The 56,946-nt window shown below is 73.8% G+C and carries 49 protein-coding genes, 1 tRNA gene and 1 riboswitch (1 of these 51 only partly in view); of the genes, 20 read left to right on the top strand and 30 right to left on the bottom strand.

The features are described from left to right. The 6 genes from UK12_RS09850 to UK12_RS09825 form a co-directional block, all read right to left on the bottom strand. Positions 1–3,131 carry the 5' portion of an FAD/NAD(P)-binding protein gene (locus UK12_RS09850; RefSeq protein WP_045301850.1) on the bottom strand. Its footprint begins 196 nt before the window's first position, so the window shows 3,131 of its 3,327 coding nt (coding positions 1–3,131); it begins with the start codon at positions 3,129–3,131; its stop codon lies off the left edge, out of view. After that, on the bottom strand, positions 3,128–3,643 hold the full coding sequence (locus UK12_RS09845) for a cobalamin B12-binding domain-containing protein (protein WP_052681770.1): 516 nt from the start codon (positions 3,641–3,643) through the stop codon (positions 3,128–3,130). The genes UK12_RS09850 and UK12_RS09845 overlap by 4 nt, the downstream gene beginning before the upstream one ends. A 180-nt stretch (positions 3,644–3,823) precedes the next feature. Beyond that, on the bottom strand, positions 3,824–4,249 hold the full coding sequence (locus UK12_RS09840) for a cupin domain-containing protein (RefSeq protein ID WP_052681769.1): 426 nt from the start codon (positions 4,247–4,249) through the stop codon (positions 3,824–3,826). Further along, positions 4,242–5,111 carry a sulfurtransferase gene (locus tag UK12_RS09835; RefSeq protein WP_045301848.1) on the bottom strand — a complete coding sequence of 290 codons (870 nt, stop codon included), beginning with the start codon at positions 5,109–5,111 and terminating at the stop codon, positions 4,242–4,244. Before UK12_RS09835 ends, UK12_RS09840 begins: the two co-directional genes overlap by 8 nt. A gap of 130 nt (positions 5,112–5,241) precedes the next feature. Next, the gene (locus UK12_RS09830) at positions 5,242–5,769 is read right to left on the bottom strand and encodes an HPP family protein (RefSeq protein WP_045301846.1); all 528 of its coding nucleotides are present in this window, start codon (positions 5,767–5,769) and stop codon (positions 5,242–5,244) included. A 25-nt stretch (positions 5,770–5,794) separates the two neighbouring features. Next, positions 5,795–7,300, bottom strand: a complete 1,506-nt coding sequence (locus tag UK12_RS09825) for a vanadium-dependent haloperoxidase (protein WP_052681768.1) — start codon at positions 7,298–7,300, stop codon at positions 5,795–5,797. A gap of 306 nt (positions 7,301–7,606) precedes the next feature. Here UK12_RS09825 and UK12_RS09820 point away from each other — a divergent pair, with 306 nt between their 5' ends. The 6 genes from UK12_RS09820 to UK12_RS09790 all read left to right on the top strand — a co-directional run bounded on the left by UK12_RS09820 (position 7,607) and on the right by UK12_RS09790 (position 16,235). Beyond that, the gene (locus UK12_RS09820; RefSeq protein WP_045301843.1) at positions 7,607–8,320 is read left to right on the top strand and encodes an AfsR/SARP family transcriptional regulator; all 714 of its coding nucleotides are present in this window, start codon (positions 7,607–7,609) and stop codon (positions 8,318–8,320) included. Between the two features lie 111 nt (positions 8,321–8,431). After that, positions 8,432–9,217: a VOC family protein gene (locus UK12_RS09815; RefSeq protein ID WP_045301841.1), complete on the top strand. Its 786-nt coding sequence runs from the start codon at positions 8,432–8,434 to the stop codon at positions 9,215–9,217. Between the two features lie 105 nt (positions 9,218–9,322). Then, positions 9,323–10,093 (top strand): HAD family hydrolase, encoded by a 771-nt coding sequence (locus UK12_RS09810; protein ID WP_045301839.1) that lies wholly within the window; start codon positions 9,323–9,325, stop codon positions 10,091–10,093. Further along, positions 10,090–12,486 (top strand): glycoside hydrolase family 65 protein, encoded by a 2,397-nt coding sequence (locus UK12_RS09805; protein WP_045301837.1) that lies wholly within the window; start codon positions 10,090–10,092, stop codon positions 12,484–12,486. The genes UK12_RS09810 and UK12_RS09805 overlap by 4 nt, the downstream gene beginning before the upstream one ends. Before the next feature lie 302 nt (positions 12,487–12,788). Next, positions 12,789–14,039, top strand: a complete 1,251-nt coding sequence (locus UK12_RS09800) for a S53 family peptidase (RefSeq protein ID WP_231591121.1) — start codon at positions 12,789–12,791, stop codon at positions 14,037–14,039. A 462-nt stretch (positions 14,040–14,501) separates the two neighbouring features. Beyond that, on the top strand, positions 14,502–16,235 hold the full coding sequence (locus UK12_RS09790) for a pyruvate dehydrogenase (protein WP_045301831.1): 1,734 nt from the start codon (positions 14,502–14,504) through the stop codon (positions 16,233–16,235). A 262-nt stretch (positions 16,236–16,497) separates the two neighbouring features. Here the strand turns inward: UK12_RS09790 and UK12_RS43140 are convergent, their stop codons facing one another. Then, the gene (locus tag UK12_RS43140; protein WP_045301829.1) at positions 16,498–17,274 is read right to left on the bottom strand and encodes a helix-turn-helix transcriptional regulator; all 777 of its coding nucleotides are present in this window, start codon (positions 17,272–17,274) and stop codon (positions 16,498–16,500) included. A gap of 158 nt (positions 17,275–17,432) precedes the next feature. Here UK12_RS43140 and UK12_RS09780 point away from each other — a divergent pair, with 158 nt between their 5' ends. Then, a complete protein-coding gene (locus tag UK12_RS09780) occupies positions 17,433–18,017 on the top strand; it encodes a helix-turn-helix domain-containing protein (RefSeq protein ID WP_045301827.1) in 585 nt (194 codons plus the stop codon). A gap of 225 nt (positions 18,018–18,242) precedes the next feature. Then, entirely contained in the window at positions 18,243–18,380 is a 138-nt protein-coding gene (locus tag UK12_RS41100) for a DUF6126 family protein (RefSeq protein WP_197084711.1), read from the top strand. A gap of 27 nt (positions 18,381–18,407) precedes the next feature. On the opposite strand, the gene pdxR is transcribed toward UK12_RS41100, so the two are convergent. After that, the gene (pdxR, locus tag UK12_RS09775; RefSeq protein ID WP_045301825.1) at positions 18,408–19,829 is read right to left on the bottom strand and encodes a MocR-like pyridoxine biosynthesis transcription factor PdxR; all 1,422 of its coding nucleotides are present in this window, start codon (positions 19,827–19,829) and stop codon (positions 18,408–18,410) included. Positions 19,830–19,878: 49 nt separating this feature from the next. Between pdxR and UK12_RS09770 the strand changes: the two genes are divergently transcribed. From UK12_RS09770 to UK12_RS09760, 3 genes are all read left to right on the top strand, one after another. Further along, complete coding sequence (locus tag UK12_RS09770) at positions 19,879–20,358, top strand: carboxymuconolactone decarboxylase family protein (protein WP_045301823.1); 480 nt, start codon at positions 19,879–19,881, stop codon at positions 20,356–20,358. A 68-nt stretch (positions 20,359–20,426) separates the two neighbouring features. Beyond that, positions 20,427–21,257 carry an isocitrate lyase/PEP mutase family protein gene (locus UK12_RS09765; protein ID WP_045301821.1) on the top strand — a complete coding sequence of 277 codons (831 nt, stop codon included), beginning with the start codon at positions 20,427–20,429 and terminating at the stop codon, positions 21,255–21,257. 281 nt (positions 21,258–21,538) lie between these two features. Further along, positions 21,539–22,447, top strand: a complete 909-nt coding sequence (locus tag UK12_RS09760) for a hypothetical protein (RefSeq protein WP_045301819.1) — start codon at positions 21,539–21,541, stop codon at positions 22,445–22,447. Between the two features lie 107 nt (positions 22,448–22,554). Here the strand turns inward: UK12_RS09760 and UK12_RS09755 are convergent, their stop codons facing one another. From UK12_RS09755 to UK12_RS09710, 10 genes are all read right to left on the bottom strand, one after another. After that, a complete protein-coding gene (locus UK12_RS09755) occupies positions 22,555–23,673 on the bottom strand; it encodes a cytochrome P450 family protein (protein WP_231591120.1) in 1,119 nt (372 codons plus the stop codon). After that, positions 23,637–25,088, bottom strand: a complete 1,452-nt coding sequence (locus UK12_RS43135; protein ID WP_231591119.1) for a cytochrome P450 — start codon at positions 25,086–25,088, stop codon at positions 23,637–23,639. Before UK12_RS43135 ends, UK12_RS09755 begins: the two co-directional genes overlap by 37 nt. After that, a complete protein-coding gene (locus UK12_RS09745; protein ID WP_045301815.1) occupies positions 25,085–25,687 on the bottom strand; it encodes a GTP-binding protein in 603 nt (200 codons plus the stop codon). Before UK12_RS09745 ends, UK12_RS43135 begins: the two co-directional genes overlap by 4 nt. After that, complete coding sequence (locus UK12_RS09740) at positions 25,665–26,048, bottom strand: DUF742 domain-containing protein (RefSeq protein ID WP_045301814.1); 384 nt, start codon at positions 26,046–26,048, stop codon at positions 25,665–25,667. Before UK12_RS09740 ends, UK12_RS09745 begins: the two co-directional genes overlap by 23 nt. Then, positions 26,045–26,458 (bottom strand): roadblock/LC7 domain-containing protein, encoded by a 414-nt coding sequence (locus UK12_RS09735; protein ID WP_045301813.1) that lies wholly within the window; start codon positions 26,456–26,458, stop codon positions 26,045–26,047. Before UK12_RS09735 ends, UK12_RS09740 begins: the two co-directional genes overlap by 4 nt. Next, complete coding sequence (locus UK12_RS09730; RefSeq protein WP_231591126.1) at positions 26,442–27,785, bottom strand: sensor histidine kinase; 1,344 nt, start codon at positions 27,783–27,785, stop codon at positions 26,442–26,444. The genes UK12_RS09735 and UK12_RS09730 overlap by 17 nt, the downstream gene beginning before the upstream one ends. A gap of 340 nt (positions 27,786–28,125) precedes the next feature. Then, positions 28,126–29,259, bottom strand: coding sequence for a PP2C family protein-serine/threonine phosphatase (locus UK12_RS09725; protein ID WP_156178632.1), 1,134 nt, complete (start codon positions 29,257–29,259; stop codon positions 28,126–28,128). A 137-nt stretch (positions 29,260–29,396) separates the two neighbouring features. Then, positions 29,397–29,612 carry a hypothetical protein gene (locus UK12_RS09720; RefSeq protein WP_045301812.1) on the bottom strand — a complete coding sequence of 72 codons (216 nt, stop codon included), beginning with the start codon at positions 29,610–29,612 and terminating at the stop codon, positions 29,397–29,399. Positions 29,613–30,001: 389 nt separating this feature from the next. Next, positions 30,002–30,571: a TetR/AcrR family transcriptional regulator gene (locus UK12_RS09715; RefSeq protein ID WP_052681765.1), complete on the bottom strand. Its 570-nt coding sequence runs from the start codon at positions 30,569–30,571 to the stop codon at positions 30,002–30,004. Continuing rightward, the gene (locus UK12_RS09710; protein WP_052681764.1) at positions 30,571–31,380 is read right to left on the bottom strand and encodes an alpha/beta fold hydrolase; all 810 of its coding nucleotides are present in this window, start codon (positions 31,378–31,380) and stop codon (positions 30,571–30,573) included. The genes UK12_RS09715 and UK12_RS09710 overlap by 1 nt, the downstream gene beginning before the upstream one ends. Before the next feature lie 132 nt (positions 31,381–31,512). On the opposite strand from UK12_RS09710, the gene UK12_RS09705 reads away from it, so the two are divergent. Further along, positions 31,513–31,716 carry a 2-hydroxymuconate tautomerase gene (locus tag UK12_RS09705; RefSeq protein WP_045301809.1) on the top strand — a complete coding sequence of 68 codons (204 nt, stop codon included), beginning with the start codon at positions 31,513–31,515 and terminating at the stop codon, positions 31,714–31,716. Positions 31,717–31,886: 170 nt separating this feature from the next. Beyond that, positions 31,887–32,045: riboswitch (cyclic di-AMP (ydaO/yuaA leader) on the top strand. A gap of 12 nt (positions 32,046–32,057) precedes the next feature. Further along, positions 32,058–32,930 carry a M23 family metallopeptidase gene (locus tag UK12_RS09700; protein WP_052681763.1) on the top strand — a complete coding sequence of 291 codons (873 nt, stop codon included), beginning with the start codon at positions 32,058–32,060 and terminating at the stop codon, positions 32,928–32,930. A gap of 97 nt (positions 32,931–33,027) precedes the next feature. Here the strand turns inward: UK12_RS09700 and UK12_RS09695 are convergent, their stop codons facing one another. Continuing rightward, positions 33,028–33,891, bottom strand: coding sequence for a hypothetical protein (locus tag UK12_RS09695; RefSeq protein ID WP_156178631.1), 864 nt, complete (start codon positions 33,889–33,891; stop codon positions 33,028–33,030). 96 nt (positions 33,892–33,987) lie between these two features. On the opposite strand from UK12_RS09695, the gene UK12_RS09690 reads away from it, so the two are divergent. Both UK12_RS09690 and UK12_RS09685 read left to right on the top strand, forming a co-directional pair. Next, entirely contained in the window at positions 33,988–34,596 is a 609-nt protein-coding gene (locus UK12_RS09690) for a GNAT family N-acetyltransferase (RefSeq protein WP_045301807.1), read from the top strand. Between the two features lie 71 nt (positions 34,597–34,667). Further along, positions 34,668–35,426, top strand: a complete 759-nt coding sequence (locus tag UK12_RS09685; protein WP_156178630.1) for a sensor domain-containing protein — start codon at positions 34,668–34,670, stop codon at positions 35,424–35,426. A gap of 216 nt (positions 35,427–35,642) precedes the next feature. On the opposite strand, the gene UK12_RS09680 is transcribed toward UK12_RS09685, so the two are convergent. The 8 genes from UK12_RS09680 to UK12_RS09645 form a co-directional block, all read right to left on the bottom strand. Continuing rightward, complete coding sequence (locus UK12_RS09680; protein WP_045301805.1) at positions 35,643–36,638, bottom strand: hypothetical protein; 996 nt, start codon at positions 36,636–36,638, stop codon at positions 35,643–35,645. 82 nt (positions 36,639–36,720) lie between these two features. Next, on the bottom strand, positions 36,721–36,960 hold the full coding sequence (locus UK12_RS09675) for a hypothetical protein (RefSeq protein ID WP_045301804.1): 240 nt from the start codon (positions 36,958–36,960) through the stop codon (positions 36,721–36,723). Between the two features lie 404 nt (positions 36,961–37,364). Then, positions 37,365–37,438: transfer RNA gene (locus tag UK12_RS09670), tRNA-Met, on the bottom strand. 76 nt (positions 37,439–37,514) lie between these two features. Beyond that, on the bottom strand, positions 37,515–38,867 hold the full coding sequence (locus tag UK12_RS09665; RefSeq protein ID WP_045301802.1) for a PrsW family intramembrane metalloprotease: 1,353 nt from the start codon (positions 38,865–38,867) through the stop codon (positions 37,515–37,517). Between the two features lie 125 nt (positions 38,868–38,992). Then, positions 38,993–39,745 carry a tRNA (guanosine(46)-N7)-methyltransferase TrmB gene (gene trmB, locus UK12_RS09660; RefSeq protein ID WP_082119473.1) on the bottom strand — a complete coding sequence of 251 codons (753 nt, stop codon included), beginning with the start codon at positions 39,743–39,745 and terminating at the stop codon, positions 38,993–38,995. A 174-nt stretch (positions 39,746–39,919) separates the two neighbouring features. Beyond that, positions 39,920–41,161 carry an L-2-hydroxyglutarate oxidase gene (gene lhgO / locus UK12_RS09655; RefSeq protein WP_045301892.1) on the bottom strand — a complete coding sequence of 414 codons (1,242 nt, stop codon included), beginning with the start codon at positions 41,159–41,161 and terminating at the stop codon, positions 39,920–39,922. Positions 41,162–41,262: 101 nt separating this feature from the next. Next, positions 41,263–42,834 carry a TROVE domain-containing protein gene (locus tag UK12_RS09650; protein ID WP_045301798.1) on the bottom strand — a complete coding sequence of 524 codons (1,572 nt, stop codon included), beginning with the start codon at positions 42,832–42,834 and terminating at the stop codon, positions 41,263–41,265. Positions 42,835–43,234: 400 nt separating this feature from the next. Next, positions 43,235–44,656: a hypothetical protein gene (locus UK12_RS09645; protein WP_045301796.1), complete on the bottom strand. Its 1,422-nt coding sequence runs from the start codon at positions 44,654–44,656 to the stop codon at positions 43,235–43,237. 806 nt (positions 44,657–45,462) lie between these two features. Between UK12_RS09645 and UK12_RS44340 the strand changes: the two genes are divergently transcribed. From UK12_RS44340 to UK12_RS09630, 3 genes are all read left to right on the top strand, one after another. Continuing rightward, positions 45,463–47,982 (top strand): asparagine synthase-related protein, encoded by a 2,520-nt coding sequence (locus UK12_RS44340; protein ID WP_156178629.1) that lies wholly within the window; start codon positions 45,463–45,465, stop codon positions 47,980–47,982. Positions 47,983–48,202: 220 nt separating this feature from the next. Beyond that, entirely contained in the window at positions 48,203–48,697 is a 495-nt protein-coding gene (locus UK12_RS09635) for a universal stress protein (RefSeq protein ID WP_052681756.1), read from the top strand. 101 nt (positions 48,698–48,798) lie between these two features. Beyond that, positions 48,799–49,518, top strand: coding sequence for a DsbA family oxidoreductase (locus UK12_RS09630; protein WP_045301794.1), 720 nt, complete (start codon positions 48,799–48,801; stop codon positions 49,516–49,518). Positions 49,519–49,540: 22 nt separating this feature from the next. Here UK12_RS09630 and UK12_RS09625 read toward each other — a convergent pair whose 3' ends face one another. Continuing rightward, positions 49,541–51,736, bottom strand: a complete 2,196-nt coding sequence (locus tag UK12_RS09625) for a sigma-70 family RNA polymerase sigma factor (protein ID WP_052681754.1) — start codon at positions 51,734–51,736, stop codon at positions 49,541–49,543. Positions 51,737–52,005: 269 nt separating this feature from the next. Beyond that, positions 52,006–53,184: a TetR/AcrR family transcriptional regulator gene (locus UK12_RS41095; protein ID WP_082119468.1), complete on the bottom strand. Its 1,179-nt coding sequence runs from the start codon at positions 53,182–53,184 to the stop codon at positions 52,006–52,008. Positions 53,185–53,518: 334 nt separating this feature from the next. On the opposite strand from UK12_RS41095, the gene UK12_RS09615 reads away from it, so the two are divergent. Further along, entirely contained in the window at positions 53,519–54,988 is a 1,470-nt protein-coding gene (locus tag UK12_RS09615) for an NAD(P)/FAD-dependent oxidoreductase (RefSeq protein ID WP_269432004.1), read from the top strand. 241 nt (positions 54,989–55,229) lie between these two features. Beyond that, the gene (locus UK12_RS09610; protein ID WP_052681750.1) at positions 55,230–56,513 is read left to right on the top strand and encodes a PP2C family protein-serine/threonine phosphatase; all 1,284 of its coding nucleotides are present in this window, start codon (positions 55,230–55,232) and stop codon (positions 56,511–56,513) included. 217 nt (positions 56,514–56,730) lie between these two features. On the opposite strand, the gene UK12_RS43125 is transcribed toward UK12_RS09610, so the two are convergent. Further along, positions 56,731–56,946 (bottom strand): hypothetical protein (locus tag UK12_RS43125; RefSeq protein ID WP_231591118.1); only part of this gene is annotated, 216 nt, incomplete at its 5' end.

Here is a 56,946-nt window from a genome sequence, read left to right as displayed (position 1 = left end):
GCCCGGATCGGGTGGAACGGCGAATCGGTGGAGGCCAGCCCGCCGGTGTCATAGGCATGCCCCTCCCAGGAGTTGACGAAGGTGCGGATGGTGCCGTCCGCGAGCAGGCCGCGGATCAGCGGGTTGCGGTCGGTGCGCAGGTCGGTGCCGGGCACCCGGGCGTCCACCAGGGCGTCCAGGCCGACCCGGGAGCTGTCCACCTGGAGGGACTCCACGGTGAACCGTCCGGCGGTGCCGTCGCTGCGGAACACCGCCTGCGGGCCCACGGGTTCGAGGATCCCGGCGTCGAGCAGGGCGAGGAACTGCTCCGAGCGCACGGCGGGCGGGCCGGTGGAGATCAGCGCGGCCAGCGGGTTGAACTCGGTCAGGAAGCGGCGCTGGGACTCGGGGGTGAGCCCGCCGAAGTCGACCACCGATCTGATCGTCTGCCGGACGTCGCGCAGTACGTCGCAGGCGGCCTTCAGCGGCCCGTCCGCGTTGCCCAGCCGGGCGTCGGCCAGGTCGGCCCGCAGCCAGTCGGTCAGCGCGGTGCGGAACTCCGCGGCGGTGCAGAACCGCTTGCCCCGGAACGGGCGGGCCAGGGTGTCGAAGTCGGCCAGCACCGTCGGGTCCACCCCGTACTCGGCGGCCAGCCGGGAGAGCGGCTCCAGCAGGGGCGTGTCGGCATCGGCCAGCGCGGCCGTGGCCCGCTCGGTGAAGTCGGCGGCCGCCGCCGCTCCGACCGCCGCCTCGCCGATCACCGCGTCCCCGGCCGCGGTACGGATCCGGGTGGCCAGCAGGACCAGGTTCACCTCGGCCATCAGCCAGGGCAGTACCGCGGCGTGGAAGTCCACCCCGCCCCTGGCCCGGACCGCGCCCATCCGCTCGGGGGTGAACAGCCGGGCCCGGTAGCGGTGCAGCGGCGGCTTCTGGTTGACGCCCCGGGCCAGCAGCGGAACCCCGCTGCGCGAGGCCGGGAAGATCCGGGGTTCGCGTCCGCTGGGCAGGTAGCGCAGGCCGTCGGGGCCGTCCGGTGCGAAGCGGCCGCCGCGCCCCTGGGTCAGCTCGACCAGGATGTCGTAGAAGGTCAGGCCCATGCCGAGGATGCCGACGCTGGCGCCCGGCGGAATGTCCTTCAGCGGCATCTCGCCGGCGGAGTCGCCGTTGATGTAGCGGACGGTGGCGCTGCCGGCGGCGAAGGCGGCCCGGTCGCGCTGCGGGCCGTCCAGGTCGTTGGAGGGGTGGCCGGTGGCGAGCACCACCCGGTCCACGGTGAGCACGTCCCCCCGGTCCAGGCGCAGCCGGTGGGCCCTGGTGCCGCCGTCCTCGTCGGGGATCCGGTCGGCGCTGAGCACCCGGGCGGGGACCCGCTGGACGGTCAGTCCGACGGGCAGGGCGGCCACGATGCGGTCGAAGACGTGGCTCAGGTAGCGGCCGTAGACCACCCGGGGCGCGTAGCCGTCGGGGTCGGCGTTCTCGGGGTCGGCCGCGGCCCACCACTCGGCGAGGGTCGGTCCTGCGCCGGGCCGGGCGGGTCCGTCGTCGCCGGGGCCGGAGAACATGGTGACCTCGCGGGCCGGGGTGTTCATCAGGAAGTGCGGGGACTGCGACTGCCGCCAGATCCGTCCCGCACCCGCCTGGTACGGGTCGATGGCGTGGATCTCCACCGGGCGGGCGAGCGGCTGCTCCAGGCAGCGGGCGGCGAGCCGTTCCAGCACCGACAGGCCGCGCGGGCCGACACCGATCAGGGCGACCCGCAGCGGGGCCGGCCGCTGCTCTGACCCGGTGCCGTTCCCGGCTCCGGCGGCGGGCTCCGGCCGTGCTCCCGGCTCCGGCTGGGCTCCCGGCTCATGGCGGCCTTCCGGCGCGGCCTGCCGGGCCGCCGCGTCGTGCTGCTCGGCGACCCGGCGGAGCATCAGCGAGAGCCGGTCGGAGGTGACCGGGGTGGTCCGGCGTCCGGCGGAGAGCAGCGGCATCGCGCCGAGGTCGGCCCAGCGGAGCCGGCCGTCCTCGGCGATCACGCCCCGCGCGGCGCCCCGGTTGTCGGGGTGCAGGCAGTACGGGACGTCCAGCAGGCCGCGCCGGAAGGCCCGCAGCAGGGCGGTGCCGACGTTGTCGGAGAGCGAGAGCACGGCGGTGACCAGGGCCCGGGCCTCGGCCAGCACCTCGCCGCCGTCGACCGGGGGGCCGGCCGGCTCAAGCCGGGTGCGGCGGGCCTGTTCGGCGGCGTTGCGCAGCGCCGTCAGGTTCTCCTCGACGGTCGGGATGCGGTGCGCCTCGGTCTCGGTCTTGACGATCAGCCGCTCGGCGCCGCCCCGGACGGCGAGTTCGGCGCTACGGGCGAGCAGCAGGCGGGCACCGGGCGCGGTCCTGGGGAAGACGCCCATGTAGGTGTAGAGCACCAGATGGCGGTCCACGTCGGGCGGCAGCAGTTCGTCGGCGAGCCGGCGCAGGGCGGTGAGCGCCTCGGCGTCCTGCCCGGCGTGGGTCTGCTGGGCGTAGCTGAGCGAGACGCTGGTGATGCCGTTCTGGACGAAGAACAGGCACTCCAGGACGGACACCGCGACCAGCAGCGAAGGCGGGCAGAGCTGCCCGAGCAGGCAGCCGCCGAAGGACTCCAGGTGGGCGCCGGTCCCGGCGGCCCGGCTCTCTTCGGCGAGCAGCCGGGTGCCGTCCCGCCAGGCGGCGACGGACTCGGCGAGCGGGGTGCGCCCGTACGGCAGGCAGTACGAGACCGGGCCGCCCTCGCTGGTGTACAGCCCGGCGGCGGTCATGGTGCGGAAGATGGCGATCGGGTCGGCGGAGCCGTGCCGGACCTGTACGGGTGTGGCGGGACCGGCCGCACCGGCCACCCGGGCGCCGACCCGGGGGCCGTGGGCGACCAGCGGGAAGCCGTTCAGCGGCCGGCCCGCGCGCACGGCCGCGGTGGCGGCGGCGTGGTCGCCGACCCGGGTGTAGCTGTCCAACGTGACGGTGGCGACGGTGCGTTCGGGCAGCCGGGCGACGGCGGTGACCCCGGCGGCCATCTCCTCCGGGCGGGCCATGCCCATCCGGGGCTGCACCACCAGTTCACCCGCCTCGGCGGCGGCCCGGACGTAGGCGCCCAGGTCGGGCGGTCCCGGGCGTCTTGGGGCGGGGATCGAGCGGGTCATGCCGCGACCCGTTCGGTACGGGCCGGGCCGGCGGGGTCGAGGGCGGCGAGCGGGATGAGCTCCGCCAGCCGCTCCAGCAGCACCTCGGGCCCGGTGCCGTCGGGGTGGACGCCGTCGAAGCCCGCCTCCAGCAGTTCGGCGCGGCGCTGCTCGGCGCCCTCCGGCGAGATGCCGAGCAGACCGCCGGCGACCATCGGGATGCCCCGGGTGTCGGCCTCCGCGCGCAGCGCCCGGACGGCGCGCAGCCCGTCCAGGTGCCCGTGCCCGTTCACCGAGCTGAACACCACCAGGTCCGGCATGGTCAACCTGGCGGTGTCCACGAGGAGTTCCTCGGGCACACAGGGGCCGAGGTTGAGCACCGAGTGGCCGTGCTCCTCCAGGAAGAGCTGCAGGTGCACCAGGTTCCAGGTGTGGGCGTCGGAGGATCCGGTGGTGAGCAGGACCCGGCGGCCGTCGGCCGGGGCGGCCTGCGGTACGGGACGCAGCAGTTGCGGTGCGGCCGACTGGGCCATGACTACTCCTCGAAACAAGCTGGTCAGGTGTCTTGCGGACGCGCGCGGCGGACGGGTTTCCCAGGGGCGCGGGGAGCTGCGCGATCGGTACTCCGTGAGGATGCACGGCTGGTCGCGCGGTCCCCGCGTCCCTGGGAACAGACCGCCGGGGCGGTTGTGCGGTCGCCGTCCGCGCGCGGGTCACGCAGCGGGGAGTGCCGCGCCCACGCCGGTGGTGATCTCGCCCGGTTCCGGCTGCCGGTTGGCGGCCGGGCGGGCGCGGACGGCGAGCACCGTGCAGCCCTCGGCACTGGACATCTGGTGCCGGGTGCCCGGCTCCTCGATGACCAGGTCGCCGCGGTGGAAGCGCCGGCCGTCGCTGTGGTCGAGGACCCCGTCGAGCACCAGCATCAGCTCGTGCCCGAGGTGCTCGTGGAAGTCCCCGTGCGCGCCGGGCGGGAACCGCAGCAGCAGCGCGGCGGAGTCCTCGCCGCTGCCCTCGTCGGGACCCCACAGCACCACGAACTCCACGCCCGCCCGGCCCGGTTCGGTCCACGGGACCCAGGGCAGGCCGTCCTGCTCGAAGCCGTTGCGCAGCACGTCCCGCAGGATGGTCACGTCAGGCATCGAGCGCCACCCCGCCGGTCCGTACCGTCCCCCAGGGCAGCGGGCCGAGCACCACGGGGGCGCCGACCATCGAGCCGAACTCCCGCCAGGCGCCGTCGTAGTTGCGGACGTCCCCCAGCCCGAGCAGCTCGTGCAGGACGAACCAGCTGTGCGCCGAGCGCCAGCCGATCCGGCAGTAGACGACCGTCGGCGCCTCGGGGTCGAGCTGGCCGTAGACGGCGTTCAGCTCCTCGTCGGTGCGGAAGGTGCCGTCCGGGCGGACGGTGAGGTTCCACGGGATGTGCTGGGCCGACAGCGCGTGGCCGGGCCGGACCCCGAGGTCCTCGGGGACGCCGGGCGGCGAGGTGCTCTCGCCGAGGTACTCCTCCAGCGAGCGGGCGTCGACCAGGTTGGTGCCGCCGATGCCGGCGATCACCCGGTCGCGCCGGGCCCGGATGGACTCGTCCGGCTGCCGGACCGGGTAGTCGGTGGCGGGCCTGGCCGGCATCTCGAAGGTGAGGTCGCCGCCCTGTGCCTCCCAGCGGCCGCGGCCGCCGTCGAGCACCCGCAGTTCGCGGTGCCCGTACAGCCGGAACTGCCAGTACCCGGCGGTGGCCCACCAGTTGCAGTTGCCGCTGTAGAAGACCAGGGTGTCGTCCTCGGCGATGCCGTGCCGGCCGAGCAGGGCGGCGAAGTCCTCGGGAGCGAGCAGGTCGCGGCGGACCGGGTCCTGCAGGTCCCTGGTCCAGTCGAGGCTGACCGCCCCGGGTATCCGCCCGGCGGGGTTCTCGCCGCCGTCGGTGATCTCGATCAGGACCACGCCCCGGTCGGCGGCGTGCGCCCGGACCCAGTCGGTGCTGACCAGGTACTTGTCACGGTCCATGGGTACTCCGATTCCTGTGCGATGGTGCCGGTGCGCCGGCTGCCGTGGTGCCGGTCGCCGAGCGCCGGTTCCTGTGCGCTGATGAGGGATGCCCGCGGGTGGGCGGGCGACGGGCGGCCGAAGGCCGCAATCACCACCAGTACGTCGGGTACTTGCCGATCGCGCCGGCCCGCGAGGCCAGCAGTCCGAGCAGGATCAGCAGCACGCTGCCGACGGCCAGCAGCACCAGGAAGCGGACCGGGGCCGGGTGTTGAAGGACCACCAGTGCGGCGGTGGCCGCCGCCGGGGCGTGGACGGCCCGCAGCAGTGCCATCAGCCCGACCGACAGCCCGGCGGCGACGGCCGCGGACCAGAGCGAGTGCCCGATCAGCGCGCCGGCCAGCAGGCCGAGGGCGGCCGAGCCGAGCTGCCCGAGCAGGACCGAGCGCGGCTGGGCCGGGGGCAGCGCCGGGCTGGCGCAGACGATCATCGCGGTGGCGGCCAGCGGCGCGACCAGCAGGACCTGGCCGGCGGCCTTCCCGAGGGCGACCAGGACCAGCAGTGCGACGGTGGTGGTGACGGTCCCGAGGACCAGGGCCCGAGCGCCGGGCATCGGCGGCGCGGTCGGCTTGGCGGCGGCGCCCGGTGCGGCCGGGCGGGTGGTGGTCGAGTTGCTCATGGCGTCAACTCCTCTCGGTGGAAGATCAGTTGGAGTGGCCGTGGAAGTAGCGCTCGGCCTTGCAGTGCACCACGCGGCCGATCTGGTGGCCCATCGTGAGCCCGGGCTCGTTGTCGAAGCTCCAGTGCATGCCGCCGTAGAGGCGGGAGATGCCGGCCTGGGCGGCGGCCTCGGTGAAGGTCGGCCAGGTCAGGGTGATGTCGGTGGCGGGGGTGAGTCCCGGCTCGATGGTCGAGGTGCCCGCCTTGAACAGGTACGAGTCGCCGAAGTCGTCCGAGCCGGTGAAGCGGCGCAGGAACTCGGCCGCCGCGCCGGAGAAGGTGCTGTGCCCGGAGACGGTGGCCGGGAAGGCCGGAACCGGCACGTACGCACGCCAGTTGACGCCGTCCATGGCCACGGTGCCCTTGCCGGGGCCGCCCCAGGACCGGATCTGCTGTCCGCGCAGCTCGTAGGGGATCAGGGTGCTCGGGCGGGCGAAGTCGTACTGGCGCTTGACCGCCCAGGAGCCGATGGCGGCGTCGGTCTCGGCCATGTTGAGGCCGAAGAACAGCTTGGCGTCCTCGTCCACGGTGTAGCCGTCGCGGGCGGAGACGAACCGGCCCCAGGCCTGCTGGGCGCCGGGCGGGGTGACGTCCGCGTCCAGCCAGAACTCGGCGATGGCCTTGTGCTCGTCGGTCAGGTCGGCGCTGATCTCGACGAGTTCGGCGACCGCGTCGGCCAGTCGGGAGGACGGGTAGGCGGGCGGCGCGGGCACCGTGAACTGGTCCGGGCGCTCCAGCGCGAACGGCACCACGGTGGCGAACTGCGGGGTCAGGAAGTGCTGGGTGGCGCCCTTGACGATCAGCGGGGTCCAGTGCGCGGGGGAGGCGATCAGGCCGGGGGCGAACGCGGTGATGTCCTGCGGCTGGTTGACCGGCTGGTAGCCGGTGGTGTCGGCGTACGCGTTCAGCTGGTTGGCGCCGTCCTGGTGGCGGAAGTCCAGCACCGCCTGCGCGGTGCGGCGGCCGATCTCGGCCGGGCTGGTGGACGGGCCGCCGGTGCGCGCCGGGTCGTAGCCGAGGCTGCGCAGCATGGAGTCGGCGGCGGGGGTCTGGTCGGGGTAGAGGTCGCAGAGCGCCTTGTGGGCGGCGTAGCTGATCGCCTCGTTCTTGTTGGCCAGGGTCCGCTCGGAGCGGGGGCGGCGCAGGCTCCCGCCGAAGCGGGTGCCGACGGCGACGCGGTCGTAGCAGGCCCAGGCGTCGTAGACGCAGTTGTGCACCACGGCCAGCGAGCGGGCGTTGACGGTGGCCGGGCCGAACACGGCGCCGGTCGCGCGGTACTTGGCCAGGATCGCGTCCATGGTGGCCTGGTTCCAGCGGACGACCACGCTCGGGTCGGCGTCGGCCGTACCGGCGGCGCGGCGGCCGGTACGGGTCTCGGCGGCCCAGGCGGACGGGGTGCCGGCCAGTGCGAGCGCACCGGCCGCGCCGAAGGCGGCGGCGAGCGCGGTCCGGCGGGACAGCGGGCGGGCGGGTACGGAGGGCGGGGTCATGGGGTCCTTCTCACGACGCTGGGGCTCGGGAGCGGCGGCCAGGGACGCGGCCGGCATCCGGGACCGTAGGTTGCGGCGCGTGTCAGGAGCGTTGCGCGGGTATTGCACGGTGCTGCCCCGGTCTTGTCTCCGTCCTGTCAAACAATCAGACCGGACGGTATTTTTGCTGGTCAGCCGGGAAGGCCGGGGACAAGGAGCGATCGCTTTCTTCCATGGCAGGTATCAGAGGACTCGATGGGTCCCGCCGCCGTCCCGCCGCTCTCACTAGCGTGTGCATCCGGTGAAGGATCAGGGGGAGGTCTTGCCATGGCCAGAGTGCTGCCGGTGGTCGTACCGCCGCCCGCACCGCCGCCGCCGGCGGTCGACCTCGAACTGCTCGGCGGCTTCGCCCTCCGCCTGGACGGGCGCGAGGTCCAGCCCACCATCGCGGCCCGCCGCCTGCTCGCCCTGCTCGCCGTCGAACCGGGCGGGCTCACCCGCGCCAGGGCCGCCGCCGTGCTGTGGCCCGCCCTCGACCAGGCCAGGGCCGGGGCCGCGCTGCGCACCGCCCTGCACCGGCTCCCCGGCGACCGCGCCCACCTGCTCCAGGGGACCTTGGAACGCCTCCGGCTCGCCCCGCACGTCAGCGTCGACCTGGCCGACCGGCGGGCCGTCGCCGCCCGCATCCTCAACCTCGCCCTGCCGATGCCCGCCGAGGACCTCGGCCGGGCCGCCGCCTGCGACTTCGGGGCCGACCTGCTCCCCGACTGGGAGGAGCACTGGCTCGCCCCCCACCAGGAGCGCTGGCGCCAACAGCGCCTGCACACCCTGGAAACCCTCTCCGCCCGCCTCGCCGAGGCCGGCTGGGCGGGCGCCGCGGTGGACGCCGCGCTGGTCGCCGTGCACGCCGACGGCCTGCGCGAGAGCGCCCACGAAACCCTCGTCGCCGCCTACCTCGCGGCCGGCAACCAGATCGCCGCCCGCGCCTACCGGGCCTCCTACCGCGAACTCCTGCGCCGCGAACTCGACGCCCGCAACTGAGCCGTGGGCGCGCGGGCCGGTCCGCCGCCGGGCGGCCGCCGCACGCTCCGGTGGCAGGATCGGGCGGCTGCGGTCAAGGTGGGCGGCGGGGGTCACCGCGAGGGAGACGAGATGCCTGAAGTGACCGAAGCGTACCCACCCGGCACTCCGTGCTGGGTGGACCTGATGGTGCCGGACCAGCAGGCCGCGCTGGACGTGTACCGGGACCTGTTCGGCTGGCAGGGTGAGGTCGGCCCGGCCGAGTTCGGCGGCTACGCGATGTGCACGCTGAACGGGAAGCCGGTGGCGGGAATCATGGCGGCGATGGCGCCCGAGGGGCAGCCGACGCCGCCGACCGTCTGGACCACCTACATCGCCACGGCCGACGCGGACGCCACCCAGGCCGCCATCACGGCCAACGGCGGCACCGTGATGATGCCGGTGATGGACGTCGGCACGGTCGGCCGGATGCTGGTGGCGGCGGACCCGAGCGGTGCGGTGTTCGGAGTCTGGCAGCCGGTGGACTTCTTCGGCGCGCACGTGGTCAACGAGCACGGCGCGCTCACCTGGAACGAGCTGCACACCGCAGACTTCGACGCGGCGGCCGCCTTCTACCGGGCCGTCTTCGGGGCCGAGATCGCGCCGATGGGCATGCCGGAAGCCGGCGACTACCACGTGTTCAACGTCGGCGGCCGCGGGGTCGGCGGCGTCTCCAGCCTCGCCAACGACCCGCCCGGCACGCCCGCGCACTGGCTGACGTACTTCGCCGTGGACGACGCGGACAGCGTGGTGGACGCGCTGGTCAAGCGCGGCGGCACGGTACTGGTCCCGCCGTTCGACATGGTGGCGGGCCGGATGTCGGTGCTCGCCGACCCGCAGGGCGCCCTCTTCGCAGTGATCAAGGCCAAGCCGATGTAGGTTCGGCAGCCCTCGGCCGCAGAGCCTGGGAGCCGCCCGTTCGCGACGCGCCAGGCGTACCGCAAATGGGCGGCTTCGCGTGCCGTACGGGCCACACTGGCAGGTATGTTGGGACTTCCGGACCACATCCGAGCATTCCTCTTCGACCTCGACGGAGTGCTGACGCAGACCGCGAAGGTGCACGCGGCGGCCTGGAAGGACATGTTCGACTCCTTCCTGAGAGCCGAGGCCGACCGCAGCGGCGAGGAGTTCGTCCCGTTCGACGCCGTCGAGGACTACGACGCGTACGTCGACGGGCGCCCCCGGCAGGACGGCACCCGGGCCTTCCTCGCCTCCCGGGGCATCCGCCTGCCCGAGGGCACCCCGGCCGATCCGCCGGGCAGCAGGACCGTCCAGGGGCTGAGCACCGCCAAGAACGTCACCGTGCTGCGCATGATCCAGGAGCAGGGCGTCCAGCCGTACCCGGGCTCGGTGGAGTACCTGCACCGGCTGCGGGTGCTCGGCCTGCCGCGCGCGGTGGTCTCCTCCAGCGCCAACTGCCGGGACGTGCTGCGGGCCGCGGGCATCGACGGGCTGTTCGACGTGGTGATCGACGGGGTGGTCGCCAAGCGCGAGAACCTGCCGGGCAAACCCGCGCCCGACACCTACCTGGCCGCCGCCCGTGCGCTCGAGACCCCGCCGGAGCACGCCGCCGTCTTCGAGGACGCCCTCGCCGGGGTGGCCTCCGGGCGGGCCGGCGGCTTCGGCACGGTGGTCGGCGTGGACCGGGTCGGCCAGGCCCAGGCGCTGCGCGAGCACGGCGCGGACATCGTGGTCGCCGACCTCGCCGAACTGATCGAGCCCGACGGCCGATCGGCTGCGAAGGCTTCGGCATGAGCCCCTCCAACGTCTTCACCATCGACCCCTGGGGCCTCGCCGAAGAGGGCCTGGACCTGCCCGGACTCGCCCGCGCCGAATCGGTGTTCGCACTCTCCAACGGCCACATCGGCCTGCGCGCCAACCTGGACGAGGGCGAGCCGCACGGCCTGCCCGGCACCTACCTCAACGGCGTCTTCGAGCTGCGCCCGCTGCCGTACGCCGAGGGCGGTTACGGCTTCCCGGAGTCCGGGCAGAGCGTCATCAACGTCACCAACGGGAAGATCATCCGGCTGCTGGTCGACGACGAGCCCTTCGACCTGCGCTACGGCGAACTCCGCAGCCACCAGCGGAGGCTGGACTTCCGCGAAGGGGTCCTGCGGCGCGACGCCGAATGGACCTCGCCCGCCGGGCGGACCGTCAAGGTCAAGTCCTGCCGGCTGGTCTCGCTGACCCAGCGGGCGATCGCCGCGATCGACTACCGGGTCACCGCGGTGGACGGTCCGGTGCGGATCGTGCTCCAGTCCGAGCTGGTCGCCAACGAGCAGCTCCCGGACGGCTCGGGCGATCCGCGGGCCGCGGCCGCCCTGGAGGCGCCGCTGGTCGGCGAGGCCGCGCACGCCTCCGGGATGAAGGCCGTCCTGGTGCACCGGACCAGGTTCAGCGGCCTGCGGGTGGCAGCCGGGATGGACCACCTGGTCGAGGGGCCGGAGCACTTCGACGCCACCGCCGAATGCGTCGAGGACCAGGGCCGGTTCAGCGTCACCACGGTGCTGAAACCGGGCGAGCAGCTGCGGTTGGTCAAGCTCATCTCCTACGGCTGGTCGGCGACCCGCTCGCTGCCCGCGGTCCGCGACCAGGTCGAGGCCGCGCTGACCGCCGCGCGGTTCACCGGCTGGGACGGGCTGTACGCCGAACAGCAGCAGTTCCTCAAGAAGTTCTGGGACACCAGCGACGTCCAGCTGGACGGCGACGTGGAGTTGCAGCAGGCCGTCCGCTTCGCGCTCTTCCACGTGCTGCAGGCGGGCGCGCGGAGCGAGGAACGGGCCATCCCCGCCAAGGGGCTGACCGGCCCCGGCTATGACGGGCACAGCTTCTGGGACACCGAGACCTTCGTCCTGCCGGTGCTCACCTACGCCATGCCCTCGGCGGTCAAACAGGTGCTCACCTGGCGGCACGGAACGCTGCCGATGGCCCGTGACCGGGCCGCCCAACTCGGCCTGGCCGGAGCGGTGTTCCCCTGGCGTACGATCCACGGTGAGGAGTGCTCGGGCTACTGGCCGGCCGGTACGGCGGCCTTCCACATCGGCGCGGACATCGCGGTCGCGGTCGCCCGCTACTGCCGGGCCACCGGGGACGTCGACTTCGAACAGACCCTGGGGCTGGAACTGCTGGTGGAGACCGCCCGGATGTGGCGCTCGCTCGGCCACCACGACTCGGAGGGCCGGTTCCGGATCGAGGGCGTCACCGGACCCGACGAGTACAGCGCCATCGCGGACAACAACGTCTTCACCAACCTGATGGCGCAGACCAACCTGCGGGTCGCCGCCGAGACCGTCACCCGGCACATGCACCAGGCCTCCGGCCTCGGCGTGGACACCGAGGAGGCGGCGGCCTGGCGGGACGCGGCCGCGGCCATGTACATCCCGTACGACGAGAAGATCGGCATCCATCCGCAGGCCGACAACTTCACCGACCACCAGTTCTGGGACTTCGAGAACACCCCGCCGGAGAAGTACCCGCTGCTGCTGCACTTCCCGTACTTCGACCTGTACCGCAAGCAGGTGGTCAAGCAGGCCGACCTGGTGCTGGCCATGCAGGTGCGCGGCGACGCCTTCACCGCGGAGCAGAAGGCCCGCAACTTCGCCTACTACGAGCGGCTCACGGTCCGCGACTCCTCGCTCTCCGCCTGCACGCAGGCGGTCATCGCGGCCGAGGTCGGCCAGCTGGACCTGGCGTACGACTACACCGCCGAGGCAGCCCTGATGGACCTGCACGACCTCGGCGGCAACACCAAGGACGGCCTGCACATGGCCTCGCTGGCGGGGGCCTGCATCGCCCTGGTGGCCGGCTTCGGCGGCCTGCGCGACCACGATGAGGAGCTCTCCTTCCGGCCCCGACTGCCCGCCGGACTGGGGCGGTTGTCCTTCGCCATGGTGGTGCGGGACCAGCTGCTGCACGTGGAGATCACCCATCAGCGCACGACCTACACGCTGCGCCGGGGCACGCTGCTGACCCTGCTGCACGAGGGGGAGCAGCTGAAGCTGGAGCAGGGCAGGCCGGTCGGCCGTCCGACCGTGACGCCCACCAGCCAGCCCGAGCGGTGCACCCAGCCGCCCGGTCGTGAGCCGGCCAGGCGGCAGGCGCAGGCGGGCCTGCCGATCGGTGTGGTGGAGCACCTGCCTGCCGAGTGACACAGTCAACTCCTTCTGTGGTTAGGGAGTTCGCGGTTGCCGGCGCAATCACCGGGAGCTGTGAGTTCGGCCCGGCTTTCCCCTCCGGGCGGTAAAGGGATGGTCGAATCCTGACCGGCCCGTTGTTTGACCTGCCCATGGCTGGCTAGCGTCGGCGCCGGTTCCCGGTGGTGCGTGGCGGCCTCGACGGCCGCCGCTTCCGCCTGCCCGGTCGCCGGTGCTCACCCTGCCCGTGCGACCGCCCCCACGCGCAGCCCCCGGCCCCACAAGGGTTCACCAGCCCAGCCACAGGAGGCAGTCCGGTGCATTCCCCCACCATGCCCGCGTCCACCCGCCGGTTCGTCCTGGCGCTCGCGGGCACCGCAGCCCTCGCGGTGTCCGCCGTCTCGACCGCCGTTCCCGCCGGTGCGGCACCAACCACCGTCCACACCAAGGGCGGTACGTCGTGGGTGCGGGCCTGTGACACCCTCGCCAAGGGCGACACCATGGCCTGTGACGCGCTGCGGGTCACCAGCACGGTCCAGCGGGTCCACGCACTCGGCGTCACCCCCGACGCGACGCCGTCCGGCTACGGCCCGAGCGACCTGCGCAGCGCGTACAACCTCCCGGTGGGCGGCGGAGCGGGTCAGACCGTCGCCATCGTGGACGCGTACGACGACCCCAACGCCGAGTCCGACCTGGCGGTCTACCGCTCCCAGTACGGCCTGCCGGCCTGCACCACCGCCAACGGCTGCTTCAAGAAGGTCAACCAGACCGGTGGCACCAAGTACCCGACCAAGAACTCCGGTTGGGCCGGTGAGATATCGCTCGACCTCGACATGGTCTCCGCGGTCGCACCCAACGCGAAGATCATCCTGGTCGAGGCCACCAGCGCCACCACGGCCAACCTCGGCACCTCGGTGAACACCGCCGTCAGACTCGGCGCCAAGTTCGTCTCCAACAGCTACGGCGGCCCGGAGTCCTCCTCCGACCCCTCGTACGACAACTCCTACTTCAACCACCCGGGTGTCGCCATCACCGTCAGCGCGGGTGACTCGGCGTACGGCGCGCAGTACCCGGCGTCCTCCCGGTACGTCACCTCCGTCGGCGGCACGGCACTCAACCGCAGCTCCACCGCCCGTGGTTGGAGCGAGTCGGTGTGGTCCACCAGCAGCACCGAGGGCACCGGCTCGGGCTGCTCGGCGTACGACGCCAAGCCCAGCTGGCAGAAGGACACCGGCTGCGGCAGGCGCACCGTCTCGGACGTCTCCGCCGTCGCCGACCCGGCCACCGGTGTCGCGGTCTACCAGACCTACGGCGGCAGCGGCTGGGCGGTCTACGGCGGTACCAGCGCCTCCTCGCCGATCATCGCGGGTGTGTACGCACTGGCGGGCACGCCGTCCGCGGGCAGCAGCCCGGCATCCTTCCCGTACGCGCACACCTCCGCGCTGAACGACGTGACCACCGGGTCGAACGGCAGCTGCTCGCCGTCCTACCTCTGCAAGGCGGGGCCCGGCTACGACGGCCCGACCGGCCTCGGCACCCCGAACGGCACCACCGCCTTCGCGGGCTGATCCCTCCCGGCCGCGCCCCTTCAGGCCGTGATGGCGCGACCCTCGACGTGGTAAACGGCGGCGAATGGGTCGGTGAGGCGCGGCAGGGCGGACCAGATCCGGCGAGTCTGGTGGTCGGTGCAGCGGTCGGGAAGGTAGTCGGGTTCGACCCAGGCGATTTCGCCGATGCTGGCGAGTGCTCTGGCGGGGATGGTGGCGCAGTGAGCCCGGAATGCCGGTGGCACATGGCCGGCCCGGGTTCGACAGGTTCGGCCTGACCGTCACGGCGGACGGACGGACGGACGGTCTGGCTGGAGACCCCGGACAACCCCGTGCCCCAATGCCGCTGAAGGCCGTGGAGTGACCGCGCTGCCGTATACGCCCCTGGGCGTACCCCGTCCGGCGTAGCGCCGGGTGCTCGGAGGGTGTGGTGACCGCAGGCTGGTGGCGTGCTGTGACCAGCCGGTGAGACGAGGTGGCCCGATGGGCAGCGTGGCCGAGCAGATGGTGGAGGTACTCCGGCAGGCCGGGGTCGAGCGGGTCTACGGGGTGGTGGGCGACAGCCTCAATCCCGTGGTGGACGCCATCCGCCGGGCCCCCGACCTGCACTGGGTGCACGTCCGCAACGAGGAGGCCGGCGCCTTCGCGGCGGCGGCCGAGGCCGAGCTCACCGGGCGTCTGGCGGTCTGCGCGGGCTCCTGCGGCCCCGGCAACACCCATCTGATCCAGGGCCTCTACGACGCCCACCGCAGCGGCGTCCCGGTGCTGGCGCTGGCCTCGCACATCCCCTCCGGCCAGATCGGCACCGGCTTCTTCCAGGAGACCCACCCCGACCGGGTGTTCACCGACTGCAGCAGCTTCTGCGAACTGGTCGGCACCCCCGAGCAGCTCCCCCGCCTGCTGCGGGTCGCGGTGCAGCACGCACTGGGCGCACGCGGTGTCTCGGTGCTGGTCTTCCCCGGCGACATCGCCGCGCTCCCGGCCGCCGGGCCGACCGGCAGCAGCTACTTCCTGGCCGAACAGGCCGTCGCCGCGCCGCCCTGGTCCCAGGTGCAGGCCCTGGCCCAGGCACTCAACTCGGTGGAGCGGGTGACCCTGTTCTGCGGAGCGGGGGTCCGGGACGCCCACGCCGGGGTGATGGAGCTCGCCGGAATGCTCAACTCCCCGATCGGCCACTCGCTGCGCGGCAAGGAGTGGATCCAGTACGACAACCCGTACGACGTCGGGATGAGCGGGCTGCTCGGCTACGGCGCCTGCCACGAGGCGCTGCACGAGGCCGAGTTGGTCCTGCTGCTGGGGACCGACTTCCCGTACGACTCCTTCCTGCCGCAGACCCGCACCATCCAGGTCGACCACGACGCGACCCGGCTCGGCCGCCGGACGCCGCTCGAACTCGCCGTGCACGGCGACGTGTCGGCCACCTTGCGGGCGGTGCTGCCGCTGCTGGAGCAGAAGCAGGACCGCCGCTTCCTCGACGAGCTGCTGGACAAGCACTGCAAGGCGCTGGAGGGCGTGGTGAGCGCCTACACCAGGAAGATCGAGAACCAGGTGCCGATCCATCCCGAGTACGTGGCCGCCGTGCTGGACGAACTCGCCGACGACGACGCGGTGTTCACGGTCGACACCGGTATGTGCAACGTCTGGGCCGCCCGCTATCTGACGCCCAACGGCCGGCGGCGGGTGATCGGCTCCTTCCTGCACGGCTCGATGGCCAACGCGCTGCCGCATGCGATCGGTGCCCAATTCGCCTTCCCCGGGCGGCAGGTGGTCTCGATGTCCGGCGACGGCGGGCTCGGCATGCTGCTCGGTGAACTGCTCACGGTGGCCAAGCACCGGCTGCCGGTGAAGACGGTGGTCTTCAACAACGGCGCGCTGGGCATGATCAAGCTGGAGATGCTGGTCTCCGGCTACCCCGAGTGGGAGATCGACAACGGCGACGTGGACTACGCGGCCATCGCCCGCGCGATGGGCATCCAGGCGAAGCGGGTGACCGACCCGGCGAAGGTGCGGGAGGTGCTGGCGGAGGCGCTGCAACGCTCGGGTCCGGTGCTGGTGGACGTGGTCACCGACCCCAACGCGCTCGCCATCCCGCCGCGCATCACCGCCGCCCAGCTCAAGGGCTTCGCCCTGGCGGCGGGCCGGACGGTCCTGTCCGGCGGTGTCGGCAGGATGATCGACCTGGCCCGGAGCAACCTGCGGAACATCCCCCGGCCGTAGCGCGGCCGGGAGGCTCGCCGGACCCTGCCCCCTGGACTCCCCTGCGGTCCAGGGGACGGGGCCGGTGCCGTCCCGCCTCGCGCACGGCCGGGGGCGGGAGGTCGGCCGCCGCCGCTCTCCCACGCCCGCTTCAGATCCTGGCAACCGGCCCGGGGCGGTGCCATGGGGAGAACTTCCTATGGCCGGACCCGGCGGTACGTCCGCGCCGCAGCGTTCCCGATCCGGCCCCGCCCCGGCCGACCCGACCGCCCGCGCCGGTGCCTCAGTGGGCCAGGCCCAGCCGGTGGGCCATGCGTACGGCGGAGACCTTGTTGTCGGTGTCGAGCTTGCGGTAGATCCCCTCCAGGTGGCGGTTGACCGTGTGCGGGGAGATGGCCAGGCGGCGGGCGATGGCAGCGGCCGTGAGGCCCTCGGTGAGCAGGCTCAGCACGGTCAGTTCGCGTGGCGTCAGCCCGTACCCGGCGGCCCGCTGCACCGTGTCGCCGGCACCGGCCGCCGCAGCGGCGTCGCGGAGCTGCCGCAGCCTGTGCTGCTGGCGGTCCGCGCCGACGAGCAGCGGCTGGATCCGGTCGGCCATGGCCAGGCGGCGCGCACCGAAGTCGGTGCCCCGGCGGCTGAGCACGATGGTCCTGATGGTGTGCCGCGCCGTGGCCAGCGGAAGGCCCAGCTGGTGGGTGGTCCCGAAGGCCTGGTACGCCTCGTCGTAGCACGCCGAGCCGCGCCACCCGGAACAGATCCCGGCCACCGACACCGGGCGGACCTCACCGGCGGAGAGGTACCCGATCAGCGGATGCTGCTGTCGTATCTGCCGCTCCACGTGCTCGCTGATCGCCGGTCCGATCCGCTGCGGTGCCCATCCCTCGGTGCGGGCTCTCCGATGGGTCCGGTGCATCTCCGTGATGCTCACGGTGCGGCTGCCGAAGACGTCGAGCAGGTGCTCGGCGAGCAGGTTCCACAGGGTCTCCGGCTCGTCCGTCTCCAGAACCGCGACGACCAGATCGAGTACGCGCTCGTAGTCCCGGGTGTCCGACTTCGTCATAACCCACAGCATCGCCCGCGGAGCGGTCGGTCGTCGACGTGCACCGATGTGACGCCGGAGTCCCGCCGGCCCGGGGGGAAGGGACGGCCCCTTTTGAGGCCTCTTGCCTCACAGGCAATTTTCTTGCCTCTGGGGCAGGGCGGGTGTGGACTGGGCGTATGAGTACGGACCAGGAGGTCGAGGGCCTCGGCGCCAGACTGCGGGAGCACCGGCTGAGCAGCCGGTACACGCTCGAAGCGGCGGCGACCCGGGTGGGCCTCTCCCCAGCGTATCTGTCGCGCCTGGAGACCGGGCAGCGGCAGCCCTCGCTGCCGGTACTGCTCGGGCTGGCCCGGGCGTACGGCACGACGGTCGCCGGGCTGCTCGGCGAGCTGCCGGGCGACCCGGATCCGGTGGTCAGGGGCGGCGCGATCGAGCCGGGCCGGGCCGGCGGCTGGGGCTACCGGCGCGCCGGCACCCCGGGACGGGCGATGCAGGCGCTGCGCGTCCACGTACCGGCCGGCCTGCAGGACGCGGTGGTCAGGGTGCACCCCGGTGAGGAGTGGCTGTACGTCCTGCGGGGGCGGCTGCGGCTGACCCTCGGCGAGCAGGTCCACCTGCTGGACGAGGGCGACTCCGCACACTTCGACTCGCTCACCCCGCACCGCATCGCGGCCGACTCGTCCAACGGCGTCGAGTTGCTCTTCCTGCACACCCTGTTGCAGAGCCCGGGCGGCGAACTCTGCCTGGGCGGGGCGCACTAGCCCCGGTCGGCGGGACAGCGGTTCCTTGAGGGGCGCGGGGAACTGCGCGAGTCGGAAGACACCGACGTTCAGCCTGACCGGGTGAGCGGGTTGTGCCTCGGACCCTGCCGTTCCGTGAGGTCCCCCGCCCCTCCGAAGTCCACGTCCCCGCACAACCGGCCGGGACAAGTCCCGGCCCCGAAACCCCGGTCGGAACACGACCACACCTTCGACGGGAGGCCCACCATGGCCAAGCGCACCATCGACGCCGGACGCATCGCAGACCGCCGCGTCTGGATACGCGTGATCGTCTACACGGCGGCGACCCACGTGTTCGCCGGTTTCATCCTCCTGCTCTTCGAGCTCGGGGGCCGCAACAAGTAGTGCCGGGGCCGTCCCTGCGCACCCCGCTCACAGCCGGAGCAGCGTGCAGAGCGCGTCCAGCGCGGCGGAGAAGGCGTGCTCCGGCGGGGTGCCGTAGCCGATCACCAGCGCCGGCGGCGCGTCCGGCGCCGGCCCGGCCGCGGGTGTGCGGCACTCGGACATGGTCTGCAGTGAGAGGCCCAACCAGGCTGCCTGGTGGCGCAGTTCGTCCTCGCTGAGCGATCCGGGCGGCAGCTGCAGGACCGCGTGCAGTCCGGCCGCGATGCCGGTGACCCGGACGTCTGGGACCCGTTCGGCGAGGAGGGCCGTCAACTGGTCGCGGCGGCGCCGGTAGTGCAGCCGGCAGCGGCGGATGTGCCGGTCGAAGCCGCCCGAGGTGATCAGCTCGGCCAGGGCCAGCTGTTCGAGGGCGCCGGACTGCCCGTCGGCCAACTCCTTCTGCCGCCCCACCGGTTCGACCAGGTCCCCGGGCAGGGCGAGCCAGCCGAGGCGCAGCCCGGGCGCGAGGCTCTTGCTGGTGGTGCCCGCGTACACCACCCGTTCCGGGTCCAGTGCCTGCATCGCGCCGATCGGCTGCCGGTCGTAGCGGAACTCGCCGTCGTAGTCGTCCTCGATGACGATCCCGCCGCTCTCGCGGGCCCAGGCGACGGCGGCGGCCCGGCGCGCGGCCCGCAGCGGTACGCCGGTCGGGAACTGGTGCGCCGAGGTGAGCACCACCGCGCCCGCACCGGAGTCCGCCAGCAGGTCGGTACGGGCCCCGGCCTCGTCCAGGGGCAGCGCCACGGTCTCCAGCCCGGACGCCGTGATCACCTGCTGCTGCGGCGGCAGCCCGTACTCCTCGACCGCCACCGCCCGTACGCCGCGCTCGCGCAGTGCGCCGCAGAGCAGGCCGAGACCCTGGGTGTAGCCCGCGCAGATCAGGATCCGCTCGGGGTCGGTCCGTACCCCGCGGACCCGGGCCAGGTACTCGGCGAGGGCGCGGCGCAGCTCGATCCGCCCGCGCCGGTCGGAGTAGCCGAACGCCTCGTTGGGGGCCGCCGTCAGCGCCCGGCGGGACGCCGCCAGCCAGGCGGAGCGCGGAAACAGCGAGACGTCGGGCCGGCCGGGCAGCAGGTCGTAGCGGACGGCGGACTTGAGCGGCCGGGCGATCGGCGCGGTGGTCTCGGACGGCGTCCCGCGTTCGGCCACCACCGTGCCCGAGCCCTGCCGGGAGGCCAGCCAGCCCTCGGCGGCGAGCTGGGCGTACGCCTCCGCGACGGTGTTCCGGGCGATGCCGAGGTCGCCGGAGAGGGCCCGTGAGGAGGGCAGCCGGGTGCCGGGCGGCAGCCGGCCGTCGCGGACCGCCGCGCGCAGCGCGTCCTCCAGGGCTTCGCGCAGGCCGAGACCGCGCGACCGTCCGGCGGTCAGGTCAAGGTGCAGGTCGCCACCGAAAGTGGCCCAGGATTCCATGCGCCAAATGAACCATACGGGCGGGCCAACCGGCACTACCGTTGACCACATGACGACGAACCGGAACGCTTACGTCCCCGCCCCGATCCAGCGCATCTCGCTCCCCGAGCAGGCTCCCGAGTTCTACCGCGCGATGATCAACCTGGACCGTGCGGCGTCCGCCGGGCTGGACCCGATCATCGCCGAGCTGGTCAAGACCTACGCCTCGGTGATCAACGGCTGCGCCTTCTGCCTCGACATGCACACCACCGACGCTCGCAAGATCGGCGAGCAGGACCACCGGCTGCTCAGCCTCCCGGCCTGGCGCGAGACCCCGTGGTTCACCGTCCGCGAGCGGGCCGCCCTCGCGCTGACCGAGGCGGTCACCAAGGTCACCGAGGGGCACGTGCCGGACGCGGTCTTCGAGGAGGCCGCCAAGGTCTTCGAGGAGAAGGAGCTGGCCCAGCTGCTCGCGATGATCATCACGATCAACTCCTGGAACCGCATCGCCATCGCCACCCGCCTCAGCCCGGCTCCCAAGCAGTCCTGACCCCCGCTCCCCGGTTCAGGTCCGATCTCCGCCAGTCCACTGCCGCGCCTCACCGACAGGGTGTCACCATGACCACTCAGCACGACAAGGCCAAGCTCCTCAACGACCTGCACCGGCCCGGCGATCCGCTCGTCCTGGCCAACGTCTGGGACGGGGTGAGCGCCCGGCTGGTCGCCGCCGCCGGCGCCCAGGCGCTCGCCACCGCCAGTGCGAGCGTCTCCTGGGCGCTCGGCGTCCGGGACGGCGGCGGCCTCGACCGGGACCGGGCGCTGGCCCAGACCGCCCTGATCGCCGCCGCGGTGGACCTGCCCGTCACGGCGGACCTGGAGACCGGGTTCGGTGCGACCGCCGCCGAGGTGGGCGAGACCGTCACCGCCCTGCTGGCCACCGGTGCGGTCGGCGTCAACCTGGAGGACGGCCCCGACGACGGAGCCCGCGAGCTGCGCCCGGTCGCCGAGGCGGCCGAACGGATCGCCGCCGCCCGTGCGGCCGCTGCCGCCGCGGGCGTGCCGCTGTACCTCAACGCCAGGACGGACGTCTTCCTGCGCGGCGTCGGCGAGCCCGAGGGCCGGCTCGACGAGGCGATCGCCCGGGGCCTGGCGTACGTCGAGGCCGGGGCGAGCGGGGTGTTCGTCCCGGGCACGGCCGATCCGGCCGTCATCGCGGCGCTCGCCAAGGCGCTGCCGGTCCCGCTCAACGTGACCGGCTCCCCGGCCGCCCCGACGGTCGCCGAACTCGCCGCCCTCGGTGTCGGCCGGATCAGCCTCGGCCCCGGGCTCGCCGAGGTCGCGTACGCGGCGGTCCGGCGGGCCGCCCGCGAGGTCTACACCGAGGGCACCTACGGCGGCCTCGCGGGCGGGCTCGGTTATCCGGAGCTCAACGGTCTGTTCCCGGCCTGACCGGGAATCAGTAGTTCGCCTCCCGGCTGCGGCGACCGGCGTCACGGGGCGCCGGTCGCCGCAGCCGGCGGGCCCGTACCGCGGCCGCGGGGCACTCCCGGTTCAACCGGGCTTGGCCCGGTGTACTCCGGCTGTTCGGCCGCACCCGACGGCGGTCATATCTCCCAACTGTCGTGGATCAAAAACGAGTTGTTCCCCCAGGTGGCGGCTGAAACACTCGCTGCGGCCCGGCGGCAGGAGGCCGCCTCAAGGCCCATCGCTTCACCCTGGGGGGACCACGTATGAAGCCGACACGATCCGCACCTGCGCGTTCCGCAGCCGGATTCGGGCTCGCCCTGGTGCTGGCCGCAGGCACCACGATGCTGGCGGGCACCGCCGCCCACGCGCAGACCGTCACGTCCGGGACGCTCGGATTCGGCGGCGACGCGGGCGACTACATCAGCGGCGGGCAGTCCTACAGCTACTCGACCGCCTCGCAGGACCGCCTCGACGTCTCGGCGGCCGCCGACGACCACGAGATCAGCATCTCGGTCAACGGGGCCCACGGTGACTGGTGGAACCTCAGCCTCGCGGCCCCGGCCGGCCAGGCGCTGACGCCCGGCACCTACACCGGGGCCACCCGCTTCCCGTTCAACGGCGCGGCCGAGCCGGGCCTGTCCATCGGCGGGAACGGCCGCGGCTGCAACACGCTCACCGGTTCCTTCACCGTCTCCAAGGCCGTGTTCGGGCCCAACGGCTACGTCCAGGCCCTGGACGCCACCTATGAGCAGCACTGCGAGGGGAGCACCGCTGCGCTGCGCGGCGAGGTCCACATCGACAACCCGGCCCCGCCCGCCGTGCTCGACCTGGGTCTGGGCATCGCGGTCGACGGCACCGCGAGCGCCCTGAACGGCAAGGCCACCGTGCACGGCACGGTGGCCTGCAACAAGCCGGTCAAGGTCGCGGTCTCCGGCCTGGTCACCCAGGTGAAGAACCGGATCCTGATCCGCGGCCCGTACAGCACGTCCGTGTCGTGCGTGCCGGGCGCTCCGGTCGCCTGGTCGGCGCAGGCCGACCCGACCGCGACCACCCCGTTCCAGAGGGGCGAGGTCGAGGTGGCGGCCCACGCCGGCACCACCGACCCCGACTACGGCACCGCCGTCACGGCGGACCGGACCGTGGCCGTGCAGCTGACCCGGACCAGGGCCTGACCCACCCGCCGGCCCCGGCCGCCCCGCCCTCGGGCAGGGCGCCCGGGACCGGCGGACACCCGGATCCGGCTGCGGTCAGCGGCGGCCCCGGGCGGGGGCGGGGCCGCTCACCGCACCCGTACGCGCAGCTCGCGGACGCTGTTGCTGACGAAGGACGCGATCGGCTCAGGACCGGGGCCGTCCGCCGCCCGCAGCTCGGGGAAGCGCTCGAACAGGCCGCGCAGGGCCGTCTCCGCCTCCAGCCGGGCAAGGCCCGAACCGAGGCAGAAGTGCGGTCCGTGGCCCAGCGAGAGGTGCCGGGCGGGCTGCCGGGAGAGGTCGAAGCGGTCCGCGTCGGGGTAGTGCGCGCCGTCCCGTCCGACGGCACCGTACGAGGCGAGCATCGCCTCCCCGCGCCGGATCACCACGCCGCCGGCGCCGCCCACCTCGATGTCCTCGCTCGCGTACCGCAGCGGGAACTGGCCCACCGGTGAGTCGTACCGCAGCGTCTCCTCGACCACCGCCGCCCACGAGTACGTCCCGTCCAGCACCTGCCGCAGCTGCTCGGGGTGGGCGAGCAGGGCGCGCACGGCGTTGGTGATCAGGTTGAGCGTGGTCTCGTGCCCGGCGACCAGCATCAGCAGCAGCGTGCCGACCAGTTCCTGCTCGCTGAGCCGGTCCTCGTCCTCGCGGGCGGCGATCAGGTCGGTGGTCAGGTCGTCGCCGGGCTCGACCCGCTTGGCCTCGACCAGCGCGGCCAGCAGCGCGAACAGGCCGGTCTGCGCGGCGACGGCCGCCTCGGGAGTGGCGGAGCTGCTCACCAGGGTGTCGGACAGCTCGTGCAGCTCGTCCTGCTGCTTGGGCGGGAGGCCGAGCAGCGTGCCGATCACCTGCATCGGCAGCGGGTAGGCGAAGTGCTCGCGCAGGTCGAACTCGCCGTCCAGCAGCGCCACCCCGTCCAGCAGCTGCTCGGTGAGCCGCTCGATCCCGGGTTGGAGCGCGCTGACCCGGCGCGGGGTGAACGCCTGGCTGACCAGGCCGCGCAGGCGCCGGTGGTCGTCGCCGTCGGCGGTGGTCATCCCGGGGACGGTGACGAAGTTGAGCAGCGGCCAGCCCTTGGGCAGCAGGCCCTGCCGGAAGGTGTCCCACAGCTGCGGGTTCTTGCCGACCCGGGGGTCGGTGAGCAGCTGCTGGAGGGTGTCGTGGTGGGTTATCGCCCAGACCACCACCCCGCCAGGGAGTTCCACCAGGACCGCGGGCCCGGCCGCCCTGAGTCGGGCGTTCTCGGCGTGCTGGTCGTGTCCGAAGGGGTCGAGTCGGACGGGTGCGGGACGGGCGTGGTCGAGGGGGCCGGAGGTGTCCATACGGGCCTTTCGGGTGCGGGGGTGCGCGGCGGGGTGAAAGCGCTGTAGAGCACCGGCAGGGACACCAGTGCTCGCGACCACGGCGACGGCCGCCAGGACAGTTCATGGGCGGGGACGGCCAGTTGGAGGTCCGGGAGCCGGTGCAGCAGGGTCTCCACGGCGGTCTCGACGATCAGCCGGGCCGGGTGCTGGGCCGGGCAGACGTGCCGGCCGGCACCCCAGGCCAGGTGGGCGCGGTTGCCGCCGACGCCGTCGGGGCACTGGACGGCCGGGTCGGCGTTGGCGCCGGCCAGGCCGAGGACCAGCATGTCGCCCGCGTTGATGTACTGGCCGCCGAGGACGGTGTCGCCGGTGGCCCACCGGCCGGGGAAGTTCTGGGTGGGCGGGTCGCGCCAGAGCACCTCGTCCAGCGCGTCCGAGACGGTCAGCCGGCCGCCCGCGAGGGTGGCCCGGAACCGGCGGTCGGTGAGCAGCAGGCGCAGCGTGTTGCCGGTCCAGTTGATGGTGGTCTCGTTGCCCGCGACCAGGATCACCACCAGGTGGTGCACCACCTCCTCGTCGGTCAGCCCGGCGTCGTGGGCCAGCAGCCAGGAGGTGAGGTCGGCACCGGGCGTGCTCCGGCAGCGGCGGACCAGGTCGAGCAGGATGGCCTGGAACTCGGCGCTCGCCCGGACCGACTCCTCGCTGCTGTCCACGAAGTGGCTGATCAGGTCGATGAGATGGGGACCCGCCTCGGCGGGCAGGCCCAGCAGCTGGGTGAAGACCAGCAGCGGCAGGCGGCGCGCGTACTGGGTGACCAGGTCGGCGGTGCCGTCCGGACCCCAGCTGTCGATCAGGGCGTTGGCGGCGTTCTCGGTGGTCTGCCGCAGCTGCCGGTGGTCGATCCGGGCCAGGGTGTCGGCGACCGCGCCGCGCAGCCGCTGGTGCTCGGCACCGTCCATGTTGAGCAGGGTCGGACGCCAGGAGGTCATCGGCAGCAGCCGGGAGTCGGATCTGAGCCTGCCCTCCTGGGGTATCCGCCAGCGGCGCGAGTCCTTGGAGAACAGCTGCTCGTTGCGGGTGAGTTCGAGCAGTTCGGCGTAGCCGAGCACCAGCCACGCCTCCACTCCCGGCTCCAGCTCGATCGGTGCGACCGCGCCGTGCTCCTCCCGCATCCTGGCGTACAGGCCGTGCGGGTCCTCCGAGACCGAGGCGCCGTACAGCGGTACGGTGCCCGGCTTCTCGTGCATCGGGCAGCCGGGCGGCGGGACCAGGGCCTCCGGCTGCGGAACCCGGGTCCCCGGCGTGGGAGTTGTCATGGCTGCGGCTCCAGGACAGCGGTGGCGTGCAGGTGGTCGACGAAGTCGATCAGGACGTCGTACGCGCCCCGGCGGTCCCGGGCGTCGCAGGCGAGGATCGGCACCTCGGGCAGCAGGTCGAGCGCGGAGCGCAGCTCGTCCTCGGGGTAGCTCGGCGTGTCGGGGAAGGTGTTGACGGCGACGGCGAACGGGATCCGCTGCTCCTCCAGCTGGCCGAGCACGTCGAAGCTCTCCTCGATCCGCCGGGCGTCGACCAGGGCGATCGCGCCGAGCGCGCCGCGCGAGAGGTCCTCCCAGAGCGGCCAGAACCGCTGCTGCCCCGGGGTGCCGAAGAGGTAGAGGGCGAGCCTGGGGTTGAGCGTGATCCGGCCGAAGTCGAGGGCCACCGTGGTGGTGGTCTTCCCCGGGCGGCCGGTGAGGTCGTCCACGTCCGCACCGGCGGCGGTCATCGTCTCCTCGGTGCGCAGCGGTGAGATCTCGCTCAGCGAGCCCACCAGGGTGGTCTTGCCCACCCCGAAAGGACCGGTGACGAGGATCTTCACGGCGCCCTGCACGGTGGACGGCAGGTAGTCCGGTTCAGCGGAGTTGGCGGAGGCCAACGAGCACCTCTTCCAGGAGGGTTGCGGGCAGGCGTTCGGCCTGCCGTACGGGTGGGACTGCGGGGGGCAGGACCTGGACGGCGCCGAGGTCCCAGAGGTCGCCGACCAGCACCTTGACCACGCCGAGCGGCAGGCCGAGGTGGGCGGCGACCTCGGCGACCGAGAGCAGCTGCCGGCAGAGCGCCAGGATGCGTCGGTGCTCGCGGTTCAGCCCGGCCTGCTCGTCGAGGAACTCGCCGGGTTCGGCGGCCGGGTCGACGCTGACCAGGCTCTCCAGCGCCAGATCCTCCAGCGCCTGGACGTTCCGGCTGGGCCGGCTGCGCCCGCCGGTGATCACATACGGCCGGACCGGGCCGTTCACCGCAGCTCCCCGGCGACCGGTTCCACCCGGGGCGGGCTGGTCAGGTGGCCTCCGATCCGCTCGACCAGCACCTGCATCTGGTACGCCACCAGGCCGGCGTCCACCGACTCGCCGGTCACCACGGCCAGGTGGGCACCGGCCCCGGCGGCCACGACGAACAGGTAGCCGCCGCCGTACTCGATGATGATCTGCCGGGTGCTGCTCTGCCGTCCGCCGAAGCCCTGGGCCACTCCACGGGCCAGCGACTGGAGCCCGGAGCACGCGGCGGCCAGCCGCTCGGCGTCGTCACGGGCGATCCGCTCGCTGCGGCCGATCTCCAGGCCGTCGTTGGACACCACAACGGCGTGCTGCACCTCGGGAACGCCGATGATGTCGGCCAGCAGCCAGCCGAGGTCAGGAGTGGTGGTCATGGAAGTCTCCGAAGTGCTGGGGGGATTGTGGGGCAACAGGGGAACCGGGGGAGGCCGGGGAGGCCGGGGAAGCCGGAGGGAGGCTCTCGGGAAGGTGCTGGTCGCGGGCCGCCGAACGGCCGCTGGCGGTACCGGCCTGGAAGAGGGACATGAAGGTCTGCGCCTCGCGTGCGGAGCGCGGTGGCACGGGGAGTTCGAGGGTCGCCTCGCCGGAGCCGCCGACCGGGCCGTCGGCGCCGCGCGCGGCCGGGGCGGCGCTGCGCCGGTTCACCCGGCGCGGCAGTTGGCCGGGAGCGGGCGGCACCGGGGTCGCGCGCAGCTGCTCGGCCGGCGGGATCCGGTGCTGGGCCGGCACCCGTTCGACCGGCGGGACCAGGTAGACCGGGTCGGGCTCGGCCCGGTGCCCGAACCCGTCCGGGCCCCGCCCGGTCGCGGGGGTCGGCAGCGGCTCGGTGAGCAGCGGCGTCGGCAGCAGCACCACCACCCGCACCCCGCCGTACGGGGAGGGCGCGGAGCTGAGGGTGACCCGGAAGCCGTACTGCTCGGCGAGGCGGCCGACCGCAGCGAGCCCCAACTGCGGTACCTCGCCCAGCCGGGAGACCTCCATCGTGGTGCCGCCCGCGAGTGCGGCGGCGGCCTTGTCGACGGCGTACTCGGGCATGCCGACCCCGGCGTCGTCGATCTCGATGACCGCGCCGTTGTGGACCGGCATCAGGGTGACGTGGACCTGGGTGCTGGGCGGCGAGTACCGGGTCGCGTTGTCGAGGAGTTCGGCGATGGCGTGGATCAGCGCCTCGGCGGCGGCGCCGACCACGGCGGTCTCGATCCGGCTGCGGATCACCACCCGCTGGAAGGGCAGGATCCGGGACTGGGCGCCGCGCACCACGTCCTCCAGCGCGACCGGCTCGGGCCAGTGGCGGCCGGCCCGGGCGCCGCAGAGCACGGCCAGCGTCTGGGCGAGGCGGGCCTGTTGGGCGGCGGCGTGGTCGGCCTTGAGCAGGCCCTCCAGCAGTGCGGGGTCGTCGTGCCGGCGCTCCATCTCGTCCAGCCCGGCCTGCTGGTCGTGGGCCATGACCAGGATGCGCCGGGCGACGCTGAGGAAGGCCCGCCGGGTGGAGGCGTTGAGCTCCTGCTCGTGCTGGGTGGCGGCGTGCTCGCTGCTGCGGAGTTCGGCCTCGTTCTGCAACTGGGCGCGCAGGGCGGCGAACTCCTGCTCCCGGGCTTCGAGTCGGCCCTTCAGGGTGCGGCCGACCGCGCGGTACCTGGCGGCCGCCAGCAGAGAGAGAACGGCGAGCACGCCGGCAGCCGAACCGCACCACTGAGTCATCGTCACGCGGGGATTCTAGGGGGATGATCCTACGTATGTGTGAACGTATCTGACGTTCAGTGATCCGATCACGACATTTCTGCTGCTGAGTGGCTCAACTCAGGTCGAACTTGGCCGGATCGGGGTGCGATTCACCCGTCGTCCACCCCAAATCCGGCTACCTGTCGGTAGTTTCGCTTCCGGTCGCGATCCGGTGGAACACCGGCAGCGCCACGTCGTCCGGGCGGGAGCGGCGCTCGGTGACATCGGGGACGAGCGGTTCGGCCGGCCGCTCCGGCGCCGCCTGCGATCCCCGCCGTCGGCCGCTGTGCCGGGTCGGGTCGGGTCGGGTCCGGCGGGTTCAGCCGCCCGCGCCGAGGCGGCGGACGACCACCACCGTCCGGTCGTCGGCGACGTTGCGGGCGACGGTCCGCAGCAGTTCCGCGGCCGGGTCGGCCGGACCGCCGTACCGGAGCAGCCCGGTGGCCGCCTCCAGCAGCCGTCCGATGCCCTGGTCGATGTCCTCGCCGGGTACTTCGACCAGGCCGTCGCTGTAGAGCAGCAGCGAGTCCCCGTGGGCGAGCTGCCCGGACGCGGCGGGATAGCGCGTCCCGGCGAAGATGCCCAGCGCGGGCCCGCTCTCGCCGCGGAGCTCCCAACTGCCGCCGTCCGCGCGGTGGTAGTGCCCGGCGGGCGGGTGCCCGGCGGTGAACAGCCGGTAGCGCCCGGTGGCGGGGGAGAGCGCGAGGTGGACGGCGGTGGCGAACTCGTCCTCCCAGCCGAGCCGGGCCAGGTAGTCGTTGGCCCGGGCCAGGAAGGCCTCCGGCGGCACCGAGCCGAGCAGCATCGCGAAGGCCCCGGAGAGGTGCATCGACCGCGCGGCGGCCCGGCTGCCCTTGCCCGAGACGTCGACCAGGACCACCTCCAGCAGGTCCCGCTCGGGCCGCTGCGCGGTGAGCAGGAAGTCCCCGGCGAAGAACGCGCCGCTGACCGGGGAGATCGCCCGGTGGAAGCGCCAGTCCAGCAGGCGGTCGGGGAGGCGGCCGAGATCCCGGGTGCGCTCGGCGAGTTCCAGCAGCATGGTGTCGCCCCGGGTGCCGCGCAGGCCGAGCCGGCTGCGGTGGCGGGACATCAGCAGGCCGATCACCGCTGCGATCACCACCATCAGCGCCGAGCCGAGCCGTACCCCGAGGGGGACGCGCAGCAGCCACTCGGTGCCGAGCCCGAGTCCGACCGGCGCCAGCAGCAGCCTCATCAGCCGGATGTGCAGCACGAAGCCGCCGAGGAGCAGCGGCAGCATCTGCGCCGAGGGCGGGCAGTCGTTGGGCGCGACGATGGCGAGCAGGGTGAGCAGTCCGGCGAAGACGGTCAGCAGGCCGAGGGCGACCCGCTCGGCGACGGGGTCGCCGTCCAGGAGCCGGGTCAGCCAGCGCCCGTAGGGGCCGCGCCGGGTTGCTGCGGCGAGCTGTCGTGCCACCGTGGTGACTGCGGGCACGAGGACCTCCGCCGAGACTCGGGCCAGGCCGCTGACCATCCGCTGCTCAGGTCAATTTAGCGTCGTCGGCCCGGATCCAGGGGGAATTCCGCGCCCGGCACGAGCGGCGTCCGCCCGGCCGGGGCGCCGGTGCGGGCCTACTGTCCGTCGCTCTCGCCGTACGGCTCCTGCGGACGGGCCGGGACCGGGCGCAGCGAGCGCAGCCCCCGGGCGACCGCGAAGGCACGCCGGGCGGCGTCCGCCAGCCCGCGGCCGGGGGCGGTCCCGGCACCCGGCACGGCGGGCCTGGCCGGGGTGCGCTGCTCCGGGACGAGACCGGTACCGGGACGGATGGTCTGCGCGGTCTGGGTCATACCGGCCTCCTCCTTGTGATCGTGCCCTGGGGCATCGTGGGCGGCGGCATCGTGTCCGGTCGGCGGCTGTCGCTGACGGTACGTGGGCTGCTCGGATGCTACCTACCCAGTCCGACCGCCGTGGTGGCGGATGGTCTGCGACAGTTCGGTCTCGAATCCCACCCGGATCCGTACCGGTGCGCCCGCACCCGCCCGCTCCGGTGCCCGGATTGGTCCGCGGCCCGGTGGAGAGGTCCCGCAGCGGTTCGTCCGGCTTCCCGCCGACGAGCGGCCGCACCCCCTCCGGCCGGTGAACCGCCCGGTGGCTCCCGCCTGTTGGCCACCCTGAGCGCCGGGGCGCCGCCCCGTCAAGCCCGGGGCGGCGGTGAACGGCCGGGCCCCGCCGTGCCTCAGGCCGCCGGCCAGGCCCGCAGGCCTTCGGTCAGCACCCGGATCAGCCGCTCCCGGGTCACCGCCAGGTCCTCGGCCAGCCGGAAGGCACCGCCGGTGGAGAGCGAGGCGAAGCCGTGGGCCACCGAACGCACCGCACGGGCCGCGTGGATCGCCTCCGAGCCCTCCAGCCCGTACCCGCGCAGCACCGCCAGGATCACCCCGACCAGCCGGGCGGCCGCGTACTGCAGCTCCTCGTCGTCCTGCGGCGCCTGCGGCAGGGCGGCGTACCGGCGCGGGTGGCGGACCGCGTAGTCCAGGTAGGCCGCCAGCAGGGCCTCGACCGCCTCGTCCCGGCTGCGCCCCAGCACCGCGGTGGCCAGCTGCTCGGCGAGGTCCTCGGTGACCCGGACGGCGATCAGCCGGCGCAGTTCGGTCAGGCCGCCGCTGACGTGCTTGTAGAGGGAGGGGGTGGCGACGCCCGCCCGGGCGGCCACGGCGGCCAGGGTGAGGGCTTCGGGGCCCTGTTCGTCGATCAGTTCGAGGGCGTGGCCGACGACGGCGGCGGGGGTGAGTCCGGCCCTGGGCATCAGGCGACCTCGTGCAGGAAGGGGAGCAGGGCGTCGGCGGTGGCCTCGGGGAACTCCGCCATCGGGTAGTGCCCGGCACCGTCGATCATCACCTTACGGCCCTTCAGCGCCGCGGCCTGCCGGTCGGCGAGCGCGGCCGGGTCGGGGAAGTCGACGTCCTTGCTGCCCATGAGCACCAGCGCCGGGCAGTGCGCCGCCGCCGCCGACCCGAGGGCAGCGGAGTCGCCGTTCAGGTAGCCCCGGGTGGCGGTCCTCCGGCCGGGGGTGCGCAGCGCGGCCACCAGCGCGGAGCGGTGGGCCTCGAAGTCGGCGGGCCTGCGCGAGGGGTAGTAGTACCGCTGGGCGAGGCCCCAGATGCCGGGGAAGGCCAGCACCAGCGGGCCGAGCGCCTTCATCGCCGCCTGCTGGAAGGCGTTCGCCCGGTGCTCGACGAAGGCGTCGATCAGGGCTATCCCGGCCACCCGTTCGGGGGTGCGCCCGGCCGCTTCGACCACGGTGGCGCCGGTGTACGAGTTGCCGACCAGGACGGCCCGCTCGATGTCCAGGTGGTCGAGCAGGGCGAGCACGTCGTCCGCGATCGCGCCGGGGGAGTAGTCGTCCCAGGCGATCGAGGACTCGCCGAAGCCGCGCAGGTCCATGGTGATCACCCGGTGTCCGGCCGCGGTGAGCAGCGGCCGCAGGTACCGGTACGAGGCGCGGGAGTCGAGCATCCCGGGCAGCAGCACCACCGGGGTGCCGTCGGTGGGCGTGCCGCTGTCGTCGAACGCGATCCGGCCGCCGGGGACGTCGAGGTACTGGGTGTCGGACATGGCCTGCCTCCGCTGCCGTGGGCTGCTTCCTGTAGCCATAAAGCTAAGGCTAATAGCCTTAGCCGTCAAGATGTCTGCCGGATCGTGCGGTACGGTGCGGCTGATCGCAGAGTCGGACCGTGAGGAGTCGTCGTGCCGTTCATCAACGTCAAGCAGCTGGCCGGCCGCACCGAGGAGCAGAAGGCCGAGATCGCCCGCGAACTCACCGAGGCATACGCCCGGATCACCGGCGTGAAGCCGGAGAACATCTGGGTGGCGATCGAGGAGCTGCCGCGCGAGAACTGGGCGATCGGCGGGACGACCATCGCCGAGCGGGACCGCCGGGCCCAGGGCTGAGCCCCCGGGGGATAACAGGCCGTCATGGGGCGAGCTGGCCAATCGTCACAAATCGCCCATTGCGCCCCAGGAAGCCAGGACTGCACCAATCGCGCAGCTTGGAATCATGGGCTTCTCGGATTAACGTTTGATAACGCAGCGCGGTCGGCAACGCCGTACCCGAACGGCACCGTGCGCCGTCGCCCAATCCTCGGGGTCTGCCCACGCGGCAGGCCCGGGAGCCGGGGAACCACGTTCCTGGGGTGAATCGGGTGGGCCTCGGTCCGCCCGTAGGAGACCTTCCTGCTCCGAACCCGTCAGCTAACCCGGTCGGCGCGAAGGAAGGAAAGGAGCGCGCCTCCGTGGCGTCCTTGTCGCACACCCCCGCCAACCTCGGGATCGGCACTCTCGGGTTCGGTACCCAGCTGCTCGAACCCCCGCAGGAGCAGGCCGTCGACACCGACGGGGCGGCCCGGCACCGGATGCCCCGTCAGCCCCGCACCGGCGGCTCGCTGCTCGGCGTGACCGCGATGGCCGCCGGGCTGGGCGCCACCGGACTCGCCACCGCAGGGTCGGCCGCCGCGGCCACCCCCGCCCAGCCGCCCGCCCCCGCACCGGCGCTCTCGGTCCCCGACACGGCCTCGGAGCACGTCCTGTCCGCCGACCCCGGACTGGCCCTCGCCGCCCGGATCCAGCAGCAGGCCGACGGGCAGCGCACCTCGGTCGAGGAGACCGCCCGGCTGGCCGCCGCCCAGGAGGCCGAGACCAAGCGGGCCGCCCAGCAGGCCGAGGTACAGGCTGCGGCCGAGCGCGACCGGCTCGGCACCCTGGAGCTGCCGACCGCCAACTACACCCTCGTGGCGCAGGCCGGTCCGCACTGGGCCCACCTGAACACCGGCCTGGACTTCGCGGCCCCGACCGGCACCCCGGTCACCGCCCTCGGCGCGGGCACGGTCACCTCGGCCGGCTGGTCCGGCGCGTACGGGTACCGGGTGATCCAGACCCTGCCCGACGGCACCGAGATCTGGTACTGCCACCTCTCCGCCATCTCCGCCGCCTCCGGCCAGGTCGCCGCCGGCACCCAGCTCGGCAAGGTCGGCGCCACCGGCAACTGCCCCGGCCTCCTGCCGGGAAGCGCCCCCATCGGCCCGCACCTCCACCTGGAGGTCCGCCCCGGCGGCGGAGCCCCGGTCGACCCGCTCGCCTGGCTCCGGTCCCACGGCCTCCAGCCGTAGGCCTCCCGGCCGAACGCCTCCCGGACGGGCCCGTCGCCGTACGCGGTGCGGGCCCGCCGGGCATCCCGGAGGGCAGTGCCCGGCCGGCGGCGCGCGGTCAGGCCTCCGTGCCCGCCAGGTACTCCTCGATCTCCTCGGTGCCCGGCTCCGGTGCCAGCTCCGCGAACTCCGTCACCAGCAGCTCGGGCAGCCCCGGCACCGTCCACTCCCCGCACAGCCGCAGCGCCTCCGCCGCCACCACGGCCTCGAAGTCCTCGAAGTCCCCGGAGAGTTCGCCGGGCATCGGCAGCCCCAGCGCGTTCAGCCCGGCCAGATTGCGGTAGCTGCGCTGCATCAGCCGGTTCTCCAGCAGCAGCCGGGCGCCGTCGGTGGCCATCCCCACGGACAGCATGCGGGCCCGGTTCCACCCCTCGTCGCCCTGCACCGGCTCCAGCAGCCCCTGCTCCTCCAGCCAGCCGAAGCACGCGATGCGCTGATCCTCCGTCAGCTCGCGGAACTCCTCCAGCCAGGCCGACACGGCCGCCGCGTCGGTGGTGTCCACTCCGTCCGCGCGCAGCAGCAGGGTGTACAGCCGGGGCCAGGTCACCAGGTGCGGGCGGCGCAGCAGGTCGCAGAGCAGCTCGCCCTGCCACTCGGCCTCCGCGTGCAGCTTCGCCTGCCGCTTGGCGTTGAGCCGCCGGCCCGCCCGCTGGTGGTCGACCAGCAGCCGCACCGCCCGCCCGTACGCCTCCGGCTCGCTCGCGGGCTGCACGTACAGGTACAGCTGCTCGTACAGCAGCTGCTCCAGCAGCGGCGAACTCAGCTCGGGAAAGCCCTCGTGCATCGGTGCGCCGCCGAGCTCCAGCAGGGTGAGCACCGTCCGCAGCGCCTCCTCGGGCACCGGCTCGTACCCGTGCTCGGCCGCCCAGGCCAGCAGGTCGGCGGTGCGGGTGAGCGGGGTGAGCTGCAGATCGTGGTTCACGGTACGTACGGTAGCCCGTGCGGCGGCGCGGACGCCGCCGGTGGCCCCGCCCGCTGCGCGGTCCCCGCGGCCCGGCCCGCTGTAGGGTCGGGCGGCATGGAGCCAGAACCGGAACCCGCGGCGCCGGGAGCGGCCGTGCTGCTGACCGGCCCACGCCTCGCCATCCGCGAGTTCCACCACACCCCCGCCGACGTGGACGCCCTGTACGCCGTCTTCGGCGACCCGGAAGCCGCCAGGTACCTGCCCTTCGAACCGCGTGACCGCGAGACCTGCGCCGACCAGATCGAGCTCTACGTCGAACAGGCCGAGGCCGACCCGCGCACCGTCTACCGACTCGCCGTCACCGTGCTCGCCGACGACGAGCCCGCGTACGCCGCCCCGATCGGCACCGCCGTGCTCGACCTCGGCGACCACCGCTCCGCCACCCTCGGCTACGCCCTGCGCCGCGACACCTGGGGCCGGGGGTACGCGAGCGAGATCACCGAGGTGCTCTGCGAGTTCGCCTTCCGGACGCTCGGCCTGCACCGCCTCGCCGCCCGGGTCGATCCGGCCAACGCCGCCTCCGTCCGGGTGCTCACCAAGGCCGGCTTCCAACTGGAGGGCCGGATCCGGCACGACCTGCACCTGCGCGGCACCTGGTACGACTCGCTGCTGTTCTCGCTGCTGGCGCCCGAGTGGACCGGTCCCGCCCGAGGGCGAGGGTAGGGAGAACCCCACCCCGAAGTCGCCAGCGGGCTCCATACCGGCGACGGCCCGCAACCGGCATCGTGTGGAGTGTGAGTACGGACGACACCAAGGGGCCCGCGATGAGCAGCACCACCACCACGAGCACCGACGGCATGGGCCCGCACGGCCGTGACGGCTACGCCGCGCGGCCCGCCGCCGGGCCGGGGGCGTCCTTCTGGCTGGCCCCGGTCACCGCCGCCACCTGGCGGCAGTTCGGCTTCGCGCTGAGCTCCCTGCCCCTCGCCGTGGTGGGCTTCGCCTTCGTCGTCACCTTCTTCGCGGCCGGGCTGGGGCTGGCGATCACGGCGCTGGGCCTGCCGCTGTCCGCCCTGCTGCTCACCGGTGCCCGGGGGCTCGGCGCCCTGGAACGGCACCGGGCCCGCACGCTGCTGGGTGCCGAACTCTCGGGGCCGGCGCCGGTGCGCCCCCGCCGTCCCGGGTTCTGGGGCGGCTGCACCGCCCGGCTGGCCGATCCGGCGGGCTGGAAGGCGGCGCTCTACCAGGTGGTGATGCTCCCCTGGAGCATCCTGAGCTTCGTCCTCCCGACGGTCTTCCTGACGGTCGGCTGGGCGCTGACGCTGTACCCCACGTACCACTGGGTGTTCCACCGGTACCTGGGCTGGCCGGGCCTGCGGGTGGCCGACTTCTCCACCGACACCTCGCACTACCAGTACTACATCTCCTCGCCCTGGCAGATCGCGGGCGTCTCCGTCCTCGGCATCGCGTTCCTCTACCTCGCCGCCCTGCTGGTCCGCGCGGTCAACGGAGTCACCCGGGCCGCCGTCCAGGGCCTGCTCTCCGCTCGCTGACCAGGCATGGACTTTTTTTCAGGGGCGCGGGGGACCGGGCATGGAACTTCAGGGGCGCGGGGAACTGCGCGAAACGGCAGGGTCCGAGGTGCCACGTGCTCACCGGGCCCGGCCGCACGTCGCTCGCTTCCGACTCGCGCAGTTCCCCGCGCCCCTGAAGAGCTGCGCCCCTGAAGAACCGCTGCCCCGGAGAACCGCTGCCCCGCAGGATTGGGCCTACTGGGACCGGGCCGCGGCCTCGGCTCCGCTGCTGTCCTTGGCCGCTTCCGCGCCCGTGGGGGTGGGCGCGGCCAGCAGTCGGAGGATCTCCTCGCCGACCACACGCCGGCGCGAGTACGGCGGGACGGCGCTCGAGTTGCGCAGCTTGTAGTCGACCGCCTCCCGCAGCATGGCCTGCTGCTCGTCGGTCAGCCCGGCGCCGGTGGCGATCGCGCGGGCGGCGAGCAGCGCCTGGAGCAGTTCGAAGGGCGAGAGGTTGCGGTCGATCGCCCTGATGATCAGATCGAGGTTGGCCGGGTCGGGCTTGCCCTGGAGCAGGGCAAGCGCCTGGACCCGCAGGCCCTCCACGCCGGTGTCGAACATCTTCCGGACCTCGGGCGGGGTGTAGTCCAGGGCGCCCGCCGAGGTGGAGGTCTGGCTCACCGAGTCCGCCAGGGTCTGCCGGTCGGCGGTGGACAGCGCCCGTGCCAGCAGCAGTCGGGTGAGCAGCCACCCGGACAGGAACCCGAGCACGCTGAAGTAGACCACCGCCGTCGCCACGAACGCGGACGCGCCCGGCCCGTCCCCGACCATCGGCGCCAGGGCGTCGCCCAGCTGCCGCAGCCGGTGCGGCACCGTGCCCAACTGGGTGAGCCCGGCCCCCAGCAGGATCTTGGTCAGCCAGTCGGAGGCCTGCTCCAGGTTGGTGTTGGGCGCGTAGCTCGCGGTGGAGGTGGCGCTCAGGTCACCGGGGTGTGCGGCGGCGCCGCTGCTGAGCAGGCGGGGTATGCCGAAGAGGAAGCCCACGCCGCCACCGGCCGCCGTGGCCATCGCGGCCACCAGCAGGCCCCCGCCGAGCGTCGCCGTCCAGTGCCCGCTCGCCGCCGCGCAGAGCACCAGCCCCGCCACTCCGGATGCGACCACCCCGGCCAGGCCGTACCGCACTTCCGGCGCGAGCCCGCCGCCGTACCGCGCGTACCTGCGCTCGGCCGCCCTCCCCCGTGTACCGATCACCGACGGCCTCCCCGATTCACCCGTTAGGTCGCAGCGACTGTAGCGGGCGGCGCCGTGGCCGGACAGGGAGTGCAGCGAGGTGTCAGGGGGTGGTCGACCGTTCGTCGGCCGGGGTGTGCGGCCGGTGCCCCAGGCGCCGGCGGACCTGCCGGGCGGAGCTGCGCAGATTGCCCACCACCAGGAGCAGCAGCCACGGTCCCGCGATCAGCAGGGAGTTCCTGACCCAGTTCTGGTGCGAGATCCACAGCGACGCGCAGAAGGAGAGTCCCAGGACGAGGCCGAACCCGGTCACCAGGAGCGCTCTGCGCAGAGGTCTGGTCATCTGGAGGCTCCCGGGCATGGCGGATCACTGTGCCGACCAGTCTTCCCGGCTCACCTTCGAGCGATCCTAACCGTTCCACTGGTTGGGATCGCTGGGCCGGACCTGCCCGGGCCCGGACATGCCGAACCCCCGGGGCCTCTCCATGAGGGTGTCCCGGGGGAGCGACAACATCTGCGCGGTTACGCGTCCGCAGGGCCGAAACCTAGACGGCGGCCTCTGCGGAGGCGCGCCCGAGCGAGTCAGACGCGTCTACGTGCGCAGTTGCGTGGGTACTCAACTCAGGATCACCTCCTTTCGTTCTCTGAGCCCAACCATAGGCAGGCCGAGGACCGGAGGCAACGGAATTTATTCGGGGAACGCAGAAGGCCCGGCAGACGAATCTGCCGGGCCTTCTGGCTACTGAGTAGCGGGGACAGGATTTGAACCTGCGACCTCTGGGTTATGAGCCCAGCGAGCTACCGAGCTGCTCCACCCCGCGTCGGTGAACCCAACAGTACGGGAGAGCCACCGATAAGGGAAATCGCTTCTTCGGCCGCCCCGGGGTGCGGGCGAGCTCAGGCGGTGGTACCGCGCCGGGGGGAGCGCCCGGCGGCCGGGTCGCGGGGCGGGTGGTCCGGGTGCCGGGCGCTTCGCGCGGTCCGGGCCCTGGCCCAGACCGCGAAGCAGACCAGCGCGGCGAAGGAGGGCACCATCACCATCCCGTACACCAGCAGGAAGCCGTGCGTGCCGAGTCCGGCGGCGGCGTTCCAGACGCCGTGCAGGGCCATCGCCAGCAGCAGGCCCGTCGGTGCGGCCACCCGGGCCAGCCAGCGGCGGCCGGTGGTGAGGCTGATCGCGATGCCGAGTCCGGTGAGTGCGCTGAAGAGCGGGTGCGCGAAGGGGGAGAGCAGACCGCGCAGGACGAAGGTGTGGACCGTGGTGTCGAAGTCCCGCAGGCTGGGCGGCGCGCCGAGGCCGATGCCGTCCAGCCGGGTCTGCTGGTCGTCGGTGAACGCCCGCCCGAGGTAGAGGGCGTTCTCGGTGAAGGCGAACCCGCAGGCGGTGACCCCGCCGAGGACCACCCCGGCGGCCAGGGTGCGCGGGCTGGACCGGGCCCGCCGCCGGCCGCCGCGCGGGTGCGGGCCGTGGTAGGTGGCCGGGCGGAAGTACGGCAGCGGGCGCAGGTGGCGCCGCAGCCGCGGGGCGTTGCGCAGGCGGCGCACCGAGCGGCGCAGCGGCGCGGGGGAGCGCCGGACCAGCACGGCGCAGGTGCGCTCGGCCCGGCAGCGGAGTCTGCGGTGCAGGGGGAGCAGCAGCATGACCATGGCGGCGCCCTTGGCGCTCTCCTCGATCAGCGGCGTCGCGAACTCCGCCCCGATCGTCTCGCCGCGCATGCTGCCCTGGTGGGCGACCAGGAAGTCGCTGGCCCAGCCGTTCGCCATGATCGCCACGGTGGTCGCGGCACAGGCGCCCCAGGCGAGGCAGAACAGGGTGTGCCGCAGCGGCACCCGTGCGGTCTGGTTGAGCCAGGCGAGCGCGCCCAGCACGAAGGGCAGCGGCAGCAGGGCCAGGCCCAGGCCGACCAGCAGCCCGGTGGTACCGGTCTGCCGGTGCACCAGCCGCAGGATGAGCACGCCGCAGGCGGCGAGCGCGACGGCGGCCAGCGCGGAGGAGACGGCGGGGTAGCGCAGCCTGGCGGCCCACCCGAGCAGGCGCTCCAACTGGACGTACGGGTGCCAGGGCAGCAGTCGGCCCGCCCGTCGCACCCGGGGCCCCGGGATCGGCCGGGTGCCGGCGGTGTGCGCGGACGCGCTGACGGCGGACCCGGGTGGTTCGACGGCCGCCGGGGCCGCGTCCGGGACGGCGGAGGCGGCTGCGGGGAGGGGCGGCGCGTCGGAGTATGGGCCGTCGCCGGACGGACTGCTCACCTGAAAAGCGTAGGGGAACGGCGCAGTTCCGGGGAGAGTCTCCGCACGATCGGTGTCGGCCGGCTCACCTCGGGTGACGAGACGTCAGGCGGTCGCATCGAAGTCCCCCTGCGGCCGGACCGGGCTCAGCGGCGGCGGAACAGCAGGTCGTGTACGACGTGGCCCTTGGCCATCCCGGCGCGCTCGAACTTGGTGACCGGACGCCAGTCGGGCCGGGGCGCGTAGCCCGGCACACTGCCCGCCGGGTGGTCGGCGGGCTCCAGCCAGCCGGTGCCGTCGCCCTCGGGGTGCAGGTTCTCCAGCTCCGGCGAGGCCGAGAGGACGTCGAGCATCTGCTCGGCGTACGGCTCCCAGTCGGTGGCGCAGTGCACCAGGGCGCCGGGCGCCAGGCGGGGGAGCACCAGGTCGAGGAAGTGCGGCTGGATCAGGCGCCGCTTGTGGTGCTTGGGCTTGGGCCACGGGTCGGCGAAGAAGACCCGCAAGCCGGCCAGTACGGCGTCGGGCAGCATGTCGCGCAGCAGGATCACCGCGTCGCCGGCGGCGAGGCGGACGTTCTCGGAGCCGTCGCGCTCCAGCAGCTGGAGCAGGTTGCCGTGGCCGGGGGTGTGCACATCGGCGGCCAGGATGCCCGTCATCGGGTCCGCGGCGGCCATCGCGGCGGTGGTCTCGCCCATGCCGAAGCCGATCTCCAGCGTGACCGGGAGCCCGCCGAACAGGCTCGGCAGGTCGAGCGGAGTGCCGTCGATCGCCAGGCCGAACCGCTCCCAGCCCCGGTCCAGCGCACCGGCCTGGGCGTTGGTCATCCGACCTCGGCGCGGCTGGAAGCTGCGGATCCGGCGCTCGCTGTGCTGGGCCTCGGTGGCCTTGTGCGGGTACATCGGCGCGGGGTACGCGGCCGGTGCGGCGGAGAGCCGGGCGGACGGGGAGGGCTGGGTGCTGGAGGCGGTGGCAGTCACAATCGCCCCATTCTACGGGGGCGTGCACACCACCGGCCCAGCGCGTGACGCACACCTCACGCCCCCAGTGCACCTCCCCAACGGGCCATGGGCGCCCTACGCGTCCCCCGCCTCCAGGGCCGCGACCGCGCGGCGGGCCACCTCCCGGCCGATCGGGAGCGACGCCGTCGCCGCCGGGGACGGTGCGTTGAGCACGTGGACGGTCCGCCGGGGCGAGGACGGATCGCCCGGATCGAAGCCGGCGAAGGCGAAGTCGTCCAGCAGCGAGCCGTCCCTGGCCACCGCCTGCGCCCGCACCCCGGCCGTGGCCGGGACCAGGTCGGCGGCCGTGACCGCGGGGAGCAGCCGCTGCACGGCGGCCGTGAACGCCCGCTTGGATAGCGAGCGGTGCAACTCGCCGATCTCGTACCGCCAGTGCCGCCGCGCGATCTGCCAGGTGCCGGGGAAGCGCACCGTCTCGGCGAGGTCGCGCGGCCGGACCGTCCGCCAGTCGTACCCCTCGCGGGCCAGCGCGGGGACGGCGTTCGGGCCGACGTGGACATCGCCGTGCACGCCCCGGGTGAGGTGCACGCCGAGGAACGGGAAGGCCGGGTCGGGCACCGGGTACACCAGCCCCCGGACCAACTCCCGCCGCTCCTTGGTGAGTTCGTAGTACTCGCCGCGGAACGGAATGATCCGCACGCCGGGGTCGTCCCCGGTCATCCGGGCGATCCGGTCGCTGTGCAGCCCGGCGCAGTTCACCAGCACCGCGCTGCGCAGCTCCACGCCGCCCCCGATCCGGACGGTCAGCCCGTCCTCCCGCCGCTCGATCCCCTCCAGCTCGCAGCCGGTGCGCAGCAGAGCGCCCGCCTCCTCGGCCAGCGCGGCGTACCGGCGGGCCACCGCGGGGAAGTCGCAGATGCCGGTGGTGCCGATGTGCAGCCCGGCGACGCCGGTCACCTCCGGCTCGTACGCGGCGATACCGGCGGCGTCCAGCTCGGTGACCGGGATGCCGTTCTCCCGGCCGCGCTGCGCCAGGGCGTGCAGGCGCGGCAGTTCCTCCCGCCCGGTGGCCACGATCAGCTTGCCGGTGACCTCGTACGGGATGCCCTGCTCGCGGCAGAAGTCGACCATCTCGGCCGCGCCTTCGGCGGCGTACCTGGCCTTCAGCGAGCCGGGCCGGTAGTACACCCCGCTGTGGATGACGCCGCTGTTGCGGCCGGTCTGGTGGGCGGCGAAGCCGGGTTCCTTCTCCAGCAGCAGGACCCGCAGGTCGGGCCGCTGCCGGGTGAGCGCGTACACGGTGGACAGCCCGACGATCCCGCCGCCCACCACCGTCACGTCGAAGTCGTACGCCACCGCCGCACCTTCTTCCTCCCCGGCACCCGCCGCCCAGGTGCCCGCGGCTGTGATGGTGGCACGGCTGCGGGCACCGGTCGAGTGCACCGGGCGGGGCCGGACTACTTCCAGGGCCAGTCGGCGTCGCGGCCCGCCTCCAGCATCGGAATCAGCCGGAAGGCGGAGTCGCCGAGACCGCCGAAGGTGTGCCGGGCGGCTGCACCGGACGGTGCGTGGCCGGCGGCGTAACCGGCGAGGTTCCAGGTGTACACCGGGACCTCGGCGGGCACGGCCGCCAGCGGGTCACCGCCCCAACTGCCGTACGCCTGCTCGTCGGTGATCACCACCACCCGGTCGTGCCGGGCGTAGTGCCGGGTGACGGCCCCGGCGGTGTCGGTGCCGCCGAGGTTGTGGAACCGGTCCAGCACCTTGAGCACCGACTCGCCGCGGCGCACCTCGACCGGCTGGCTGCTGCTGCCGAACTCCACCAGGTCCGCCCGCTCGGCCCGGACCTTCAGCGCGGTGCCGAAGATCGCCGCCGAGTCGGCCCGGTTGAGCTGGGTCTGCGCGCTCGGCCGGTCGAACATCGAACCCGAGCGGTCCACCAGGATCAGCGTCCGGCCGGGCAGCGCGGGCACGTTGGAGAGCGAGTGCGCGAGCGCGCGCTCCAACGCGTGCCCCCAGCGCAGCGACGGCGCGTTGCGGTGTGCAGCCAGGTAGCGGAACGGGAACTGCCGGGACCTGGCCACCTCGTCCGGGTCGCTGATCCGGCGCGCCACCTCGGCGGCCACCTCGTCCGAGACCCCGGCCTGGTCGAAGTTGCGCAGGTTGCGGACCAGCGCCATCGGACCCATGGACGGGATGACCGCCTCCCAGACGGCCGCGTCCAGCGGGCCCTGGAGCCAGCCGGCCAGCGCCTCCCAGGTCAGCCCGGCCGCGGCCAGCCGCTCGGCGCCGCCCTCGGCGGTGACGACGGCCCGGCGCTGCTCGACGGGCAGGTCGAGGAGCGCACGGTTGGCGGTCAGCAGCGCGTCGCCGACCGGCGGTACGGCCTCGTCCGGGCGGTGGCGCCGGTCCAGCGCGTACTTGAACAGGGCGCCCTGCCAGGGCTTCTCGGCATGCGGCGTGGGGTGGGTCAGCTCCAGGACGTCGCCGAAGCGGTACGCCTTTCCGGTGGTGTCGTACTTGAGCAGCGCCCGGCCGTTGTAGAGCCGGCGGGTGGCGTCGGCGACCCCGCGCTTGACCGGCTGCGGCAGCCGGCGCCCGTAGCGGGAGGTCCAGTAGGCGAGGAACTCGCCCGGCTCGTCCGGCCGTTGCAGCACGGCGTCGATCACCTGACGGGAGTGGCCCGGCGCCTCGGCGTCCAGCCGGGCACGGGTGAACTCGGCGGCCCCGACCAGTGCCGCGGTCCGCATGAAGGCCCCGGTGCGCAGCCACCGCAGCAGTCCGAGGGTCCACTCCGGGTCGCTGACGGCCAGCCGGCGGACCAGCGCGGTGAACCGGTCGTCGCGTGCGCCGCCGCGTTCGTAGAAGGTGTCCTGGCCGACCATGTTGGCCACCGCGAGTAGAAAAAGTTCGGACTTCTCGTCGCGCAGGAACCCGGTGCCGCCCTGGTGGTTGGCCACCGTACGCCCGGTGGTCCGCACGGGCGAGAGCGGACTCGCCTTGGCCTTGCGGACATTGAAACGCGACATGCTGAATCCCCCTGCTGGAAAGGCGAGACGGGGGAGACACAGGGGAGAGCGGGCGCCCGAGGCCGGTAGCGGCCCCGGACGCCCCGGCGCTGTGCCTCCCGAGATCGAAGCGGCAGCGGTGTTGTCGCGGGCTCGAACCGCAGCGCCCACGTGGGGGCACCTACCAGAGAAGTAACCGCTGCCTGCGCACCGGGAGGTGCGGAATGCTGTTCACATATGGGCGTCCAGAGAACAAGAAGCGGCTGAGGTGACAAGCCGCTCTACCGGCTGAGCTACACCGGCCCGAAGCCGGTGACGGGACTCGAACCCGCGACCCGCCCATTGACAGTGGAAGTAACCTCTGCCTGCGCACCTGGACGAGTACGACGGTAGCCAGCCGACCGCCGCACCCGCATCCGAATTACGCCGGTGCCAGCAGCACCAGTCGAGCCCGCTCGGTCAACTCCCGTACCCTGCGCTCGTCCTGGAACGGTTCGAGGCGGCGCAGCATCTCGATCACGTAGTCGCGGCTGCGCTGCGAGGAGATCCGTCCGGCCACCTCGACGGCGCGTTCGCCGGCGGCGACGGCGGCGTCCAGATCGCCCGCCTCGGCCTCGGCCATCGCGGAGACCACCAGCCGCAGACCGTGCGAGCGGACGAAACCCTCGGTGGGCCTGGCCAGGGCCTCGCGGGTGAACTGCCGGACCTTGGCGGGCACTCCGAGATCGCGGAAGCACTCGGCGGCATCGGCGGCCAGCCGGTCGTAGGCGTAGAAGTCGATCCACGCCGGATCGGGATCCCCGGCGCGTGACCGCTCAAGTGCGCCCTCTGCTGCCGCGAGCGCGGTCGCACACGCCTGCGCGTTGCGGCTCTTCGCCTGGGCCCGTGCCTCCACCAGGTGGAAGAAGCTCATCGTGCGGGCGGTCGCCAGACCCCGGTTCCGCTCCAGTGCGGCCTGGGCCAGGTCGACCGCCTCCTCGGCGAAGCCCCGGTAGCTGGCCTGGAGGCTCATCGAGGCCAGCACGTAGCCGCCGAGCGGGACGTCGGCCGCCGCGCGGGCGAGGCGCAGCGCCTGGATGTAGTACCGCTGGGCGGCCTCGTGCTGGCCGGTGTCGAAGGCCATCCAGCCGGCCAGCCTGGTGAGTTCGGCCGTCGCGCCGAACAGCGCCCGGCCGACCGCATCGCTGTAGGAGGCCAGCAGCAGCGGCGCCGCCTCGACCCGCAGGCACTCCGGAACCATCGAGGAACGCCAGTCGCCGCCCCCGTACTTGGAGTCCCAGCGCCGGGCCTCCTGGGCCGCCTCGCGCAGCTTGGCGGCGTCCGAGTGGCCGACCCGGTAGCCCGTCAGGTCCGGGGCCTGTGTCTCGCGGGCCACCGAGCCGTCGGCGGGGGTGATCAGCCAGCGCGAGACCGGTGTCGCGTACGCGGAGACCGAGAACGTCCCGGCCAGGCTGTCGCTCCAGCGGCCGCCGCCGGGGCCGCGGCGCAGCTCCAGGTCGACCCGCCACAGGTCGGTCGCGGACCGCACCGCCTCCGGCACCTCGCGCGGGAAGGCGAGGCCGAGTTCGGGGGTCGGGTCGGTGTCGCCGAGGCCGATCTCGTCCAGCGGGACCGGGCGGCCGAGCTTGCTGCCGATCGCGGACGCGATCAGGTGCGGTACCGGCCCCTGCGGGATCATGCCCTTGCTGACCCAGCGGGCGACCGAGGTCTTGTCGTAGCGGAGCGTCAGTCCGCGCTGGGCGCCCAGGTCGTTGACCCGGCGGGCGAGGCCGGCGTTGCTGATCTGGGCGAGGGTGAGGAGCGTGCCGAGCCGTTCGTTCGGCCCTCGTGAGCTGACGGTCATGGTGGCGGCGGCACCCCCTGGCGGCGTCGTGCGGTGGTTGTGCGGCGGTGGTTTTTCCCGGTGTGCTTCGGTGGTACGTCAGTAGTGCGCGGTGGTGCTCCGGCGGTACTGCGGTGGTGCCTGCGGTGCCGGGGTGGCTCGCGTGCGACTTCCGTGGGCTGCGGCGGTGGGTGGAGCCGCGGTGACGTGCGGAAGTTCGCTCGGGTTTCGAATGCGACGCGTGGAGCCCGGGTGCTGCTGTACCTAGCGTAGTCGTCCGCGTTCCGAGGGTTAAGAGCCTGCATTCCGGATGGCGGGATCGCGCACCTGTCGCGGTCGGCCGCGGACGGCGCCTCGCAGCCGTGCCGTCGGGTCGGACCACGCGTCGCGGACGGCTGTGCTCCGGTCCTGTGCCGATGTGCGCCCGGCCGTGCCCCCTGGCTGGAGCGGCAGGTGGGCGATTCGCTGGTGTCTGTGGGTCGGCCCGTCGTCGAGGACCCGGCGGGCCGGGGGACACCGCTGCCTCCATCCCCGCGGGCGGCGGTGGGTCCGGGAGGGCATGCGGATGCCCTCCCGGGCAGTGCGACGCCTTTCGGCCATCCGTTGATGTCCATGCCAGAAAGGCCGCGCGGGGCGGTCCGGGCCATGGAGGGGGAGGCCCGGCCCGCCCCGACCCGCCTCGGCGGGGAGGTGACCGTCCCGCCCCCGGGTGGTCCGTGGGCAACCGCGGCCGACGCGGGCGGATCCGGTGGCACCATGTCTCCTGGCGGTGCGTCGACGCCTGGAGGTGGAACGGCGCACCTGGTTCCTCGTCAGGTGGAGGCGCGATGCGGTGGCTCACGGGCTGGAGCGGGGGCGCGCCCACAGCGAGCCTGACCGCGTCAACGGGCGTACGCCCGGCGCCCCGTACGGGGTCACAGGCGCGCCCCGCAGCGCACCCGCTCCCCGGCGGACGGGAGTCGGACGCACCGTCAGGCGCCACGGCTCCGCACGCCACCACGGCGCACGCCACGGCCTTCGCACCCCCGGGGACCGTCCGCCCGCTGGCCGCCACCACCCTGTGGTCCGGGCCCAACCCGCTCTGGGCGGTGGGCGACTGGCGCCCCGAGGAGATCCGCCTGGTCACCCTCAGACCCGGTGCCCCGGCCGTGGTCACCACCGGCCTGACCGCCCCCGCCGCCACCGAGGACGACACCCCGGCCACCACCCGCCTCGCCGTCCTCGGCCACTGCGGCGCCTCCGACGCCGAACTCGCCGCCGGTCTCACCTCCGCCCGCGGCGGCGCGGTCCGCCACCTCACCGCCTGGCCCGGCAGCTACACGGTCGTACTCCGGGCCGGCACCCGCAGCACCCTGCTGCTCACCGACCTCGCCGGCGCACTCCCGGTCTTCCACGCCCCCTGGTACGGCGGAACGGCGTACGCCACGGCCGCGCTCCCCCTCGCCGACCTGATCGGCGCCCCGATCGACACCGGCCACCTCGCCGCCCGGCTGGCCTGCCCCGAGTCCCCCGAGGCGCTCGGCACCGGCACCCCGTACCTGGGCGTCCAACGCGTCCCGCCCGGACACGTGCTCGGGATCCGCAGCGGCCGCCCGTACGTCGCCCCGTACGAGCACGAAACCACTCCCGGCCGGCGTGAGGAGGCACCGGCGGTCCGTGAACTGACCCGCGCACTCCTGGAGTCCGTCCGCTGCCGGGTCCGCACCTCGACGCCCGTCGGCGACCGCCCCAGGCTCGGCGTGGACCTCTCGTACGGCACCGCCTCCGCGACCGTCGCCCTGCTGGCCGCCGCCGTACCGATCGGCCCCTCGGCGGCCTCCGCCGGTCCGGGGAGCACAGGGCCGGCCGCCGCCGCGCGGAGCGGTGCGGTGAAGGGCTCCTGGGCCCGGCCGACGGCCGCGATGGCCCGCCGGGCGGCCGAGGAGTCGGCCGGTGGCGAACTGCTCACCGCCGTCACGGTCGCCGAGGCCGATCTCGACGGCACGGGCACCGGCGGCGCGGGCACCGACGGTGCAGGCAGCCACGCCACGGGCGCCGACGGTACGGGCGCCGACCGGGCGGGCTCCGGCGCGCGCACCGGAGGGGTGACGCTCGCGGTGGAGGCCCCGCGCCTGCACCACATCGTGCTGCCGCCGACCCTCCCGTACGCGGAACTCGTCGGGCTCACGGCAGCCGGCCGGACCACCGCGCGCGCCGAACCGCCCGCCGGGTCCACCGGGCCAGCGGAGGCCGGCGAGCCCGCCGGGTCCGCCGGGTCCGCCGGACCCACGCCACCGGCCGGGCCGGGCGACCCACCGCCCGAGCTGCCGCCGGGACCGCTGACCGACGAACCCGGTCCCGCGCTGATCGCCACCGCACGGCTGGGCGGCCGGTTCAGCCTCGGCGGCGCGGACCACCTCACCGGCTACGGCGCCCGCCAGGTCCTCGACGGGCACCCGGCCCGGCTCGCCGACCTGGTCAGGGACGGGCGCTCCCGCGAACTCCTCTCCCCGGTGGCCGCGCTGGCCGGGGCCGACCTCGCCACCGCCGGCACCTTCGACGGCGCCGTCCGCACCCCCGTCGGCGTCCTGCGCGCCGCGCACCGGCTGGCCAGAGCGCAGTACGCCGAGGCGCTCGACGACGCCGCCGTCCGGCTGACCGCCCGCCGCTTCGCCCGGCGTGGCAGGACCGCCGGCGAGAGCTCGGCCGCCGACCTCGCCTGGTGCGTCCCGGGACCGGCCGCGCGCTTCCTCTCCGACGACGCGCTCTCCGCCGTCGCCCTCCGCCTGCGGCTCGCCGCCCGGGGACCGGTCCCCACCGAACCGCCCGGGGCCCGCCGGGCCAGGCTCGCCCTGCACCGGCACGCCGCCGAGTACCGCACGCTGCTCCAGGCCGCCGAGCAGCACGGCCAGCGGCTGCACGCGCCCTTCCTGGACAACCAGGTGGTGCGCGCGGCCCGGCTGCTGCCCGACCGGACAAGGCTGCAGCCCGGGGCGCGGCACGCGCTGCTGCGATCCGTCCTGACCGGTGCGGGCCGCACCGACCTGCCCGCCGACTGGGGCCGGGGCCCGCGCCCGGACCGTACCGGCGCGGCCCGCACCGGCCTGCGCCGGGCCGCCGACGGACTCACCGAGCTCTTCCACCGCCCGCTGCTCGCGGAGGCCGGACTGATCGACCTCCCGGCCGTCCGGGACGCCCTCGCCCGCGCCGCCGACCCCACCGCCGACCTGCCGGCCGGCACCCTGGCCGGCCTCGCGGACCTGGTCGCCACCGAGCTCTGGCTCCGCCGCGTCCGGGCCCGCCGCCACGGCTCCAGCTGGACCGGGCTCCCCCAACCCGACCGCCCGGCCCTGCTCCGCCCGGCCTGACGGGAGCCGCCCGGGGGCGCGTGAGGCCGGGCGAGCGCCCCTGGGCGGCTCCTCGGCTGCTCCCACCCGCCTGCTCCGGGCAGGCGATCGAGGGAGTGCGGGCCGCGCCGCCTTCGCCCCTCCTCCGCCGGACGTCCCCGAGAACGCCCACCGACTGCAGTGGTTCGCCGCCGCCCTGACGGTCAGTCATGATGAAGAGACCAGCTCAGAGGAGGCCCCCGTGCCCGATGCCCTCCCCGTGTTCGGCGCGCCACCCGCCGCCGACCCGCCCGGCGTGCTGGCCGCCTGCGACGGCTCGGACGGATCGCTCTGGGCGCTGGACCGGGCGATGACCGAGGCGCAGCTCTTCGGACTGCCGCTGTACGTCCTCGCGGTGGTCAACCCGTCTCCGGGCGGCTACCCGCCGGGGATGGTCGAACTGGTGCAGGAGGGCATCGACCGGATGACCGCGAGCATGGCCGACGGACTGCGCAGGGCCGTCGCCACGGTCCAGGCGGCCCGCACGCAGCCGTACACCGGGGAGCTCGCGCTGCATGTGGTGCTGGGCAACGTGATCGAGGTCCTGCTCTCCTGCACTCCGGGCCAGCACACCCTGGTGATCGGCACCCGGGGCAACGGCGGTTTCACCCGGCTGCTGCTCGGTTCGGTCAGTACGGCCGCCGTCCACCACGCCGCCTGCCCGGTCCTGGTGGTCCCGGCTCCGCCGGCGCACTGACGCCGACCGTCGGTCCCCCCGAGCGGGAGGGGAATTCCTGCAGGTCGGGGAGGGTTCACCCGTTCGGCCCGAATCCCCACCCCCGACAGGAGCCCAGCGTCATGAAGGTCGAGATCTACTCGGACATCGCCTGCCCGTGGTGTTTCATCGGCAAGCGCCGCTTCGAGCAGGCGCTCGACCTCTTCCCGCGCAAGGACGAGGTCGAGGTGGTCTTCCGCCCCTACCAGCTGGTCCCGGACGCTCCCGAGCAGGCGAGCCCGCACCGGGCCTGGCTGGCCGAGCGCTACGGCCCGCAGTCGGTCGCGATGGACGCCCGGGTCGCCGAGCTAGGCAAGGCGGAGGGCATCGACTACGACTTCGACACCGCGCTGCACGTCAACACCTTCCTCGCCCACCGGCTGCTGCACCTCGCCGAGACCGAGTACGGCGCCCGTACGCAGGTCGCGCTGAAGGAGAGCCTGCTGACGGCGCACTTCAGCGACGGCGTGGACGTCGGTGACCGGGAGCAGCTCACCCGGATCGCCGTCGCCGCCGGCCTCGACCGGGACCGGGTGGCCGGCTACCTGGCGGGGGACGAGGGCACCGCCGAGGTCCGCGCGCAGCTCGCCGAGGCCCGCGCACTCGGTATCACCGCCGTCCCGACCTTCGTCTTCGAGGGCAGGTGGGCCGTCCAGGGCGGCCAGGAGGCGTCGACCTTCCTCCGGGTCCTGGAGCAGGTGGCCGCCGAAACCGCTGAGGCCGCCGAGCAGCACGGGCAGGACCGGCAGACCGGGCCGGCTGACGCCGACGCGGCCTGCGCGGACGGCGCCTGCGCGGTCTGACGGCCGACCGGGGGCTCGCCCCTCAGCTGCACATGAACCGCGCGTCCGCCCAGTCGGCCAGGCTGATCAGCCCCCAACTGCCGCGCTCCGGGGTGACGACCAGCCGGATCGTCCGGCGGCCCTCCAACGGGACCTGCACGCGGACGGGGGCGTCGCCCCGTTCGAACCCGGCGGACTGCCACAGCACCGTGCCGTCGCTGTCCTGCACGCTGAAGACGACCTTGCCGAACCGCAGGGTGACGTCGTCGAGACCGGCGACGGCCTGGAAGGACGAGCAGCTGCGGTTGAGGTCCACGGTCACCGTCGAGGACGGGTGGGTGCTCAGCCCGTGCCGGTAGTGCCGACCGCTGATCCAGGCGTCGTCGCGCTGCCAGACCCAGTCGCTCGCGCTGCGCCGGATGGTCGGGCCCGGCGGCGGCTGGCGGTTCGAGCCGTGGCTGAACGGAAGGTCGTTCACCCAGAACTCGGTCGGCGGGACCGGCGGCGGTGACGGCACGACGGTGGGCGTCGGGACCGGCGGAGGCGTGATCGGGGGGTCGGTCGGCAGGTCCGGCGGGGTCGGGGTGGGGACCGTCGGCGGCTCCGGTTTCGGCGGCTGGGGCACGACGGGCACCGGGACCGGCGGCGTCGAGGCGGCGGCCCGGCTCGGCCGTGGTGTGGGCTCCGCCTGCCGACTGGGCGTGGGCGCAGGTGTGGGCGTGGGCCCGGGTGTCGCCGAAGGCGGGGGAGTGCCGGGCGGGGCCTGCCTCGGCGGGGCGACCGCCGGGGGCAGCGCGGGCGAGGAGGCCACCGGCGCGGCCTCCGGCTCCTTGGGCTCGGGCGAGCCGGTCAGCGCGTACGCGGCGACGGCGGCCGCCGCCACCACGACACCGGCCGCGATGCCCGCCTTGGCGACCGCTCCCATCCCCTCACCGGCGACAGCGCCGGCTCCGCCGCCGCTGCCCGCCGCGCCACCGGCAGCGGCCGTACCCGAGGCACCGGCCGCCCCGGCGCCCCCGGTGGCCGCACCGCCACCGGCTGCCGCGCTGCCGACCACCGCCGTCGCACCGGCGGCGCCCAGACCGAGAGCGGCGGCCGCCGCGGTGAAGTACCCGGTCCCGACCCAGACCAGCACGCCGCCGGGGAGGATCGCCCGCAGCCCGGTGTTGATCTCGGCCAGTTCGAGGTACGCGGCCGTGCAGCGGTCGCAGGTCCGGACGTGCCTGCCCACCTCCGCCGAGGCGCGCTTGCGCAGCGAGCCGCGGGCGTACGCGCCGAGCCGGTTGGCGTACGCCTCGCAGTCCTGGGCCTGGCTGCCCGACACATGGGCCTGCAGGAAGGCGGTGGCCAGCCGGTCGCGTGCCCGGTGCGCCTGGACCGCCGTGGCGTTGGCGGTCTTGCCGAGCAGTACCGCGACGGTCTTCGGCGACTCGCGCTCGACCTCGGTGTGCCAGAGCACCGCCCGGTCGTCCTCGGGGAGTTCGACGAAGGCCTGCATGACCATCCGCTGGTCGGCCATCGCCATGGCCCAGGCGTCCGCACCGGGGTCGGCCAGGTCGAGGTCCACGGTGGCGGCCGAGGTCTGCGCGAACGTGCCGAAGTCGTCGATGAGTTGCTCGCGCCGCTCGCTGCGGCTCCAGGCGGCGGCGACGTTCCTGACCGCCGTCAGCAGATAGGCCCGGACCGCGAAGTCCGGACCCTTGCCCGACCGCAGGGCCTGGAGGGTGCGGGCGAACACCTCGCCCGCCAGGTCCTCGGCGGTGAAGCTGTCCCGGCAGCAGGTCCGGGCATAACGGCGCACCGAGTCGGCGTGCCGCCGGTAGATCTCCTCGTACGCACCGTCGTCACCGGCCCGCACCAGGGCGGTCAACTCGGCGTCGGACGGTGGGCGTTCGCCGTCCACCGGGTCGGCGGGGGCGGGCACCACGGCGCGGGCGAGGCCGTCCCTGGTGCCGGCCCGGTCCCGGCCCGGACCCCGGTCGCTGCCGACGAACGCCTCCGGGGTCACTCCACCCTGCCCGGCCGGCGCCTGCCCCGGCACCCGTCCGGAGAGCGGCTCCCGGATCGGCACGCCGCCCTGGTCCGGCACCTGGTTCGACGCCGGGCCCTGCTGGTGGCCCGGCTTGTGGCCCGGCGTCTGGTGCGGCGTCTGGTGCGGCGCCTGATGGGGTGACTGGTGCGGCGTCTGGCCCGGCCGGTCGAGGCCGTAACCGTGGTCGTTCTGCTCCTCGGCGCTCAACGCGGCCCCCAGCGCTCGACCCGTCCCAGACCGCCGATGCCGTCACGGCCCGGCGCGCCGTGACCGCCGGTGTGACCCGACGGGACGGCACGCGGATGCGCGGCCGCACCCTGGGCACCCACAGTCGGGCGAACGGCACGCAACGGGACAATGGCTCCAACCACGGCCAAAGAATGGCATAGTGCGGCGGTCACCGGTAGCCGGATCGTCCGCGACCCACTCTTCCGGGCAGCCTTTCGTGGGTGTGTTCGAGTCGGAACTGCGCCGAGTCAGCGTGCCCGTAGACCGTTCAACAGGATCTGCAGCAGTCGGCCGCCGGGCGAATCCTCCGTCAACTCTCCCGAGGTCCGGCTGTCCAAGTCCCGTGCACCGAGACCGCCGCCGCCCGCGAAGGAGCCGGGCCCGGCCACGGCGGCGGCACCTCGTACGGGCTGTCCCTGGCTCACGTGCACCGGTACGGCGGCGGTCAGCACCAGCACCACGTCCGACACCGTGACGCCGGGCCGCAGTTCACCGGCCGCCCTGGCCCGCGCGACCAGCGCCGCCAGCAGGTGCAGCAGCAGCCGGGGGTCGGCGTCGCAGGCCGGCTGGGCGTCGGCCTCCGAAGCGCGCTGCTCGGGCACCCACGGCTCCGTGAACCCGAACTCGCCCACGCGGTGCTCGCCGATACCCTGGGCGCGGAAGCCCCTGGTGTCGAAGTCCCTTGCCCCGAACCCCGCCGGGGGAGCGAACCCGGGCGTGCCGAACCCCGACCCGCCGAAGCGCTGTTCCGCGAAGTACTGCTCCGGCAGCGTGTGCTCGGGCAGCCGCTGCTCGGGGACGTGCGGTACGGCTGCCGTGCCGAGCTCCTCGGCGTAGCGGAACGCCGAGGGCGGCAGCAGCCGACCCGCGCCCGAACCGACCGCCCGCGCCAGATAGCCGGCCAGTGCCTCCCACGGGTCCGCGCCCCCGTGCAACGACTCCCGCGCCTGCTCCGTCAGCCACGCGACCTCCTCGGCCGCGATCCGCTGGACCAGCACCTCCTTGCTCGGGAACCGCCGGTACACCGTGCCGACCCCGACCCCGGCCCGCCGCGCCACCTCCTCCATCGGCGCGTCGTAGCCGAGTTCACCGAAGACCTCGCGGGCCGAGCGCAGCACGCTCTCCAGGTTCCGGCGGGCGTCCACCCGCAGCCGGGCGGGTCCACCGCCGCGCGTGGTGTCCTCGGACGCGCCGTAGCCGCCGTGTGCGCCGTACGCGCCGTGTCCACCCGGCGCGGAATGTGCTCCGTACGCTGCGCTGTGCGCGCCGTGAGCGGCGGAGCCGTACGACTCGCCCGCCCCCGGGCCGCGCTGTTCGGGTACGACACCGTCGACCGTACCGGCCGCGCCGCTCCCGCCAAGGCCGCCGTTGCCGCTCTCGGCTCCCGATGGCACCGGGCGGCCGAGCACTCGTTCCTGATCCGTCATCCCAAACCTCCCCCCGCAGGCGCCCGGCATCGGGCGTCGCTGCCTGGCCAGTTCGCACCCCCCCGGTGCGCGCAGTTCCGCCACCCAGGACAGGGCGGCCTTCCTCGACCACCCTTCCCCGGTTCACCCTGGCGCAGTCGGGCACCGCGGTGGTTGTGGCACCGGCCGATTCCGGGCCGACGCACAATCCGACCATAGTTCAAGGAAGTTCGGGGGAGAAGTGGCCCTAAATCCCAACGCAGGGACAGATCTCGCCCGTCCGTAGCGGAGCCTTCCGTACCGCTTCCGGTACGTCCTGTGGACAAGAAGCCTCCCCGCAGGGCGTTATTGAAGCGTGAAGCAGGTCACATCGGCAGGGGGTGCCCCCATCAGGATCCTGATCGTCGGCGGTGGCTGCGCCGGAATGTCCGCCGCACTCCGTCTCCAACAGCTGCTCAGGCCCCAACTCCGCAGCGGCGGAACCGAGATCACCGTGGTCGAGCCGCAGCCACATCTGACCTACCAGCCGCTGCTCGCGGAGGTGGCGGCCGGCTCCATCGACCCGAGGCACGTGGTCGTACCGCTCCGCCGGGTGCTGCCGCACTGCCGGGTACTCACCGCCAGGGTCACCCGGATCGACCACGCCTCGCGCCGGGCCTGGATCGACACCGCCCCACGCGGCGAGCACGGGACGCCCACCGAACTCGGCTACGACCTGCTGGTGGCGGCTCCCGGCTCGGTCTCCCGCACCGCCCCCGTCCCCGGACTCGCCGAACACGGCCTTGGATTCGCCACCGTCGGGGAGGCGGTCCAGCTGCGCAACCACGTCCTGGAGCAGCTCGACCTCGCCTCCTCCACCCGGGACCCGGCGCTCCGGCAGGCCGCGCTCACCTTCGTCTTCGTCGGTGCGGGGTACGCGGGCGTCGGGGCGATCGCCGAACTGGAGGACATGGCCCGCTACGCCGCCAAGGGCTATCACAACCTGGCCGCCGAGGACCTGCGCTGGGTGCTGGTGGAGGCGACCGACCGCATCCTCCCCGAGGAGTCCCCCGAACTGGCCGCCCACACCCTCGCCGAACTGCGCGACCGCAGCGTGGACGTACGCCTCGGCACCACCCTCGACTCAGCCGTCGACCGGGTGATGACACTCTCCGACGGCAGTCGCTTCGCCGCCCGCACCCTGGTCTGGACGGCGGGCGTGCGCCCCGCACCGCTGCTGCGCGACACCGACCTCCCACTGGACGCCGCAGGCCGGGTCCGCTGTCTGCGCACGCTCCAGATCGTCGGGCCGGACGGCGCCCCACTGCCCGACGCCTGGGCCGCCGGCGACTGCGCGGCCGTACCGGTCGGCACGGCTCCCGCTTCGAAGGCCGCTTCCGTGGCCGCCGCCTGCTCGGATTTCCCGGCGGATTCCTCCCCGCATTCACCCGCGGATTCCCGCTCGGAGGCAGCTCCCGGAGCCGATGTCGCGCTCTGCGCGCCGAACGCCCAGCACGCCCTCGCGCAGGCCGGGCTCCTCGCCGCGAACATCGCCGCCGCGCTGGCGGGCCGCCCGCAGCACCCCTACCGGCCCGCCCGGCAGGACTGCTCGACCTCGCTCGGCATCGGCCGGGGCGTGGCGCACACCAAGCGCGGCCACCTGACCGGCCGCCGGGCCTGGTGGCTGCACCGGGCCCGGCACCTCCAGCGGCTGCCCAGCCCGGACCGGCGGGTCCGGGTGCTGACCGACTGGCTGCTCGGCAGGCTGTTCAAACGGGAAGTGGTGTCTCTCGGATCGGTCGAGCACCCGCGCTCGGAGTTCGAGGCGGGTTCCCGGGAGCCCTGAAGCCGTCCGAGGCCATCCGCGTCCGGGCCGCCGCACGGCGGTCCGGACGAGCCGCCGCTGCACCCGTCGACAGGTCCCACCGGCGACCCGTACGCGCCGCAATGGTCATACGACTTCCGAAACCGGGTCCCGGCCTGACAGGATCTGCCCCAACCACATCATCACGGCGAGTGGCGATGTGCACACAAGATGTGATTGTCCGCCTGGAAACTGACCGAGGAAGCGGCCGAGTTTGAATCTCATGCGCTGGAGCGCCCGGCTCACCGGAGCCCCGTGGCGTGCCGCTCCCACCAGTCCGCCCGGCGACCCGGTCACCGTCCCAGGACCGCGCGACCCCAGTGTGATCCCCGGCCTGCTCGACCCACGCGACATCCAGGAGCTGTACGACCTCAGGGACGTACTCGCCCGGCTCCCCGCGCCGGTCGCCGTGACCTACGGTCCGCTGCACCAGCTCGGCTATGCCAACCGCGCCTACCGCGAACTCTTCGGCGAACGCACCAACGGACTCCCCGCCTGCGAAGCCCTCCCCGAGCTCTCCGCGCTCGGGGTGCTCCCGCTGATGGACCAGGCCATCCGCAGTCGCCGGCCGCGCAGCGTCAAGGCCCGCTGCATCCTCGGCCTCGGCGGCAACCGCTACTACAACGTCTCCTGCGTGCCGCTCGGCGGTGCAGAGGGGAACGACACGGGCCCTCCGGTGGGTGTCCTCATCTTCGCCGCCGAAGTCACCGACCAGGTCCAGGCCGCCGCCCGCCTGCGCGAGGCCGAGCGCCGCCAGCGCGAGGCCGCGGTCACCCTGCAACGCAGCCTCCTCCCGCAGAAACTCGAACAACCCGCCGACCTGCGCGTCGCCGCCACCTACCAGCCCGGCGGAGCCGACGCCGCAGTCGGCGGCGACTGGTACGACGTCATCGGCCTGGGCGGCGGCCGGACCGCGCTCGTCATCGGCGACGTCATGGGCCGAGGGCTTCGCGCAGCCGCCGTCATGGGACAGCTGCGCACGGCGGTCCGCGCCTACGCCCGCCTCGACCTGCCGCCCCACGAGATCATGGGCCTGCTCGACAGCATCGCCATGGAGATCGACGCCAACCAGATCGCCACCTGCACCTACGCGGTCTGGGACCCGGGCGGCGCCACTCTGCTCTATGCCTCCGCCGGCCACCTCCCGCTCCTGCTCCGCTGCCCCGACGGCACGGTCCTGCGCGGCGAGGAGCAGAACGGCCCGCCCCTCGGCACCGGTGGCGGCACCCACCACTCCCACACCCTGCGCCTGCTACCGGGAACGACGGGTGTCCTCTACACGGACGGCCTGGTCGAACGGCGCGACGAGGACATCGACCAGGGCCTCGACCTCCTCGCCCGCACCCTCAGCGGCGCCCTCGGCGACCCCGAGATCGTCTGCGCCCGCCTGCTCCGAGCCATGGGCGTCACCGCCGAGCACGACGACGACGTCGCGGTGCTCGCCTTCCACGTCCCGGATGCTCCGGGCCTCGACCCGCCCCTTGACTCGGATGTGGTGGAGGTCTAGAGTACTTCGAGCTGCCTGGCAGGGAGCACCGGACACGCATCTGCGCGGACGGCCCCGGGGTAGCCAATCCTCTGAAACACCACTTTCTTCTGTTCGAGCTGAGTCGTGCCCTGGCATGCCTTGGCTTGAATTGTTGTGTGCTTTTCTGGATTGCGGCCGGATTCGCTTCTCGGAGCGGGGATCGGCTAGGGTTTGGAGCGTCGGACGGGCCGTCAGGTCAGCCCGGCAAAAGCCTCCTGAAGGCCGGGAAGCGCGAAAGACGGTCAGAGCAATCTGATAGAGTCTGGAACGCCGAAAGGCCGAAGGAAAGCGGATCGGATGAGTGAAACTCCGGAAACGGAGCGGAAAACATCTGATAAGCTGGAAACACGAAAGAACGAAGCGCCCGGAGGGCCCGCTGGAAGGCGGCCTGAAGGAAGCGTCCGTTCCTTGA

This window comes from Saccharothrix sp. ST-888 (genome assembly GCF_000955975.1).
GTDB lineage: Bacteria > Actinomycetota > Actinomycetes > Streptomycetales > Streptomycetaceae > Kitasatospora.
This window is presented reverse-complemented; position numbering and strand designations above follow the sequence as displayed.

What these genes read in the sequence shown, in the direction of transcription:
- UK12_RS09845 (WP_052681770.1), bottom strand. Translation starts at nt 3,643, where the DNA reads ATGGCCCAGTCGGCCGCACCGCAACTGCTGCGTCCCGTACCGCAGGCC.
- UK12_RS09840 (WP_052681769.1), bottom strand. Translation starts at nt 4,249, where the DNA reads ATGCCTGACGTGACCATCCTGCGGGACGTGCTGCGCAACGGCTTCGAG.
- UK12_RS09835 (WP_045301848.1), bottom strand. Translation starts at nt 5,111, where the DNA reads ATGGACCGTGACAAGTACCTGGTCAGCACCGACTGGGTCCGGGCGCAC.
- UK12_RS09830 (WP_045301846.1), bottom strand. Translation starts at nt 5,769, where the DNA reads ATGAGCAACTCGACCACCACCCGCCCGGCCGCACCGGGCGCCGCCGCC.
- UK12_RS09825 (WP_052681768.1), bottom strand. Translation starts at nt 7,300, where the DNA reads ATGACCCCGCCCTCCGTACCCGCCCGCCCGCTGTCCCGCCGGACCGCG.
- UK12_RS09820 (WP_045301843.1), top strand. Translation starts at nt 7,607, where the DNA reads ATGGCCAGAGTGCTGCCGGTGGTCGTACCGCCGCCCGCACCGCCGCCG.
- UK12_RS09815 (WP_045301841.1), top strand. Translation starts at nt 8,432, where the DNA reads ATGCCTGAAGTGACCGAAGCGTACCCACCCGGCACTCCGTGCTGGGTG.
- UK12_RS09810 (WP_045301839.1), top strand. Translation starts at nt 9,323, where the DNA reads ATGTTGGGACTTCCGGACCACATCCGAGCATTCCTCTTCGACCTCGAC.
- UK12_RS09805 (WP_045301837.1), top strand. Translation starts at nt 10,090, where the DNA reads ATGAGCCCCTCCAACGTCTTCACCATCGACCCCTGGGGCCTCGCCGAA.
- UK12_RS09790 (WP_045301831.1), top strand. Translation starts at nt 14,502, where the DNA reads ATGGGCAGCGTGGCCGAGCAGATGGTGGAGGTACTCCGGCAGGCCGGG.
- UK12_RS43140 (WP_045301829.1), bottom strand. Translation starts at nt 17,274, where the DNA reads ATGACGAAGTCGGACACCCGGGACTACGAGCGCGTACTCGATCTGGTC.
- UK12_RS09780 (WP_045301827.1), top strand. Translation starts at nt 17,433, where the DNA reads ATGAGTACGGACCAGGAGGTCGAGGGCCTCGGCGCCAGACTGCGGGAG.
- UK12_RS41100 (WP_197084711.1), top strand. Translation starts at nt 18,243, where the DNA reads ATGGCCAAGCGCACCATCGACGCCGGACGCATCGCAGACCGCCGCGTC.
- pdxR (WP_045301825.1), bottom strand. Translation starts at nt 19,829, where the DNA reads ATGGAATCCTGGGCCACTTTCGGTGGCGACCTGCACCTTGACCTGACC.
- UK12_RS09770 (WP_045301823.1), top strand. Translation starts at nt 19,879, where the DNA reads ATGACGACGAACCGGAACGCTTACGTCCCCGCCCCGATCCAGCGCATC.
- UK12_RS09765 (WP_045301821.1), top strand. Translation starts at nt 20,427, where the DNA reads ATGACCACTCAGCACGACAAGGCCAAGCTCCTCAACGACCTGCACCGG.
- UK12_RS09760 (WP_045301819.1), top strand. Translation starts at nt 21,539, where the DNA reads ATGAAGCCGACACGATCCGCACCTGCGCGTTCCGCAGCCGGATTCGGG.
- UK12_RS43135 (WP_231591119.1), bottom strand. Translation starts at nt 25,088, where the DNA reads ATGACAACTCCCACGCCGGGGACCCGGGTTCCGCAGCCGGAGGCCCTG.
- UK12_RS09735 (WP_045301813.1), bottom strand. Translation starts at nt 26,458, where the DNA reads ATGACCACCACTCCTGACCTCGGCTGGCTGCTGGCCGACATCATCGGC.
- UK12_RS09730 (WP_231591126.1), bottom strand. Translation starts at nt 27,785, where the DNA reads ATGACTCAGTGGTGCGGTTCGGCTGCCGGCGTGCTCGCCGTTCTCTCT.
- UK12_RS09720 (WP_045301812.1), bottom strand. Translation starts at nt 29,612, where the DNA reads ATGACCCAGACCGCGCAGACCATCCGTCCCGGTACCGGTCTCGTCCCG.
- UK12_RS09715 (WP_052681765.1), bottom strand. Translation starts at nt 30,571, where the DNA reads ATGCCCAGGGCCGGACTCACCCCCGCCGCCGTCGTCGGCCACGCCCTC.
- UK12_RS09710 (WP_052681764.1), bottom strand. Translation starts at nt 31,380, where the DNA reads ATGTCCGACACCCAGTACCTCGACGTCCCCGGCGGCCGGATCGCGTTC.
- UK12_RS09690 (WP_045301807.1), top strand. Translation starts at nt 33,988, where the DNA reads ATGGAGCCAGAACCGGAACCCGCGGCGCCGGGAGCGGCCGTGCTGCTG.
- UK12_RS09675 (WP_045301804.1), bottom strand. Translation starts at nt 36,960, where the DNA reads ATGACCAGACCTCTGCGCAGAGCGCTCCTGGTGACCGGGTTCGGCCTC.
- trmB (WP_082119473.1), bottom strand. Translation starts at nt 39,745, where the DNA reads ATGTACCCGCACAAGGCCACCGAGGCCCAGCACAGCGAGCGCCGGATC.
- UK12_RS09650 (WP_045301798.1), bottom strand. Translation starts at nt 42,834, where the DNA reads ATGTCGCGTTTCAATGTCCGCAAGGCCAAGGCGAGTCCGCTCTCGCCC.
- UK12_RS09645 (WP_045301796.1), bottom strand. Translation starts at nt 44,656, where the DNA reads ATGACCGTCAGCTCACGAGGGCCGAACGAACGGCTCGGCACGCTCCTC.
- UK12_RS44340 (WP_156178629.1), top strand. Translation starts at nt 45,463, where the DNA reads ATGCGGTGGCTCACGGGCTGGAGCGGGGGCGCGCCCACAGCGAGCCTG.
- UK12_RS09630 (WP_045301794.1), top strand. Translation starts at nt 48,799, where the DNA reads ATGAAGGTCGAGATCTACTCGGACATCGCCTGCCCGTGGTGTTTCATC.
- UK12_RS41095 (WP_082119468.1), bottom strand. Translation starts at nt 53,184, where the DNA reads ATGACGGATCAGGAACGAGTGCTCGGCCGCCCGGTGCCATCGGGAGCC.
- UK12_RS09610 (WP_052681750.1), top strand. Translation starts at nt 55,230, where the DNA reads ATGCGCTGGAGCGCCCGGCTCACCGGAGCCCCGTGGCGTGCCGCTCCC.